This is a genomic window from Aeromonas sp. PI_26, from assembly GCF_027854445.1.
GTDB classification, from domain to species: Bacteria; Pseudomonadota; Gammaproteobacteria; order Enterobacterales; family Aeromonadaceae; genus Aeromonas; species Aeromonas veronii.
The window spans coordinates 1-55,366 of the sequence record NZ_JAJNOE010000016.1 but is presented as its reverse complement, the minus strand read 5'-3'; the positions used below and the strand labels follow the sequence as shown (position 1 = coordinate 55,366).

The following is a 55,366-nucleotide window of genomic DNA, read 5'->3' as shown; positions in this document are numbered from 1 at the left end:
GGACTATAAATATCAAAAATCGGACATATGGCCTTTATTCTTCCCGATCACCCTTTTGACCCCGACCAGCTGACGGGCAGCGTGATCGGCATCGCCTCCGCCCTCGGTTGGCACGACTCGGGTCTGCATCAACATCAACGCCATCAGCTGCTGTTCGCCCAATCCGGCTGCATGACCATGGAGCTGGAAGGTCGGGTCTGCCTGCTGCCACCCACCCGCGCCGCCTGGCTGCCAGCGGGCACCGCCCACCGGGTACTGATGCGCGGTGTGGTGGCCTACCGATCCCTCTACTTCCAGCCGCACCCCGAGTTGCCCGGCACGGTCGAAGTGCTGGCGGTCAATCCGCTGCTGCACGAACTGATCGAACGGATGGCGCTCTGGCCGTGGGACAAACCGCAAGAGCAGCAGCAACGAACGGTGGCACTGTTTATGGAGGAGTTGGGGCAGGCGCCACGGGAGTCGTGGCAGTTGCCGCTGCCGACCGATCCCAGACTGGGCGACTGGCTACAGCAGTTGAAACGGGGGAATGCCCTGCCCGATCGGCTCAACCGGCTGGCCGAACGGGTGGGTGCCAGTGACAAGACCATTGGCCGCATCTTCGTGCGGGAGACCGGCATGAGCTATCAGGCGTGGCGTCAGCAGTGGCGGCTGTTGCGCGCCATGGAGCTGCTGGCCGAAAGCGAGTCCATCAGCCGGATTGCCGCTGCGCTGGAGTTCTCCAGCGACAGCGCCTTCATCAGCTTCTTCAAACAACATACAGGACAGACCCCCCTGCGCTACCTCAACTCTCGGGGTGAGTCGCCACAGCCTGACTCGCTTCCACCACCAAGGTATCCAGCGCCAGCGGCTTGAGGTTATGCAACGCATCCTTCACCACGGCATGGGATGCCTGTTGCAACTCGCTCTGCACATCCTGCTCCAGCTGGGCACTCTCCAGCTCGGGCCGCGGGTTTTCGTTGGCCATCACGTTCAGGCTCAGGACACTCACAATCAGGGTGGCGATCAGGCTTTTCATCTGGTTTGCTCCGGTATGGTTGAGATGACCAGATAGCTATTCCAATAGTTGTGCCAATCCTCACGCAATTCATAACATGATGATTTTGTTTAAATTAACTATATTTCGATACCAAATTGAGTCGCAAAATGCATCCCGCTCGGTCATTTTTAAACCAACAGTTGGTGCTTTTAGCCACGCTTGATTTTTGCACCATGTTCCACGTGGAACGTCCCATCTTTTTGATCGACACCCGCTTTTAAACTGAGCTATGGTGCTACATCTTCGTAACTGACTCTGGATCTGTCACCGAATGGAATTTTCCTTGTTCGGCGAGAAGTTCACTCGCCACGCCGGTATTACCCAACTCATGGATGACCTCAATCAGGGGCTGACCAATCCGGACGCCATCATGCTGGGTGGCGGCAATCCGGCCCCCATCCCCGCCATGCTGGAACGCTTTCAGGCGGAAGCCAAGAGCCTGCTCGACAACGGCGAGCTGGTCAAAGCGATGGCCAACTACGATGGCCCGCAAGGCAAAGACAGGTTCACCAAGGCGCTGGCGGCCCTGCTCAGCAAAGAGCTGGGCTGGGATATCTCGGCCCGCAATATCGCCCTGACCAACGGCAGCCAGAATGCCTTCTTCTACCTGTTCAACCTGCTGGCCGGTGAATTTGCTGATGGCCGCAAGAAGAAGGTGCTGTTCCCGCTCGCCCCCGAATACATCGGCTATGCCGACTCGGCGCTGGCCGACGACTACTTCGTGGCCTACAAACCCACCATTGAGAAGCTGCCCGATGGCCAGTTCAAATACCACGTGGATTTCGAAAGCCTGCAGGTGAGCGACGATATCGGGGTGATCTGCGTCTCCCGCCCAACCAACCCCACTGGCAACGTGCTGACCGATGAAGAGATCGAACACCTCGATCAGATCGCCCGCGACAAGGGGATTCCGCTGCTGATCGACAACGCCTACGGCGTCCCCTTCCCGGGCATCATCTTCAGCGAAGCCAAGCCGTTCTGGAACGCCAACACCATCCTCTGCATGAGCCTCTCCAAGCTCGGCCTGCCAGGCACCCGCTGCGGCATCGTCATCGCCGACGAGAAGATCATTCAGGCCATCACCAACCTGAGCGGCATCATCAATCTGGCGCCGGGCAGTCTGGGGCCCGCCATCACCATCCCGATGATCGAGAGCGGCGATATCATCGCCCTCAGCGAACAGGTGGTGAAGCCCTTCTATCAGCAGAAGGCGGAGCTGGCGGTGCAGCTGCTGCGCGAAGCGATTCCCGACCCGCGCTTCCACATTCATAAACCGGAAGGGGCCCTCTTCCTCTGGCTCTGGTTTGAAGGCTTGCCGATCCACTGTCAGGAGCTGTACGAGCGGCTGAAGGCGAAGAACCTGCTGATCGTGCCGGGTCACTACTTCTTCCCCGGCATCGATGACCCCGAGTGGCGCCACAGCCAGGAGTGCATCCGCCTCAACTACTCCCAGAGCGAGGAGCTGGTGCGCCGCGGCATCGCCATTCTGGCCGACGAGATAAACGCCCTCTACGCTGGTTAATCCAATCCAGCGATACAAAAACAGAAAGGCCTGCAGATGCAGGCCTTTGTTGTTTATCGCGATCCGGTTTGCTTAGCCGGGCAACGCCAGCTGCTCGGGTTTACCGATGGGGATGGCTCGGGGCTTGAGCGCCTCGGGCAACTCGCGAGCCAGATCGATGGTCAACAGACCATGCTCCAGCTTGGCGCCCTGCACTTCCACGTGCTGGCTCAGCTTGAAGGCGAGCTCGAAGTCACGCTCGGCAATTCCCTGATGGAGGAACTGACGCTCACCGGCCGCAGCCCCTTTGCGCCCCTTCACCTTGAGGGTGCCGTTTTCGGTCTCCAGCTCCAGCTCTTCGCGCTCGAAGCCAGCCACGGCGACCGTGATGCGATAGCCATCCTGATCGCGCTTTTCAATGTTGTACGGGGGGTAAGCGGCGGTCTTCTGCTCGAACAGACCTTCCAGCTCACGGGCCATCCGCTCGAAGCCGACGGCGTTGGAATAGAGATGAGAGAAATCGAGGTTACGCATAATCCTATCCTTCTAATAAGCAACAGGTTCAACTCTCCACAGGCCCGTTATCGGCACCCGGGAAATTTTAAAATTTCAGTGAATTCAGGCTATCAGCCGTTGATCTCGATCTTGCGCGGCTTCATCGCCTCGGGCACTTCACGCACCAGCTCGATGTGCAGCAAGCCGTTTTTCAGGTCGGCCCCTTTCACCCGCACATAGTCGGCCAGCTGGAAGCGGCGCTCGAAACCACGTTCGGCGATCCCCTGATAGAGATAGTTGCGCCCGGTGTCGGCCTGCTTGTTGCCCTTCACCGTCAACAGATTTTCCTGGAAGCTCAGCTCCAGCTCTTCCTGGGTAAAGCCTGCCACCGCCATGCTGATGCGGTAGTCGTTGTCACCCAGTTGCTCGATGTTGTAGGGGGGATAACCAGCATTGCCATTGCTGGCCGCAGATTCGATGAGATTGGCCAGACGATCGAAACCGATGGCAGAACGATAGAGCGGAGAAAAGTCGATAGAACGCATAGTATTACCCTCTTATGAGCGATAACGGATTGTTTGCCCTCCTTATGGACGGGCGCCTGGTCGAAACCTCTATCGAGCATTCCGGCCTTGTTACCTATATAGGGGCTCACTTTTTCCTTTCAAGGGGATTTTTTCAAATTTTTTAAATGGCCGCACCGGCCTGTAGAACATCAACCTGTTGGCCCGATAGTGATGATAATCGACCCGTGGGCCACTGATGGCAACTCGCTTAGCGCCCCATAATTGGTTGCATATCCACCAGCCAACATGGAGCCATCCCATGAAGATTACCCAGGTTCGCAACGCCACCTTGCTGCTCGACTATGCCGGCACCCGCTTTCTGATCGACCCCATGCTCTCGGCCAAGGGAGCCTTCCCCGGCTTTGAGGGCACCGCCAACAGCCAGCTGCGCAATCCGCTGGTCGAGCTGCCGCTGCCGATCAATGAGCTGGTCAATGTGGACGCCGTGATCGTCACCCACGACCATCCCGACCACTGGGATGATGCCGCCAGAGCCCTGCTCCCCAAGCATCTGCCGCTCTTGGTGCAACATCAGAAAGATGCCGATGCCATTCGTGCCAGTGGCTTTGAGGATGTGAGGCTGCTGAGCGACCAGCCCGAGTTTGCCGGCATTCGCCTGCAGCAGACCGGTGGCCAGCACGGCAGCGACCAGTTGATGGCGGTACTGGGCGAGCGCATGGGAGAAGTGTGCGGTGTGGTCTTCTCCCACCCCGATGAACAGAGCCTCTATCTGGCCGGTGATACCATCTGGCATCCCCGGGTCGAGCAAGCCCTGCAACAGCATCAACCCGAGGTCATCATCCTCAACTGCGGTGATGCACAGGTGCCAGGGCTCGGTTCCATCATCATGGGCAAGGAAGATGTCGCCGCCGTATATCAGGCTGCACCACAAGCCACGCTGATCGCCAGCCATATGGAGGCGGTCAACCACGCCGTGCTGTCACGCCAGGAGCTGCGCGACTATCTGGCGGTAAGGGGCATGACGGATCGGGTACGGGTGCCGGAAGATGGCGAGGCGATATCGCTGTGATCCGCAGGAGGGCCATGCCAGACATGGCCCTTCGGCTTTCACTGCCGAACGCTTATGATGAGAGGTCTGCGCGCAGAGAGGAGTCAACATAATGCCCACCCCGATCGTTGCCGTGGTGACCTTCGATCACTTCAGCCCTTTTCACTGCGCCGTCCCCTGCCTCATCTTCGGCGACATCCTGCCGGGCCAGCCACTGTTCGAGCTCAATATCTGCTGCGGCGATGGCAACCGCCACGCACACTCGGCACAAGGCTTCACCATTCAGGCGCCCCATGGGCTGGAGGAGCTGGCCGAGGCGGAGATCATCATTATTCCCTTCTGGCACGACCCGGCCGCACGACCACCCGCACCGCTGCTCGATGCCCTAATTGCCGCCAGAGCCAGAGGTGCCCGACTGGTCGGTCTATGCCTCGGCACCTATGTGCTCGCCTACGCCGGACTGCTTAATGGTCGCAAGGCATCGACCCACTGGGAGTACGAACAGGATTTCTGCCGCCGCTTTCCCTGCGTGCAGCTAGATACCAACGCCCTCTATGTGGATGACGATGGGCTGGTCACCTCGGCAGGCACCGCTGCCGGGCTGGACTGCTGCCTCTATCTGGTGCGCCAGTACCACGGCTCGGCCATCGCCAACAAGGTGGCGCGGCGGCTGGTGATCCCGCCCCACCGGGAAGGGGGTCAGGCCCAGTTTATCGAACAGCCGGTGCCCACCTCCACACGCGATGCCCGGATGAATCAGTTGCTCGATCACCTGCGTGCCCATCTGGCCGAGCCTCATACCCTGGATTCTCTGGCAGATCTCACCCTGATGAGTCGACGCACCTTTACCCGCCGCTTTCATCAGGCTACCGGCCTCTCGGTGGGTGAATGGCTGCTGGCGGAGCGGCTCAGGCGCAGTCAGGAGTTACTGGAAGTGAGCAGTCATTCCATCGATCGCATCGCCGAGCTGGTCGGCTTCAAGAGTGCCACCTCCCTGCGCAATCACTTCCGCGCCCGCTTTGCCATCTCCCCCAGCGAGTGGCGACGATCTTTTCGCGGCAACAATGTCTGATGACATCCTCTATACCCGCTCACTCCGCTATGGCAGGCTAGCCAGAAATCCCGAGGAGTCATCCCATGTCCCGTTCCGAACGCCTGCTGGCCCTGCTCCAGCTGCTGCGCGGCCACCGCAACGCCATCACAGGCGCGGAACTTGCCAGCCAGCTTGGCATCAGCCTGCGCACCCTCTATCGGGATATCGCCACCCTGCAGGCGCAAGGTGCCCATATCGAGGGTGAACCAGGGATCGGCTATGTGCTGCGTCCCGGCTTCATGCTGCCGCCACTGATGTTCAGTGAAGAGGAGCTGGATGCACTGGTGCTTGGTTCGCGTTTGGTAGTCGCCCACGGTGACGGAGCCTTGAGTGCATCGGCCAGCAGTGCGCTGGCCAAGATAGAAGCCGTGCTGCCCGCCGACTATCGCCAGCAGCTCCAGAGCAATGCCCTGCTAATCGGCACCTCCCGCAGCGACCGCCTCACCGATGAAGGCCCGCTGCGCTGCGCCATCCGCCAGCAACGCAAGGTGACCCTGAGTTATCGTGACCTCAAGGATGAGGCCTCAGAGCGCACCATCTGGCCCTTTGCCATCGGCTACTTCGAACAGGTGCGGGTACTGGTAGCCTGGTGCGAACTGCGTCAGGGCTTTCGCCACTTTCGGGTCGATCGCATCACCCGGATGCAGCTGCAAGATTGTCGCTATCCCAAAAGCAGAGAGAGCCTGCTGAAGGAGTGGCGCGCCATCCCGCAGCCGAAATTCATTGCTGACAGAAACTGACAGCAGGTAGCGCCATGCTGACGAGGTCGGCGCCGATGCGCCATATCATCAGCAAGGAGCATCACCATGTTAGTCCCCCAGTTCACCATCCTCTACGTTACCAATCCGACCCGCAGCGCGCTCTTCTACCGCGAGTTGTTCGGGCATGAACCGGTGGAGGAGTCACCTACCTTTGCCATGTTCGTGTTCGAATCTGGCGCCAGACTGGCACTCTGGTCCAGCGCCACGGTCGAACCTGCCGTGACCCAAACGGCCGGAGCGATGGAGCTGGCCTTCGCCCTCCCGGATGATGATGCCGTCGATCGCCTGTCTGCCGAGTGGCTGGCGCGCGGGCTCACCCTGATCCAAGCGCCGACCAAGATGGAGTTTGGCTACACCTGCATGGCCCTCGATCCGGATGGCCATCGTCTGCGCCTCTACTGCCTGGCACCAGAACTGGGCTGAGTTAGAACCATCAACACCAAGCTGTTTCATGTTTCACGTGGAACGTGCAACTTCTTCCGCCCAAAAACAAAAAGCCGCTCACAGGGAGCGGCTTTTTTATATCGAGCTGACAGCGTCGATTAGACGTCGAGGTTGGCCACGCGCAGGGCGTTGGTCTCAATAAAGTCACGACGGGGCTCAACGGCATCACCCATCAGGGTGGAGAAGAGCTGGTCGGCACCGACGGCGTCGTCGATGGTGACGCGCAGCATGCGGCGGGCTTCCGGATCCATGGTGGTTTCCCACAGCTGGTCCGGGTTCATCTCACCCAGCCCTTTATAGCGCTGGATGTAGATGCCACGTTTGCCTTCGCCCATCAGCCACTCGACCGCTTCGACGAAGCTGGAGACCGGCTTGACCTTCTCGCCACGCTTGATGTAACCGCCTTCCTCGATCAGGTTGGCGATCTCCTTGCCCAGCGAGACCAGCTGACGGTACTCGGAGGATTGCAGGAAGTCGTAGCTGAGCGGATATTCGCGGTCAACACCGTGCTGACGAACCACGGCGTGCGGAACGTACAGGCTGCGCTCTTCATCACGACGAACCTGGATCTGGTACTGGATACCCTGGTTGCTCTCGTTGAGCACGGCTTCCATACCCTGACACCAGGCCAGCAGATCGCTCTCGCTGTTCAGCAGCGCTTCGTTCAACTCCGGCTGATAGATCAGCTGGGTCAGTACCGCTTCCGGCGCACGACGAGACATGCGGGTAATCAGGTGAGTCACCGAGCGGTGCTGGTTGACCAGGCGCTCCAGCGCCTCGCCACCGATGGCCGGGGCAGACTCGTTGACGTGCAGGGTAGCACCATCCAGCGCCATGGCGGTCTGGTACTGCAGCAGCGCGTCTTCGTCTTTCAGATACTGCTCCTGCTTTCCCTTCTTCACTTTGTAGAGCGGCGGCTGGGCGATGTAGACGTAGCCGCGTTCGATGATTTCCGGCATCTGACGATAGAAGAAGGTCAGCAGCAGGGTTCGGATGTGCGCACCATCGACGTCCGCATCGGTCATGATGATGATGTTGTGATAACGCAGCTTGTCCGGGTTGTACTCGTCACGACCGATACCGCAGCCCAGTGCGGTGATCAGGGTGCCCACCTCTTGCGAGGAGATCATCTTGTCGAAACGGGCCTTCTCTACGTTCAGGATCTTGCCCTTGAGCGGCAGGATGGCCTGGTTCTTACGGTTGCGACCCTGCTTGGCGGAACCGCCAGCAGAGTCCCCTTCCACTATGTAGAGTTCGGAGAGAGCCGGGTCTTTTTCCTGACAGTCAGCCAGCTTGCCGGGCAGACCGGCGATATCCAGCGCGCCTTTGCGGCGGGTCAGTTCGCGGGCTTTGCGGGCCGCTTCACGGGCACGGGCCGCATCGATGATCTTGTTGACCACGATCTTGGCATCGCCCGGGTTTTCCAGCAGGAAGTCCGCCAGCTTCTCACCCATCGCCTGTTCAACGGCGGTCTTCACTTCGGAAGAGACCAGCTTGTCTTTGGTCTGAGATGAGAACTTGGGATCCGGCACCTTGACGGAGATAACGGCAATCAGACCTTCACGTACGTCGTCGCCACTGGCGGCAGACTTGGCCTTCTTGCTGTAGTCCTCTTTGTCCATATAGGAGTTCAGAGTACGGGTCAGCGCGGTACGGAAGCCAACGAGGTGAGTACCACCATCCCGCTGCGGGATGTTGTTGGTGAAGCAGTAGACCCCTTCCTGATAGGCGTCGTTCCACTGCATCGCCACTTCAACGCCGATACCATCCTGCTCGGTAGTGAAATGGAACACCTTCGGGTGGATCGGGGTCTTGTTCTGGTTCAGGTACTCAACGAATGCCTTGATGCCACCCTCGTAGCAGAAATGCGCCTCGCGGCCATCACGCTCGTCTTGCAGACGGATGGAGACACCGGAGTTGAGGAAGGAGAGCTCGCGCAGGCGCTTGGCCAGGATCTCGTAATGGAACAGGGTATCGCTGAAAATGGCAGGGCTCGGCCAGAAGCGAACTTCGGTACCGGTGCCGGTGCTGTCTCCAATCTGCTTGAGCGGCGCCTGCGGCTCACCCAGATGATAGGTCTGCTCGTAGACGTGGCCGTTACGACGAATGGTCAGCAACAGCTTGTCAGAGAGGGCGTTAACTACCGAGACACCCACGCCGTGCAGGCCGCCGGATACCTTGTAGGAGTTGTCATCAAACTTACCGCCAGCGTGCAGCACGGTCATGATGACTTCGGCAGCGGAGCGGCCCTCTTCCGGGTGAATATCGACCGGAATACCACGGCCGTTATCGCGCACGGAGACGGAGCCATCGGAATGGATCTTGACCTGAATATCGGAGCAGTAGCCAGCGAGCGCCTCGTCAATGGAGTTATCGACGACCTCGAACACCATGTGGTGCAGACCCGAGCCATCATCCGTATCGCCGATATACATCCCCGGGCGCTTGCGGACCGCATCCAGGCCCTTCAGCACCTTGATATTCGAGGAGTCGTAAGTATTTTCACTCATAGCTTACTCTCTGCCTTCTCTAACGTTTCGGAGATTTTACCCTGTTCCACGTGGAACAACTTACAGTCATTCGCATCCATCATGTCTGCGAGCTGACCGGTGTCGATGGCGGTGATAAACACCTGGGACGCGCACTGCTTCAGCCTTGCGGCCAGCAAGCGGCGCTTGTCGACATCCAGTTCAGAGGCAAAATCGTCAATTAAAAAAATACAGCCACGGCTGCTATGTTGATTCAAATAGAGCCCTTGGGCCAGTCGCATAGCGCAGACCAGCAACTTCAGCTGACCCCGGGACAAAATATCCTGAGCGGGCACCCCGTTCGCCTTGAGGCGCACATCGGCTTTCTGTGGACCGACACCGGTATAGCCCAGCGCCCGATCCCGCTCAAACCCCGCCTCCAGCAGATCGCCGAGGGGAGTATCTTTCTCCCAGCCCCGGTAAAAGCCGAGACTGATATCGAATTCCGGCAGAAAATCCGCCGTCATCTCCTTGATCAGGGGCGTAATGGCCTGACAATAACTGGCGCGAAACTCGGCCAGCTCACCCCCCAGCCGCACCAACTCCTGATCCCAGAACGCCAGCTGGCGGTATTGGGTGCTCTGGCGCAACAGCGCATTGCGCTGTTTCAGCAGCCGCCGCACTCGTCCCCACAGGGCAAAGAAGGTCGGCTCCTGATGGAAGACACCCCAATCGAGCCAGGCGCGGCGAGCCTGAGGCCCGCCCGTCAGCAAGTTGAAACCATCGGGATGGATCAACTGCACCGGCAACAGCTCCGCCAAATCGGCAAGCCGCTGGGCCTGTGCCCCGGCAATCTTGAGCTGGGTCTCGCCACTCTTGTCTTTGGCAAGACCGATCGGTACCTGACGCCCCTCCAGCTCGCACTGGGCAAACAGGGTAAAGGCCCTCTCCCCCTGGCGGATGACCCGCCCGGTCAAATGAGTGCGAAAGGAGCGCCCCAGACCAAGGTAGTGAATGGCTTCCAGCACACTGGTCTTGCCGCTGCCATTGCACCCGACCAGAATGTTGAGGCCGGGCGACAGCTTGAGACTGGCTTGCTGGATATTGCGAAAGTCGCTGAGCTGGAGTTTGACCAGGGACACGACTAGATCCGCATCGGCATCACCACGTACTGAGCATCCTGATGTTCAAAATCCTCAATAATGGCACTGCTGATGGAATCGCTCAGGCTAATCCGAATTTGGTCACATTTTAACGTATTCAGCACGTCGAGCACATAAGAGACGTTAAAGCCGATCTCCATCTCGCCAGCGGCATATTGTACGTCAAGCAGCTCTTCGGCTTCTTCCTGCTCCGGGTTGTTGGCGGTGATGCGCAGCAGGTTTTCCTGCAGATTGAGACGCACCCCACGGAATTTCTCGTTGGAGAGGATGGCGGCGCGGGCAAACGCCTGACGCAGATCCTCACGGCCGGCGATCAGGGCCTTGTCGCTGTTGCGCGGAATGACGCGACGCCAATCCGGGAAGCGGCCATCCACCAGCTTGGAGGTGAAGATGAAGCCATCGAGGGCGGCACGCAGGTTGCTGCGGCCGATCTGCAGCCGCACCGGCTTGTCTTCTGCTTCCAGCAGACGCACCAGCTCCAATACCCCTTTGCGCGGCAGAATAACCTGATGATCGGGCAGCGATTCCCCTACGACCTCGCGGCGGCAGGTGGCCAGACGGTGACCGTCGGTCGCCACGGTACGCAGACCGTGACCTTCACTCTCGAACAGCATGCCGTTCAGGTAGTAACGCACATCCTGGCTGGCCATGGAGAACTGGGTCGCATCGATCAGCTTCTTCAGCTCCAGCTGGCTGATATCGAACTCGAGCACGGATTCCCAATCCTCGATGTTCGGATACTCGGTCGCCGGCAGGGTCGAGAGGTTGAAGCGGGAGCGACCGGATCGGATGATCAGGCGCTCCCCTTCGGTATTGAGACGGATCTCGGCGCCTTCCGGCAGACCACGGCAGATATCCAGCAGCTTGCGCGCCGGTACTGTGGTGCGGCCATCTTCGCTGGCCCCGTTCAGATAGACCTGACCGATCATCTCTACTTCGAGATCGGTACCGGTCAGTGACAGCAGACCGTTGCTGACATCAAGCAGCACGTTGCCGAGGATCGGCAGGGTCGGTCGGCCGCCGAGGGCGCCGGACACCAGCTGCAGAGGACGTAACAGGGCCTCACGGCTAATTTCGAGCTGCATCTGTGCTCTCCGTTGTGATTAGGAGGAAAAGATTCGGATCAGGTTGGAATATTCGCGCTGCATCTGTCCACTCGATTCCGTTATCAGGAAGAAAGGGTACGGATCAGGTTGGAATAGTCCTCCTTGATGTCGTGACTCTCCTCCTTCAGCTGCTCGATCTTGCGGCAGGCATGAAGAACGGTAGTGTGGTCACGACCACCAAAGGCATCACCTATCTCCGGCAAACTGTGGTTGGTCAGCTCCTTGGCCAGTGCCATCGCCAGTTGGCGCGGACGGGCAACAGAGCGGGAACGACGCTTGGAGAGAAGATCCGCCAGCTTGATCTTGTAGTACTCCGCCACCGTCTTCTGGATGTTGTCGATGGTGACCAGCTTCTCCTGCAGTGCCAACAGGTCGCGCAGCGCTTCGCGCACGAAATCGATGTTGATGGCACGGCCGGTGAAGTTGGCGTTGGCGATCACCCGGTTGAGGGCGCCTTCCAGTTCACGGACGTTGGATCGCAGACGTTTGGCAATGAAGAAGGCCACTTCGTCCGGCAGATGGATCTGGTTCTCGTCTGCCTTGCGCATCAGGATCGCGACACGGGTCTCCAGCTCCGGCGGTTCGATCGCCACGGTCAGGCCCCAGCCGAAGCGGGACTTGAGGCGATCCTCGACACCGTTGATCTCCTTCGGATAGCGATCCGAGGTCAGGATGATCTGCTGGTTACCTTCCAGCAAGGCATTGAAGGTATGGAAGAACTCCTCCTGGGAGCGCTCCTTGTTGGCGAAGAACTGGATGTCATCGATGAGCAGGGCATCGACGCTGCGGTAGTAACGCTTGAACTCTTCAATGGCGTTGTTTTGCAGCGCTTTCACCATGTCCTGAACAAACCGCTCGGAGTGCATATAGATGACTTTGGCATCTTTTTTACTCTCCTTGATGGCATTGCCAACGGCGTGCAGCAGGTGGGTTTTACCAAGGCCGGTGCCGCCATAGAGGAACAGCGGGTTGTAAGCACCACCCGGATTGTCCGCTACCTGACGGGCAGCCGCACGCGCCAACTGGTTGGACTTACCCTCAACGAAATTCTCGAAGGTATAGTTCACGTTGGTGTTGCTCTTGTGGTTCGGCTCGGGCTTGGCTTCAGCCTTGCTTTCCCAGCTCTTCTGCAAGTTATTCACAAGCGCGGCACCCTGTACCGGCGCTCTGGCGACAGCAACAGGATGGGGACGATTGCCTATATCAAAACGCAGGGCGGGGCCGTCGACCCCGCAGAGTTCGTTGATGATGCCGTTAACCCGGATGAGATACTTGTCTCGTACCCAGTCCAGAACAAAGCGATTCGGTGCATACAGGGTCAGAGTATTGTCACTCAACTCCGCTTGAAGCGGCCGGATCCACATGCTGAATTCTGCCGAGGGCAACTCATCTTGCAGCCGGTTAAGGCACTGCTGCCATAGCGAAGCAGTCACTCTAAACTCCTGTCGATTGATTAACTAAAGACCGGCTATTCTACGTTTTTAGCCGCCGGATCTCCAGCCATCGCCCAGTGGATCCAGCAAATAAGATCCTTGACTTTCAAGGATCCAGCGCCTTTGGATCGGATTTCATCCCCAAAGTTACCCACAGCTTGATCCACCGTCCGGATTGGTCGATCCCGTGCTTCTCTCCTGTTATTTCATATAACCAAATGTCATTTATTTTTTAAATTTTATTCCAATAACATCAGGGCCAAACCAGTTATTACAACTACAAATACAAGACATTGAGAGAGAGAGAAACACCATGAAAACATCCATCAAACTGATTTCCGGCGCAGCCATCCTGCTCGCCACCCTGTCCGGTCAGGCCATCGCCCAGGAGACCATCAAGGTCGGCATGTCGGGCAAATATTTCCCGTTCACTTTCGTCAAGCAGGACAAGCTGCAGGGCTTTGAAGTAGATATGTGGAACCAGATCGGCGAGCGCACCGGCTACAAGGTCGAATTCGTGACCGCCAGCTTCTCCGGCCTGTTCGGCATGCTGGAAACCGGCCGCATCGATACCATCTCCAACCAGATCACCATCACCGACGAGCGCAAGGCGAAGTACGACTTCTCCCAGCCTTACGTCTATGACGGCGCCCAGATCGTGGTACGCAAGGGCAACAGCACCATTCATGGCATCAAGGATCTGGAAGGCAAGAAGGTGGCCGTGAACCTGGGTTCCAACTTTGAAGAGCTGCTGCGCAAGAATGACCCGAACAAGAAGATCGATATCCGCACCTATGACTCCGCCTTCGAGCAGGATGTTGCCCTGGGTCGCATCGATGCCTTCGTGATGGACCGCGTCTCCACCGCCCAGCTGATCAAGGAGTCCAAGCTGCCGCTGCAACAGGCTGGCGCACCGTTCGAGACTATCGAGAACGCCCTGCCCTTCCTGAAGACCCCGGAGAAACAGGCGCTGCTGAAGAAGGTCGACGAGGCCCTGACCGCCATGCGCAAGGATGGCTCCCTGCGCCAGATCTCCGAGAAATGGTTCGCTTCCGACATCACCGACAAATAAATGATGGAATTTGACCTCGAATACACGCTGGGGCTGTTTCCCATCCTGCTCAAATACCTGGGCACCACGATGGAGATGGCCCTGTGGGGATTCGTGCTGGCACTCGTACTCTCGCTGGCCCTGGCGATAGTACGGGTGTTTCGCGTCCCTGCGATTCACTGGCTGGCGATGCTCTATATCTCGTTCTTTCGGGGTACACCGCTACTCGTTCAGCTGTTCCTGCTCTACTACGGACTGCCGCAACTGTTCCCGATCTTCGTGGGAATGGATGCCTTTACCGCCGCCATCGTCGGTCTGACCCTGCACTTCGCCGCCTACATGGCCGAGTCGATCCGCGCAGCCATCCTCGGCATTCACAAAAGCCAGATGGAAGCGGCGCTCAGTATCGGCATGAGCCGTTATCAGGCGATGCAGCGGATCATCCTGCCGCAGGCGGCCCGTATCGCCACCCCGTCGCTGATGAACTACTTCATCGACATGATCAAGAGCACCTCGCTGGCGTTCACCCTGGGAGTGGCCGAGATAATGGGCAAGGCGCAAATGGAAGCCTCCTCCTCCTTCAAGTTCTTCGAGAGCTTTATGGCGGTGGCGCTGATCTACTGGGTGGTGGTGATCTTCTTTACCCGCTTGCAGCATCTGCTGGAAGTCCGTCTCAACCGTGCCTATTAAAGGAGGGCGTTCATGATCAAGCTAACCGGCCTCTCCAAGGCATATCACGGCAATCAGGTGCTCAACGGTATCGATCTGGAGGTCAAAAAGGGGGAAATTGTCGTCATCATCGGCCCCTCCGGCACCGGCAAGTCGACCCTGTTGCGCTGCCTGAACCTTCTGGAGACCCCGGATGCGGGCACCCTGGCCATCGACGATCTCGAGCTCAATCTGGCCAAGGCCAGTGAACAACAGGCGATCGAGCTGCGCAAGCGGGCCTCCTTCGTGTTCCAGAACTACGCCCTTTTTGCCAACAAAACAGCGCTCGACAACATCGCCGAAGGGCTGATCACCGTCTGGAAGCAGCCAAAAGCTGAGGCCCGCGCCACAGCGCTCGGCATCCTCAAGGACATTGGTCTTGCCGACAAGCAGGATGCCTATCCAGCCTCCCTCTCCGGCGGCCAGCAGCAGCGGGTCGGCATCGGTCGCGCCATGGCGGCCCACTCCAAGGTGATCCTGTTTGACGAGCCCACCTCGGCCCTCGATCCCGAGTGGGTCGACGAGGTTTTGGGACTGATGAAAGAGTTGGCCCGCCAGCACCAGACCATGGTGGTGGTGACCCATGAGATTGAATTTGCTCGTGATGTTGCCGATCGGGTGATCTTCATGGAAGGTGGGCGGATCGTCGAGCAGGGCCCGCCGGATCAGATATTGGTCGATCCCAAGGATCCCCGTACCCGGGAGTTCTTGCGGAAAGTCCTTAAATAGCTCTCTCTTTGGCGGCCTAGCCGCCTTTTTTATTGAGGGATCCCTTGTTTAACACCGGGTTGCCAGTATAATCCTGAGCCCTTGATCCTCTGGATCCTCACGCTCGGCAGTGGCCTTTTCAAGACCATGGCAGGATGAGAGGGAACGGCGGATTGACTAAAAGCCGAACTCTGTTTAGAATTCGGCCTCTTTTGCTAGTCGTCACACGCTATAGCTGGCGCGTCGGCTAAGTGTGACAATCAAAACTGTACAGAAATACGGAATCGAATCATGAAACGTACTTTTCAACCGTCCAACCTGAAGCGCAAGCGCTCTCACGGTTTCCGCGCCCGCATGGCAACTGCCAACGGTCGTAAAGTTCTGGCCGCTCGTCGTGCCAAGGGTCGTGCCCGCCTGGTAGTCTAATGCCTACCCAGCACACCTTCTCTCGGGAGTTACGTCTGTTAACTCCCGAACACTTCAAACGCGTTTTCGCCGAGCCTGTCCGGGCCGCCTCTCCGCAGATTACCCTTCTCGCTTCTCCCAATTCGCTCGAACACCCTCGTCTTGGTCTCGCTGTGCCCAAAAAAGCACTCAAGCGTGCCGTTTGGCGTAATCGTGTCAAACGGGTGGTTCGGGAAAGTTTCCGCCTCAAACAACATCAGCTGCCCGCTATCGACATCGTGGTGATCGCCAAGGCCGGTGTGAAAGAGATGGATAACGAGGAACTGTTCAAGTTACTGGAAAAGCTATGGCGCACCCTGTCACGCCGTTGCAATGGGTAGCTATCAAACTGATACGCCTGTATCAGCTAATCATTAGCCCTCTGCTCGGGCCGCGCTGCCGTTTTACCCCAACTTGTTCCCAATTTGCGATAGAAGCCATCCGACTTCACGGTTTCATAAAAGGCGTTTGGTTAGCCAGCAAACGTCTATTAAAATGCCATCCCTTATCCGAGGGTGGTTATGACCCGGTTCCGCAACCAAAGCGAAGAAACTGAAAACTATGGAATCACAACGCAATCTACTCCTGATCGGTTTGCTGTTCGTGAGCTTTCTGCTCTGGCAACAGTGGGAGTCCGACAAGGCTCCGAAGCCGGCCCCGACTACCGTGGCCCAAACCGAACATTTCGTACCTGAAGCCGGTCAGACCGGTGATATTCCTCAGGTTTCCGAGCAAGCCAACGCGACTGCCGCACGCAAGCTGATCACCGTCTCCTCTGACGTGCTCAAGCTGACCCTGGACACCCAGGGTGGCGACATCGTGTCTGCCGAACTGCTGTCTCACAAACTGGAAGAGGGCAAGGACCAACCGTTCGTGCTGCTGACCAGCAAGCCTGAGCACCTCTATATCGCCCAGAGCGGTCTGGTAGGTCGCAACGGTCCGGACAGTCAGGCCGAAGGTCGTCCTACCTATGAAGCCGCCCAGACCAGCTATCAGCTGGCCGATGGTCAGGATCAAGTCGTCGTTCCGATGACCTGGACCGACAGCAAGGGCGTTGTCTTCACCAAGGAGTTCATCCTCAAGCGTGGCGACTATGCCGTTGGCGTTGATTACAAGATCGACAACAAATCTGCCGAGCCGGTTCAGGTGCAGTTCTATGGTCAGCTGAAGCAAACCGTAGCAACGCCGAAGGATCAGGAAGGTCATGCCATGGTAGCCAGCGCTTACCGTGGTGGTGCCTTCTCCACTGAAGATACCCGCTACAAGAAGTACACCTTCGACGAGATGAAGGATGCCGACCTGAACAAGACCACCAAGGGTGGTTGGGTCGCCATGCTGCAACACTACTTCGTCTCTGCCTGGGCACCGAATGCCGACGATACCAACAGCTTCTACAGCCGCGTGATCCCGGGCAAAGGCCAGGCCATCATCGGTTACAAGGCGCCGCTGGTTGACGTGGCTGCCGGCCAACAGGCTGAAGTGACCAGCAAGCTGTGGGTCGGTCCCAAGCTGCAAGACCAGATGGCCAAGGTGGCTAACCACCTCGACCTGACCGTCGACTACGGCTGGCTGTGGTTCATCGCCCAACCGCTGCACTGGCTGCTGACCGTGTTCCACGGTTTCGTCCAGAACTGGGGTCTGGCCATCATCATGCTGACCCTGCTGGTGCGCGGCATCATGTTCCCGCTGACCAAGGCCCAGTACACCTCCATGGCCAAGATGCGCATGCTGCAACCCAAGATTGCGGCCCTGCGCGAGCGCTTCGGCGACGACCGCCAGAAGATGTCTCAGGGCATGATGGAGCTGTACAAGAAGGAAAAGGTCAACCCGCTGGGTGGCTGCCTGCCGATCCTGGTTCAGATGCCGATCTTCATCGCCCTTTACTGGGCACTGATGGAGTCCGTTGAACTGCGTCACGCACCGTTTGCCCTGTGGATCACTGACCTGTCAGTGAAGGACCCCTTCTTCGTGCTGCCAATCCTCATGGGTGCCTCCATGTGGTATCTGCAGAAGATGAGCCCGACCACCATCACCGACCCGATGCAGCAGAAAGTGATGCAGTTCATGCCGATCATCTTCACTTTCATGTTCCTCTGGTTCCCGGCTGGCCTGACTCTCTACTGGCTGGTGAGCAACGTCATCTCCATCATCCAGCAGACCATCATCTATCGTCAGCTGGAGAAGAAAGGACTGCATTCACGCAGCTAATCTTCCCGTGATGACAAAAGAGGCGGCCTTCGGGCCGCCTTTTTTATTACAATGTCTCCCACTACGTTTTCCTATCAGCGAACAAACGAGCCAAGCAAGATGACAACAGATACGATCGTGGCCCAGGCCACCGCGCCAGGCCGTGGTGGCGTCGGCATAGTCCGGGTCTCCGGCCCCGCCGCCGAACAGGTCGCCGGGATAGTGCTCGGCAAGCTCCCGCGGGTGCGCTACGCCGAATATCTGCCGTTCAAGGATGAGCAAGGCCAGGTACTGGATCAGGGCATCGCCCTGCTGTTCAAAGCTCCCAACAGCTTCACCGGCGAGGATGTGCTGGAGCTGCAGGGCCACGGCGGCCCCGTCATCATGGACATGCTGATCCGCCGCATTCTGAAAATCGACGGCATTCGTCCTGCCCGGCCCGGCGAGTTCAGCGAGCGCGCCTTCATCAACGACAAGCTGGATCTGGCCCAGGCCGAAGCTATCGCTGACCTTATTGAAGCCTCCAGCGAACAGGCCGCCCGCAGCGCCATGCACTCCCTGCAGGGGCAGTTCTCCAGCAAAATCCAGCAACTGGTGGAGAGCCTGATCCGGCTGCGCATCTACGTGGAAGCGGCCATCGACTTCCCGGACGAGGAGATCGACTTCCTCTCCGACGGCAAGGTGGCGGGCGACCTCTACGCCATCATGTCCGAGCTGGACGACGTGCGCGGGGAAGCCAAACAGGGCGCGCTGCTGCGGGAAGGGATGAAGGTGGTGATCGCCGGTCGTCCCAACGCCGGCAAATCGAGCCTGCTAAATGCCCTGGCGGGCCGTGAGTCGGCCATCGTCACCGAGATTGCCGGCACCACCCGCGATGTGCTGCGCGAGCATATCCATCTCGATGGCATGCCGCTACACATCATCGATACCGCCGGTCTGCGCGACACCCAGGATAAGGTGGAACAAATCGGTATCGAGCGCGCCTGGGCCGAGATCGAACAGGCCGACCGGGTGCTGTTTATGGTGGATGGCACCACCACGGACGCGGTCGACCCGCGGGAGATCTGGCCGGAATTTGTTGATCGGTTGCCAAAAAACATCGGCCTCACCGTCATTCGCAACAAGGCCGACCTGACTGGCGAAGATCTGGCACCGAGTCAGGAGCAGGGCCACGCAGTCTACCGCATCTCCGCCAAGACCGAGCTGGGGCTGCCCGCCCTGCGCGAGCACCTTAAACAGTGCATGGGCTTCCAGGGCAACACCGAAGGGGGCTTTATGGCCCGCCGCCGCCATCTGGATGCGCTGGAGCGTGCCGCCGAGCGCCTGCTGGTGGCCAAGGAGCAGCTGGAAGTGTTCGTGGCCGGTGAGCTGGTGGCCGAAGAGTTGCGCCTGGCGCAGGAGTCCCTCTCCGAGATCACCGGCGAATTCAGCTCCGACGATCTGCTGGGCCGCATCTTCTCCAGCTTCTGCATCGGCAAGTAAGCCGGTTCAGCAAACAACAAAAAGCCCGGGTTCATCCCGGGCTTTTTGTTGTGCGTTTTTTGTCCGCAAACCTAGAGGCGACGCAGGCACCACATGAAGTAAGCGCCCCCTAACAGGGTGGAGACCAGCCCAACCGGCACTTCCTGCGGGAAGAGGATCTGCTGGCCGACCCAGTCCGCCGATACCATCAGCAGGGCGCCGGAAGCGGCGGCCCCAAGCAGGTGCCAGCGTGCCCGCACCAACCCCATCAGCTTGGCCATATGTGGCGCCAGCAGACCGACGAATGAGAGCGGCCCGACCACCAGGGTGGCGCTGGCAGTGAGCACGGCCACCAGCAGCAAGATGGCGAGCTGGGCACGGTTGAGGCGAATGCCAAGCGCAGTCGCTACAGCACTCCCCATTGGCAGCAGATCGAGCCAGCGGCTGACAAGCAGGCAGGCGGCCAGCATCAACAGCGCCAGCCCCACCAGCCCATAGGCTACCGGCAGGGTAACGTAATAGGTAGAACCGGACATCCAGGAGAGCAGTTGCTGCACCCGCAGGTCGCCGTTGGCCAGCGCAATGGCCTGCAGCGGCTCAAACAGTGCCGTGATGGCGATGCCGGAGAGCAGGATCCGCTCCGGCTGGAAGCCGTGCTTGCGATTGACCAGCACCAGCAGCAAGAGACAAGCGAAGGCCCCGATCAGGCCGCCCAGCAGCATTATGGGCAACGGCAAAGCTGGCAGCAGTAAGGCCGTCGCTATAACCCCCATAAAGGTGCCGCCGCTCACCCCCAGCAACTCCGGGCTCGCCATCGGGTTGTTGCTGACCCGCTGCAACAGGGTGCCCGCCAGCGCCAGCAGCACGCCAGCCGCCCCCGCCGCCAGAGTGCGCGGCAGCCGCCACTCCAGTTGGGCCTGCCAGCGGAGCCAGCTTGGCCAGCTCCAGCCCGTCATTCCCTGTCCAACCAGCAGGGAGGCGACCACGGTCAGCATCAGCCCGACCAGCAACAGGCCGATAAGGCGAGCCGGCGCCGGGTGGCGGGCCACCAACAAGCCGGCGTTTGCCTTCGGCGCACCCGACTTGATGCCAAGGCGCGGGATCAACCAGAGCAGCAGCGGCGCCCCCAGCAGAGCGGTCATAGCGCCGGTGGGGAGCAATACTGGCCAGAAGCGGCTCAGGCTTTGCAGCAACAGATCGGTCGCCGCCAGCAGCAGGGCGCCGAGGATCGGTGCCCACAGCAGCCGCTGGCCGAGCTGGCGGATCCCGAGCAGCCGCACCATGGCGGGCGCCGCCAGCCCGATAAAGCCGATCAGCCCCACCACGCTCACCACGCAAGCGGTGACAAACACCGCCAGCCCCAGTCCGGCAAAACGCAGATGCTGCAGGGAGACTCCCAGACTGCGGGCGCTGGCATCATCCAGCTCCAGCACCGCCAGCGGGCGCACCAGCACAACGGCCAGCAAAGCGGCTGCCAGCAGGCGGGGTAACAGGTAACTCACCCCGCTCCAGCTGTTCTGCACCAGCGAGCCACTGCCCCACACCAGCAAGCCTTTCAGCTCCTCCTGAAAGAACAGCAAGAGCCCCATGCTGATGGCCGCCAGATAGAGGTTGATCACCAGCCCGGCAAAGACGATGACCACCGGATTGAGATGACGACGCCAGGCCAGGGCAAACACCAGCGCCATCGCAAGGCTACCGCCAACCATGGCGATCCACTCCCGCCCCAGCAGCAACCAGGAGGGGGCAAACAGGGTCACCATCATCAACGCCAGTTGAGCACCGGAGGCCACACCCAAGGTGGTCGGTGACGCGAGCGGGTTGCGCAGCACCTGCTGCATCAGGGTGCCTGCCAGCCCGAGCGCCGCCCCGGCCAACAGGGTGACAACCAGGCGGGGCAGCCAGCTGAAATGCACCACCGCTTGGCTGACATCATCCAGATTGGGGGCGAAGAGGCTCTGCCACCAGAGCGCACCGGGCAGCTGGCGAGCCAGCTCCCAATACGCGAGCAAGAGGGTCAACCCCAGCAGGATCGAAACCGGCCGCAGCAGCGGCGAGGTGAGCAGTCGCTTCATCGGCTAGCCTCCATACGCTCGGCATCTTGCAGCAATGCATCGCTGAGCAGACCGGCGAAACGGCGGGCGGCCAATACGCCGCCAAAACTCCAGACCGCAGGTAGATGCAGCACGGGCGCCTGCCGTACCAGCGGCAGATGCTGCCACAGTCCAGGCTCCTGCAGCCGTTCGCTCACCCCTACCGGGATGGGATCGACCACCACCAGCCGCGCGGTTGGCAAGGTCATAAACTGCTCGATGCTGACCACCGAGAAACCCCAGTCATTGGTCTGCTCCTGCCAACCATTACGCAGCCCGAGCCGCGTCATCACCGCATCGAACAGGCTGTGGCGACCAAACACCCGCACATGGCGCTCATCGATAAACTGCACCACCAGCAGAGGCGGCAGATCCGTAGGCAATCCGGCCTGCATTCTGGCGAGATCCCGATCCAGCCCGGCCAGCAGCCGTTCGCCCTCGGCGGTTTTGCCCACTATACGGGCGAGGGTCAGGGTCACCTCGTGCAGTCTCTGCCACAGATCGGTTTGCCCATCATAGAGGGCGATGGTGCTCACCGGTGCAATGCGGGAAAGAGTTGGCGCCAGCGGGGCCGCCAGCGGCGAGATGAGGATGCGATCGGGTTTGAGCTCCGCCAGCAGCTCGCGGTTGGGCTGGGTGCGCAGGCCGATATCTACCACCCCGGCAGGTAGCCGTGGCTCGCCGACCCATGCCTGATAGGGGCCTGCATCCCCCACCGCCAGCGGCGTCACCCCGAGTGCCAGCAGGGTTTCGGCTATGGTCCAATCGACGGTGGCGATACGGGGTAGCGGCGCAGAAGCGATCGGGGATTTGTCGGCCTGCGCCGCAAGTGGCAGCAGCAGGCTAATAAGGCAAGGTGCCATCTTCTTCAATAAACGGTTCAAGAGAGCCCCCCGGTCAGACGATGGCGATGGGATGAGCATGAGCCGGGTGGCGAATGACCTCCATCGGAATGCCATAGATAGCGTGCAGGGTCTCGCTGGTCATGAGCCTCTCAGGTTCGCCGTGGGTAAGCAGGCGGCCGGAGTGGAGCGCCACCAGCCGATCACAGAAGCGGGAGGCCATATTGATGTCGTGAATGACGATGATGACCCCGAGGTTTAGCTGACGGCTCAACTGCTTGACCAGCGTGAGCACCTCCACCTGATGGGCCACGTCCAGCGCGGCCAGCGGCTCGTCCAGCAGGATAAAGCGGCTCTCCTGGGCCAGCAGCATCGCCAGCCAGACCCGCCCCCGCTCGCCGCCGGAGAGGGTATCCACCAGCCGATCGGCAAAGCGTTCGGTATGGGTAAGGGCGATGGCCCGATCGACCTGACGGTGATCCTCCGCCCCCATCCGGCCCAGCAGGCCACGCCAAGGGTAGCGGCCCATCTCCACCAGCTCCCGCCCGAGCAGATTCTCGGCGCTCGGCAGATGCTGGGGCAGATAGGCCACCTGACGGGCAAACTCCCGGTTGCCCCAGTCGGGCAGCGGCTTGCCATCGAACAGGATCTCGCCGTCGCTAAGGGGTTGCTGGCGAGCCAGCAGCTTGAGCAGGGTCGATTTACCCGACCCATTGTGGCCGATGAGGCCATAGACCTGTCCCTGCTCGAAACGCAGGTCGGTGGGGTGCAGCAGCGTGCGGTCATTGACCGTGAAGCTGGCTGATTTCATCTCGAACATAATCAATTCCTGTGCTGGCTTGCCGCCTGTCTCATCGGTGCCGGCATCAAGCCGGCACCTCGCAATCCAGATGGGCGATCGCATCGCGGCTCACTGCGGCACGGCGCGCGCCGGTCAGTTCGGTGAGTTTTCCCTGCCGCATCTCCAGCAGGCGATCGGCCAGCGGGAAGTAGTGATCGTCGTGGCTGATGGCAATCACCGTCTTGCCCATCTCCTTGAGGCGCGGCAACAGCACCTGATAGAAGATGCGCCGGAACTGAGGATCCTGATCCGCGGCCCACTCGTCAAACAGCATCACCTCGCGCTGCTCGGCCAGCGCCAGCAGCAGGGCGACCCGCTTGCGCTGCCCTTGGGAGAGATCGATATCGGCGATAAAGCCATCCTCGATGGTGAGCTTGCTGCCCATCTGCAACCGCTCCAGCCACTCGGCCACCAGCTCATCCTTGGGTTCCGGCCCCAGCAGGTGCTGGAACAGGTGATAGTCGGTGAAGATGGCGGAGAAGAGCGCCAGATAGCCGTTGCGATCGGTGATCGGCTCACCATCCAGCAGGATCCGGCCCGATACCGGCTGGTAAAGGCCGGTCAGCAGCATGGCCAGCGTCGACTTGCCGGAGCCATTGCCACCGATGATGAAGATCTGCTCCCCCTTTTCGATGACCAGATCGATGGGGCCGACGGCAAAGCCGCCCTCCCCCTGATAGTGAAAGCTCACCTGCTCCAACTCGATACGCTGCCAGGGGCGGATGGCGGGCGGCAGCGGGAAGTCCGCATCCGGCTCGGCCAGATTGAGGGCGGCGATCTTGTCGAACGCCACCTGAGCGGCAAGCAGGGTCGGCAGGGCACCAATCCCCTGCAACAGCGGGGTGCGCAGGAACAGCAGGGTCAGGGCGAAGGTAGCGGCCACATTGGTGTTGGCCCAGCCAAGGCCGTTGGCCAGAAAGAAGACCAGACCGATGGCCCCCAGCATCATGATATTCGACCAGTTCACCGCGCTAAGGTGATAGGTGTCGGCGCGGATGATCTGCTGGCGGTAGTCACGGGCATTTTGTTCATAAAGCTGGTGGTAAACGAAGTGAGCCCGCTCGCGGTTGAGCGCCAGCTCCTTGCTGCCAGCGATGATGGCCTGATAGTTCTGATAGAGCCGATCTTCAGCCTGACGCATTTGGGAGAGATGGCGATAAACACGGTTCACCAGCAACCAGCCCACCACCATGGTGACGGTGACCCAGAGTGCGGTCACCCCGAGTAATGCAGGAGAGAGCCAGCCAAGATAGAGGGCAGAACCCAGCGTGAGCACCAGCCCCTGCACCAGCTCAGGCAGGCGCACGAAGGCGATGGTGATCTGGCCGATATCGCTGGAGAGGGAGGCCAGCAGCGGCCCCTGACCTATCTGGCGGATGCGGGCGACATCGCTATCCAGCAGTTGCTTGAGCAGACGGCCGCGCAACCGGTAGACAAAATGGTGACCGAGAGTGGTCAGGGCCAGCTGAGATCCGAGTGTGATCACCAGCAGCAACACAATCAGGCCGACCAGCTGACCGAGGATCGGTAGCGGATCACCTATAGATTCGATAAGAGACTGATTGATAAAGGCAATGACGCCAATCCCGCTAACTGCACTGAGCAGACTGAGCAGGGTAATGGCGATAAAGGGCCAACGATATTGGCGATAAACCAGAGACAAGAGTTCCATAACGGACCGGTATTCCAGAGAGATCAGAACAACTGCGGGTGAAAAGAAGGGCGGGAATCCGGTTCCCGCCCGACTTCGATTACCAGCGGTAGTTGATGCTGCCCACTACGCTGCGCGGCTCGCCGTAGTAGCAGTAGTAGTCACAACTGGCCACGTAGGTTTCACCCAGCAGGTTGTTGACGTTGAGCTGGGCGCGCCAGTTCTTGGCAAAGTCATACCCGATCATCGCATCCCACACGGTATGGGCCGGCACCTCGGCAGAGCCGTAGATGGGGGTGTAGTCCGCATTCACGGCGCCAATACCCACGCTGGAACCGATATAACGTACACCGGTACCCAGCTCCAGACCCGAAGCCACCCCTTGCTGCACCTTGTAGTTACCCCAGAAGGAGGCCTGATGGCGCGGGATCAGGCTGGCACGGCGATCGCCACTGCCGGTGTCGTTGGTTTTGGCATCGGTGTAGGTATAAGCAGCGGTCAGACGCAGTGCATCGGTCACCTGCACGCTCCCTTCCAGCTCAACCCCCTGAGAGGTCACTTCACCCGTCTGGGTCTGCTGGCCGGAACCGGTAGAGACCAGCGAGTTGGTCTGGGCCAGATCGAACAGCGCCAGATTGATGTAACCGTCGAGGAAGGCAGGCGCATACTTCACGCCGGTCTCGTAGAGCTTGCCCTTGAGCGGCTTGTAGGAACTCTTGGTGTTGGGATCTATCCCCGGCAGCACCTCGAACGACTCGGCATAGGCAAAGTAGGGAGAGAGGCCGTTGTCAGCCAGATACATCAGGCTGCCCGAGAGGGAGAGCTCGTGATCGTACTGGCGCTCGTCCTTGCTGGTATTGGTGTTGTGGGTCTCCACATAGTCGAAACGGCCACCGGCAGTCAGCAACCAGCGATCGTCCCAGCGGATCTGGTGCTGGGCATAGAGGCCGCTCTGGCCCTTGCTGCTCTTCTGGTGAGTGGCTGTCGACTCGTCAAAACCGGGGAAGCCGCTGTAATCTGGGTTCATGGTATTGATGGTGCCCATGGCGTAGTTGTCGGCCTCGACCCCTTCATTGACGTGACGCTGCAGATCCACCCCCAGCAGCAAGGTCTGCTCGGTGCTGTCGGTGTTCCAGTAGCCCACCATCTGGTTATCCATGGTGGCACTCTTGGTATTGCCATCGCGGTAAACCAGGCCACGACTGGCGGTTGTGCCTTCATAGGTCGGGAAGATATAGGTCTGGCGCAGCAGCAGATCGTTGTAGTTGAAGCGGACGTTCTGCTTGAACTCCCAGCTCTGGTTGAGCTGGTGGGCCAGCTCGTAACCGGTGGAGATCTGGGTATTGCGGTTGCGATCGTAATCCGGCTGGCTCAGGTTGGTGGAGGGATCAATCTGGCCACCTGACGTATTCAGGGTGCCATAGACCGGGAAGAAGCCGTTGGTCGGGATCCCTTCGTCGTGCAGGAAACTGGCCAGCAGGGTCAGGCTGGTACGATCCGAAAGATCGAAGGTGACGCTGGGCGCCAGATAAACCCGATCGTTATAAGTACCGGTAAGCACACCATCACGCTCTTTATAAAGAGCAACCATGCGGTAGCGGCTGTTGTCGGAGAGAGCGTCAGAGACATCCACCCCGACCTGACGATGATCCCGGCTACCAAGCTGCAGATCCACCTGCCCTTGCGGCGTGGCGGTCGGCCGCTTGCTGATGGCATTGATCACCCCGCCCGGAGGCGCCTCACCGTAAAGGATCGAGGCTGGCCCCTTCAGCACTTCCACACTCTCCAGACCGAACGGTTCCGGCGTCCAGATGTAGTAGCCGGTGCCAAACAACCGGTTGCCATCCAGATAAGAGGCGGCATCGAAGCCACGCACCTTGAACCAGTCGGTGTTGTTGTCTGAGCCATAGAGGCCGGTCAATACGCCGGAACGGTAGCGAATCGCTTCATCCAGCTGCAACACGGCGTGCTGATCCAGTTCCTCGCGATTAACCACGGAGACGGCGCGAGGGGTCTCGGCCATCGGCACTTCCACCTTCATGGCCGTACCTGTCACCACCATGGTTTCGCTGGCTTTGGGCAGCTCAGCGGTGGTTTGTTCAGCCATCAGCGGCAGGGAGACGAGCAAACCGGAGAGCGAAAGCACGCCGAAGGCGCCCTTCTTGCCGGGTCCTGTAGTGTATTTTTGCGCAATCATATTAAAGTCTCGTTTATCAATGAGTTATGTTGTTTTAATTGTTATTTGTGGTCGTTTGTCACGACATCACCCTGTTCCATGGGCGAATAAAGCAGCGCAATCCTACTACAGGAGCCGTGATCGAATCGATTCAATAATTGCTAATCATTTGCATCTACATTGTTATCTAGCTGCATCGTTGGCAGGATTTCGCGGGAGATGGGAGCCATCAGGAGAGCTATGAGCGGAGAAGAAAATGGAGAGGAATATCAAGAAGCAGAAAAAAGATCGGCAGGATGGATCCGGTGGCATTATCTGACTGGATCCATTATCCCCAAGCTTTATCCATATTTATCCACACCCTTTGGCGGTAGAATCCGGCTTTCCGTTTCTTTGTCTGAAATCAGGATCCATTCCATGGCCAAACTCAATCTCGTCGTCGGCTCCATGCTGGGCGCCGCCGAATATGTCGCAGACCACGTCGCCAACCTGCTGGAACAGGCTGGCCACCAGACCCGGATCCACAACCCGGCCAAGCTGGCAGAGGTGCTGGATGATGCGGGATCCATCCTGCTGGTGGTCACTTCCACCCATGGTGCCGGGGATGTGCCCGACAACCTGCAACCCTTCGCCAAGGATCTTGCCGAGCAGCATCCGGATCTTAATTCATTGAAATATGGCGTGATCGCCCTTGGTGACAGCAGTTATGACACCTTTTGCCAGGGTGGCAAGACGCTGGATCGGCTGCTGGCCGAGTGCGGTGCCAGCCGGATCGGCGAGCGGCTCGACATTGATGTGACCCAACACGAGATCCCCGAAGATGCCGCAGAAGTGTGGATCCGCGACTGGATGACGCTGATCGCCTGATCAGAGTGCGGGAGATCCTGAAAAAAAGCTTGATCTCCCCACTTATCCCCAGATCGACTATCCACCATGTTATTAACAGATTGATCCGGGGGAGTTGTTCTACAATGTTACCCACAACGCCCAGGGGTAATGTGCATAACTACGGTGTAAAGCTCTGCAAAACCTATAGTTATCCATGTATTAGATCCAGACCGACAGACCTCTGTGTATAAAAGTCCTGGTTATCCCCTCGTTCACCGGGCCAGGATCCAAGCTTTTCCACAAGCTAGGATCGTCTTTAAATTAATGATCTTTATGATCAAAAAGTGCTTATCAACAGAAAGGGCGGATCCTAATAAGAGATCCAGTAAAAGATCGATCTAAAGATCCTTAAGATCTAATTAGTGGATCCTCCCTTCATACTGAACGTTAAGTAGACGTTCCCCTCAGGACGCGAAACAGATAGAATGTTCCGCCCTTTAGCCCAGGCAAATAAAGATCTTCAGGCGTGCAGATCAAGGTGATCCCAATGCAATACCATGAACAATTTGATGTGATCGTCGTCGGTGGCGGTCATGCCGGAACCGAAGCAGCAACAGCGGCAGCCCGTATGGGCATGAACACCCTGTTGCTGACCCACAATATCGATACGCTGGGACACATGTCCTGTAATCCGGCGATCGGCGGGATCGGCAAGGGACACCTGGTCAAGGAAGTTGACGCACTCGGCGGGATCATGGCGCGTGCCATCGATCTTGGCGGGATCCAGTTCCGCACCCTCAACTCCTCCAAGGGCCCGGCAGTGCGAGCCACTCGTGCCCAGGCGGATCGCCTGCTCTACAAGGCCGTCGTTCGCCAGATGCTGGAGAACTACCCGAACCTGAAGATCTTCCAGCAAGCCTGTGACGATCTGATCATGGACGGGGATCGTGTTGCCGGTGTGGTCACCCAGAGCGGGATCCGCATCAGCGGCAAGACAGTGGTGCTGACGGTCGGTACCTTCCTGAACGGTTTGATCCACATCGGGATGGAAAACTACAAGGGCGGCCGTGCCGGGGATCCTCCCTCGATCGCCTTGGCCCAGCGCCTGCGTGAACTGCCGCTGCGCATCGATCGTCTCAAGACGGGTACGCCGCCGCGCATCGATGCCCGCAGCGTCGATTTCTCCGTAATGCAGGAGCAGCACGGTGACGATCCGCGCCCCGTCTTCTCGTTTATCGGCAATGCCAGCCAGCATCCCCGTCAAGTGCCCTGCTACGTCACCCACACCAACGAGCGTACCCACGAGGTGATCCGCAATAACCTGGATCGCAGCCCCATGTACGCCGGGGTGATCGAGGGGATCGGCCCGCGCTACTGCCCGTCGATCGAAGACAAGATCACCCGTTTCGCCGACAAGACGGCTCACCAGATCTTCGTCGAACCGGAAGGCCTGACCACCCACGAACTCTATCCGAACGGGATATCCACCAGCCTGCCGTTTGACGTGCAGGTGCAGATCGTCCGTTCTGTGCGCGGCTTCGAGAACGCCCACATCACCCGCCCCGGCTATGCCATCGAATATGATTTCTTCGATCCGCGGGATCTCAAGGCCAACATGGAGAGCAAGTGCATTCCAAACCTGTTCTTCGCTGGCCAGATCAACGGTACGACCGGTTACGAAGAGGCGGCGGCACAAGGCCTGATGGCCGGTCTGAACGCCGCGCTGCGTGCCCAGGACAAGGATCCCTGGAACCCGCGTCGGGATCAGGCCTACATGGGCGTGATGATGGACGATCTCTCCACTCTGGGGACCCGCGAGCCTTACCGCATGTTCACCAGCCGCGCCGAATATCGCCTGCTGCTGCGTGAAGACAACGCCGATATCCGCCTGACCGCCATCGGTCGCGAACTGGGTCTGGTGGATGACGAGCGCTGGAGCAAATTCAACGCCAAGATGGAACAGGTCGAGCTGGAGCGTCAGCGCATGCGTTCAACCTGGATCCACCCGCAACATCCGTCACTGGAAGCGGTCAACGCCTTGGTCAACACCCCGCTGACCCGCGAACAGAGTCTGGAAGAGCTGCTGCGTCGCCCCGAGGTGACCTATGATGCGCTGATGGCAATCGAAGGTGTCGGCCCTTCCGTGACTGATCCTGCCGCGGCCGAACAGGTTGAGATCCAGATCAAGTACGCCGGTTACATCGAACGTCAGCACGATGAAGTGGAAAAACAGCTGCGCAACGAGAACACCCTGCTGCCGCTGGATCTGGACTATCGCGAGGTGAACGGCCTCTCCAACGAGGTGAAAGCCAAGCTGAACGATGCCAAGCCGCAGACCATTGGTCAGGCTTCCCGCATCTCCGGCATCACCCCAGCGGCCATCTCCATCCTGCTGGTTCACCTGAAAAAACACGGCCTGCTGCGTAAAACCGCCTGAGGAATCCCATGTTGGAAAGATTGAACGGCCTGCTCATGCAGGCCGGAATTGTTATCACCGATACCCAAAAGAGCCAACTGGTGCAGTTGGTCGAGTTGCTGCACAAGTGGAACAAGGCTTACAATCTCACCTCGGTGCGAGATCCGGACGCCATGCTGGTCAAGCATATCCTCGATAGCCTGGTGGTAAGCCCCCACTTGCACGGTGAGCGCTTCATCGACGTGGGGACAGGTCCCGGCTTGCCGGGATTGCCGCTGGCGATCATCAATCCGGACAAGCAGTTCGTCCTGCTCGACAGTCTGGGCAAGCGGATCAACTTCATCCGCCAGGTCATTCTGGAGCTGGGGTTGACCAATGTGACGCCGATCAAATCCCGGGTGGAAGAGTATCAACCCGAAGTCGGGTTTGATGGTGTACTCAGCAGAGCGTTCGCTTCGCTAGAGGACATGCTGAGCTGGTGTCACCACCTGCCGTCAGAACAGGGCAGCTTCCTCGCGCTCAAGGGACAATATCCCGCAGAGGAGCTGGCCCAGTTGCCTGCCAATATCCGTCTGGTAGCCTGTCATGAGCTGCGGGTGCCGGAGCTGGAAGGCGAACGTCATCTGCTGGAATTCAAACATATCCAGCCCGAATAGGGTCGCAGTTTCATTTAGGGGATAGTGTGGGAAAAGTCATTGCCATAGCCAACCAGAAGGGTGGAGTGGGTAAAACCACCACCTGTGTGAACCTGGCCGCCTCCATGGCCGCCACCCGGCGCAAGGTGCTGGTGATCGATCTGGATCCGCAGGGCAATGCCACCATGGGCAGCGGCGTCGACAAGTACGAAGTCGAGCGCACCGCCTATGAGCTGCTGATCGAAGATGCTCCCATCAGCGAGGTGATCATACCCGAAACTTCCGGTGGTTATCACCTGATCGCCGCCAACGCCGACGTGACCGCAGCCGAAATCCGCCTGATGGAGTTTTTCGCCCGCGAGATCCGTCTGCGCAATGCGCTGGCCTCGGTGCGGGACAAGTACGACTACGTCTTCATCGACTGCCCACCTTCCCTCAACATGCTGACCGTGAATGCCATGGCCGCCGCCGACTCCGTGCTGGTGCCCATGCAGTGCGAATACTATGCGCTGGAAGGGCTCACCGCCCTGGTCGACACCATCAGCAAGCTGGCCGCCGTGGTCAATCCCGATCTCAAGATCGAAGGTGTGCTGCGTACCATGTACGATCACCGCAACCGGCTGGCCAATGATGTGTCCGATCAGCTAAAACAGCACTTTGGCGACAAAGTCTACCGCACCATCATTCCCCGCAACGTTAGACTGGCTGAGGCCCCGAGTTTCGGTGCCCCGGCCATGCACTATGACAAATCATCGGTGGGCGCCAAGGCCTACCTGGCACTGGCTGGCGAGATCCTGCGCCGCCAGGAGCAGGAACGTCAGGCGACCATCGCAGACCGAGAGAGCATATGACTCCGAAAAAACGTGGACTGGGCAAGGGGCTGGATGCCCTGCTCAGTACCAGCACGGCTGCCCGCCAGAAACAGGTGATGAGCGATCAACGTACTGAAGAGGCCATGGCCCCCACCAATCAGGGCGAGCTGCGCAAGCTGCCGGTGGAGTGGTTACAGTCCGGCAAGTACCAGCCCCGCAAGGATATGTCCCAGGATGCACTGGAAGAGCTTGCCAACTCCATCCGCGCCCAGGGGGTGATCCAGCCCATCGTGGTACGCCCTCTCGGCGAACAATCCTTCGAAATCATTGCCGGTGAGCGGCGCTGGCGCGCGTCCCAGCTGGCGCGGCTTGAGGTGGTGCCCTGTATCGTCAAGGATGTTCCCGACGAGGCTGCCGTCGCCATCGCGCTGATTGAGAATATTCAGCGGGAAGACCTTAATGCCATCGAAGAGGCGGTCGCTTTACAAAGACTGCTGACCGAATTCGAACTCACCCACCAGCAGGTGGCCGAGGCGGTGGGCAAGTCCCGCACCACGGTGACCAACCTGTTGCGTCTCAACCAGCTCAACGATGACGTGAAGCGTTTCGTCGAGCATGGCGACCTCGACATGGGCCATGCCCGTGCCCTGCTGGCCCTGAGCGGCCAGGCCCAGTCTGAACTGGCCAAGCTGGTTGCCCAGAAAGGGCTGACCGTGCGCGATACCGAGAAGCTGGTGCAAAAAGCGCTCGAACCGGAAAAAGCCAGGGTCGAACCGGCCCGTGATCCGCAGATCGGCTACCTGGAGCGCCAACTGGCAGAAAAAATTGGCAATCAGGTGCAACTTCAGCCTGGCAAGCGGGATAGCGGGAAGTTAGTAATAAGTTACGAGAATTTGTCCGATTTGGACCGTATATTGGGCTATTTTGGCGTGTCGGAATCGTGATTTTTACGCTTTTTGTAGTAATAAAACATCCATTCCTTTTGATATGACCATAACCCTGATTTGCCGCGGAAAGCCGCAAAAATTAAGGATTTTTGTCATATTGCAATAGCTGCCCTCAAGGGTATAATTTGACCGGCTTTAAGAGCTGTTAACATGGGGTCTTCGGATCCCGATTTTTTACAGTTCTGTAATGTTCAGGGGTAGGTTGGTGAAGCAGAAAATAGCCTTGGAAGGTTTGACACTGGCCTTGGTTATGCTCGTTTGTCAGCTCATCCTGATCCTGGCGATGAGTGCCGTCTGGTTTTACCTGACTGGTGCCAGCGCCGGTTATTCCGCTCTCTACGGAGGGGGGATGTACTGGGTTCCTCAAGCCTTGTTTACTGTCTGGGTGCTGCGCCGCAAGGTGACAACCGAGAGTGTGGGCCTGGTTTTGCGGGACTTTTATGGTGGGGCAGGGATTAAGCTCATTTCTACAACAGGTCTATTCGCCCTGATGTTTGGTGCGGGAGTCGAGGTCGTTACCGTCTCGTTTTTCGCCACTTATATCCTCGCCCTCGTTGTACAGTGGATGGTTTCATTCACGCTTAACAACCACTATTAGGAAAACTCATGTCTGCAACCGGAGAAGTCCTGACTCCTCAGGGATATATCTCCCACCACCTGACCCACCTTCAAGTCGGGTCCGGGTTCTGGACGGTCAATATCGACTCAATGGTATTTTCCGTCGTGCTAGGCGCCCTGTTTATCCTGCTGTTCCGCAAAGTAGCCGTTAACGCTACCAGCGGGGTGCCGGGTAAGCTGCAGTGCTTTGTGGAGATGCTGGTCGAGTTTGTGAATGGTAACGTCAAAGACATCTTTCACGGTCGCAACAAGGTCATCGCACCTTTGGGACTGACGGTGTTTGTGTGGATCTTCCTGATGAACTTCATGGATCTGATCCCCGTTGACTTTATCCCTCACGCTGCACAATTGATGGGTATTCCCTATCTGCGTGTGGTTCCCTCTGCTGACGTTAACATCACCATGTCCATGGCTTTGGGCGTGTTCTTCTTGATCCTGTATTACAGCATCAAGGTCAAGGGTATCGGCGGGTTTGTGAAGGAGCTGACGCTTCAGCCTTTCAACCACCCGGCGGCCATCCCGGTTAACCTCATCCTGGAAACTGTTACGCTGATTTCCAAACCTGTTTCTCTGGGTCTTCGACTGTTCGGCAACATGTATGCTGGCGAACTGATCTTTATCCTGATTGCTGGTTTGTTACCCTGGTGGTCACAGTGGATCCTGTCCGTGCCTTGGGCAATTTTCCACATCCTGATCATCACTTTGCAGGCATTCATTTTCATGGTTCTGACCATCGTCTATCTGTCGATGGCGCAGGAAGACCATGGTTGATGCAACTCAAATAATCCTTTTTATACAATCAATTACATCTAAATAACTGGAGATCCTCATGGAAAACTTGAACATGGACCTGCTGTACATCGCTGCTGCAATGATGATGGGTCTGGCTGCTATCGGCGCTTCCATCGGTATCGGTATCCTGGGTGGCAAGTTCCTGGAAGGTGCTGCTCGTCAACCGGATCTGATCCCTGTTCTGCGTACCCAGTTCTTCATCGTAATGGGTCTGGTGGATGCGATCCCGATGATCGCCGTTGGTCTGGGTCTGTACGTGATGTTTGCGGTTGCTGGCTAAGTCGTACGACTCTCCAGGCATAACCCATTAACTAACTTAAGAGGACATCGGCTGTGAATATCAATGCCACCCTCCTCGGCCAAGCAATTGCTTTTTTCTTCTTCGTAGTGTTTTGCATGAAGTACGTATGGCCGCCGCTGATTGCAGCCATCGAAGCCCGTCAGAAAGCTATTGCTGACGGTCTCTCTTCTGCCGAACGTGCCAAGAAAGATCTGGATTTGGCCAAGGCCAACGCCACCGATCAGCTGAAAGAAGCCAAGCTGCAGGCTGCTGAAATCATTGAGCAGGCTAACAAACGTAAAGCCCAGATCATTGATGAAGCTGCCGCTGGTGCCCAGTCTGAGCGGGAAAAAATCCTGGCTCAGGGCCGTGCCGAGATCGAAGCTGAACGTCATCGTGCCAAAGAAGAACTGCGTAAGCAGGTTGCTGCTCTTGCCATTGCTGGTGCAGAGAAGATCCTGGCGCGTCAAATCGACCAGGCTGCCAACAGCGACATCGTCGACAAACTGGTAGCAGAACTGTAACGGGAACGGGGCTATGTCTGAACTGACTACAATCGCTCGCCCCTACGCCAAGGCTGCTTTCGAGTTTGCCGTTGAGCACAAGGCGGTTGACCAGTGGCTGGGTATGCTCGGTTTCGCTGCGCAAGTAGTGGAAAACGAGACCATGCACAACCTGGTAAACGGCTCTGTGGCCGCCGAAGAGCTGGCAACGCTGTTTGTCGGTGTCTGCGGTGAGCAACTCGACGTGCATGGCCAGAACCTGATCCGGGTGATGGCCGAGAATGGTCGCTTGGGTGTGCTGCCGGCGGTCGTTGCTGAATTTGTAGCGTTCAAAGCTGAACTGGATAAAGAGGTTCAGGCTGACGTGATTTCGGCGATCGAACTGACCGACCAGCAGAAAGCCAATATTCAGGCTTCTCTGGAACAACGTCTCGCGCGCAAAGTGAAGCTGAATTGCAGCATCGATGCGTCCTTGATGGCCGGGGTGCTCATCAAGGCCGGTGATCTGGTAATCGACGGCACAGTCCGCGGTAAGCTGGATCGCATGGCTGACGCGCTGCAATCTTGATTGGGGTATTAGAGCATGCAACTGAATTCCACTGAAATCGCCGAGCTGATCAAGCAGCGCATTGCGCAGTTTGATGTAAAGAGCGAAGCGCGTAACGAAGGTACTATCGTCTCTGTGAGCGACGGTATCATTCGTATTCACGGCCTGGCTGATGCCATGCAAGGTGAGATGATCGAGCTGCCGGGCAACCGCTACGCTCTGGCATTGAACCTGGAGCGTGACTCCGTCGGTGCGGTGATTATGGGTTCCTATGACGGTCTGTCAGAAGGAATGAAAGTAAAAGGTACTGGCCGTATTCTGGAAGTGCCGGTAGGTCGTGGTCTGTTGGGCCGGGTGTTGAACACCCTGGGTCAGCCGATCGACGGTAAAGGTCCGATCGACAACGACGGCTTCTCGCCGATCGAAGTGATCGCACCGGGCGTTATCGAGCGTAAGTCTGTTGACCAGCCGGTCCAGACCGGTCTGAAAGCCATCGATGCCATGATCCCAATCGGTCGTGGCCAGCGTGAGCTGATCATCGGTGACCGTCAGGTTGGTAAGACCGCCATCGCGATCGACACCATCATCAACCAGAAAGATTCCGGCATTAAGTGTGTCTACGTTGCGATTGGCCAGAAGGCCTCCACCATCGCCAACGTGGTGCGCAAGCTGGAAGAGCACGGCGCCCTGGCCAACACCATCGTGGTCGTTGCCTCTGCCTCCGAAGCGGCTGCTCTGCAGTACCTGGCTCCGTATGCCGGTTGCTCCATGGGTGAGTACTTCCGTGACCGAGGTGAAGACGCGCTGATCATCTATGATGACCTGTCCAAGCAGGCCGTAGCTTATCGCCAGATCTCCCTGCTGCTGCGCCGTCCGCCAGGACGTGAAGCTTACCCGGGTGACGTTTTCTATCTGCACTCCCGTCTGCTGGAGCGTGCTGCTCGCGTTAACGCCGAGTACGTAGAGAAGTTCACCAAGGGTGAAGTGAAAGGCAAAACCGGTTCTTTGACCGCACTGCCAATCATCGAAACCCAGGCGGGTGACGTATCTGCGTTCGTTCCGACCAACGTGATCTCCATCACCGATGGTCAGATCTTCCTGACTTCACAGCTGTTCAACTCCGGTATTCGTCCGGCGGTTGACCCGGGTATCTCCGTATCCCGTGTAGGTGGTGCTGCTCAGACCAAGATCGTCAAGAAGCTGTCCGGTGGTATCCGTACCGCGCTGGCCCAGTATCGCGAACTGGCGGCATTCGCCCAGTTCTCTTCCGATCTGGACGAGGCGACTCGCAAGCAGCTGGATCACGGTGTGAAAGTGACCGAGCTGATGAAGCAGAAGCAGTACTCTCCGCTAAGCGTGGCTCACCAGTCTCTGGTGCTGTTCGCCGCCGAGAAAGGCTATCTCTCCGATGTCGAGCTGAACAAAATCGTCGACTTCGAAGCCGCTCTGCTCTCTTACGCCAATACCCAGCATGCCGAGCTGATGGCTGAAATCAATGCCAAAGCCGACTACAACGACGCGATCGTTGGCAAGCTGACTGCGTTGCTGGATAGCTTCAAAGCAACCCAGACCTGGTAAGCGTGTGTGGCAGCGTGAGCTGCCACTTGATGGAGAGTAAGAGATGGCCGGCGCAAAAGAGATACGTAACAAGATCGGGAGTGTGAAAAACACTCAGAAGATCACCGGCGCTATGGAAATGGTGGCAGCAAGCAAAATGCGCCGTGCGCAGGAACGCATGTCTGCCAGCCGTCCGTACGCTGAAACCATGCGCAAGGTGATCGGCCATATCGCTCAGGGGAACCTGGAATACAAGCACCCCTACCTCATCGAACGTGAGGTCAAGCGAGTGGGTTACATCGTCGTCTCCACCGACCGTGGCCTGTGTGGTGGTCTGAACATCAACCTGTTCAAGGCTGCCCTCAATGATATGAAGCAATGGAGCGCGAAAGGTGCCAAGGTTGACCTGGCACTGATCGGTAACAAGGCCTCCAACTTCTTTGAACGGCACGGCGCCAAGGTTAAAGCTCATGTCGCAGGACTGGGCGATAGTCCGAGCGTCAATGACCTGATTGGTTCAGTCAAGGTCATGCTGAAGGCTTACGACAACGGTGAGATTGACAAGCTGTATCTGGTGTACAACAAGTTCGTCAACACCATGGTGCAGCAACCACGGGTCGATCAACTGCTGCCTTTGCCCGTAACTGAAGACAGCAAGCTCGCCAAGAAACACCACTGGGATTACCTCTATGAGCCGGATCCCAAGAAGCTGCTGGATACCCTGCTGGTTCGCTATGTCGAATCTCAGGTTTACCAGGGTGTAGTGGAAAACTTGGCAAGTGAACAGGCAGCCCGAATGGTTGCCATGCAAGCCGCGACTGACAACGCCGGTAACCTGATTAACGATCTGCAACTGGTATACAACAAGGCCCGTCAGGCCAGTATTACCCAGGAGCTGACAGAGATCGTATCCGGTGCTGCTGCGGTGTAAGGCAAGGGTTATCAAAGGTTTAGAGGATTTGACATGAGTAACGGTTTCATCGTCCAAATCATCGGCGCTGTGGTGGACATCGAGTTCCCGCAGAATGCCGTGCCCCAGGTGTACGATGCACTGAAGGTCGTTAGCGAAGGTCAAGGCCAGGGTCTGGTGCTGGAAGTTCAGCAACAGATCGGTGGCGGCGTCGTTCGTTGCATCACCATGGGCTCCTCCGACGGTCTGCGTCGTGGGTTGGAAGTAGTGAATAGCGGTAAATCCATCCAGGTTCCGGTCGGTACTGCGACTCTGGGTCGGATCATGAACGTACTGGGCGAGCCAATCGACGAAAAAGGTCCGATCGGTGAAGAAGAGTGCTGGTCTATCCACCGCGCAGCCCCCAGCTACGAAGATCAGTCCAACAGTAACGATCTGCTGGAGACCGGCATCAAGGTTATCGACCTGGTATGCCCCTTCGCCAAGGGTGGTAAGGTTGGTCTGTTCGGTGGTGCCGGTGTAGGCAAAACCGTAAACATGATGGAGCTGATCCGTAACATCGCGATCGAGCACAGTGGTTACTCTGTGTTTGCCGGTGTAGGTGAGCGTACCCGTGAGGGTAACGACTTCTACCACGAGATGATGGAGTCCAACGTACTGGACAAAGTATCTCTGGTTTACGGTCAGATGAACGAGCCGCCCGGAAACCGTCTGCGCGTTGCGCTGACCGGCCTGACCATGGCCGAGAAGTTCCGTGACGAAGGTCGTGACGTGCTGTTCTTCGTAGATAACATCTACCGTTACACCCTGGCCGGTACTGAAGTATCCGCACTGCTGGGCCGTATGCCTTCCGCAGTAGGTTACCAGCCGACCCTGGCCGAGGAGATGGGTGTTCTGCAAGAACGTATCACCTCCACCAAGACTGGTTCCATCACCTCCGTACAGGCCGTTTACGTGCCTGCGGATGACTTGACTGACCCGTCTCCGGCGACCACCTTCGCCCACCTGGATGCGACCGTCGTACTGTCCCGTCAAATCGCGGCACTGGGTATCTACCCGGCCGTTGACCCGCTGGACTCTACCTCTCGTCAGCTGGATCCGCTGGTGGTTGGCAAAGAGCACTACGAGACCGCTCGTGGCGTTCAAACCGTACTGCAGCGCTACAAAGAGCTGAAGGACATCATCGCCATCCTGGGTATGGATGAACTGTCAGAAGAAGACAAACTGACCGTAGCCCGTGCCCGTAAGATCGAGCGTTTCCTGTCCCAGCCGTTCTTCGTAGCAGAAGTGTTTACCGGTTCTCCGGGCAAATACGTGCCGCTGAAAGAGACCATCCGTGGTTTCCAGGGCATCCTGAAAGGCGAGTATGACGATCTGCCCGAGCAGGCGTTCTACATGGTTGGCGGTATCGACGAAGTCGTCGAGAAATCCAAGAAACTGTAAGCCTCGACAGGAGGGCCCATGGCAGAGATGATCTCCTTTCACCTGGATGTGGTGAGCGCCGAAGGAAAACTGTTTTCCGGTCGCGTGCAATCCGCTCAGGTATCAGGCTCCGAAGGTGAGTTGGGTCTCCGCCACGGTCATGCTCCGTTGCTGACTGCCATCAAGCCGGGCCTGGTCCGCTTGGTGAAGCAGAACGGAACTGAAGAGGTGCTGTACATCTCCGGCGGTATGCTGGAAGTACAACCTGAATCCGTGACCGTGCTGGCGGACACCGCGATTCGTGCTGACGACTTGGATGAGGCGAAAGCCCAGGAAGCCAAGCGCGCAGCCGAAGAGCGGATCCACAGCTCCCATGGTGATATCGACTACGCCCAGGCCGCCACCGAGCTGGCCAAGGCGATGGCTCAACTGCGAGTCATCGATATCGTCAAAAAGAATTACCGCTAATAACGGTGATGTAAAAAGCGACCTTCGGGTCGCTTTTTTTTTACCCGTTGGATAGACTCCGCCGAGTATTTCCTCATGTTCCAAAGGTCAATTTATGTCCCTCAACGTCGTGATCCTGGCTGCAGGTAAAGGTACCCGCATGCGCTCTTCCCTGCCCAAGGTACTCCACCCGGTAGCCAACAAACCTATGGTTTCCCATGTGATCGATACTGCCCGTCAGGTCGGTGCCGAGCAGCTGCATCTGGTCTATGGCCACGGTGCCGAACTGCTGAAAGAGCGGATCGTGGCGGCCGATGTGAACTGGGTGCTGCAGGCGCAACAGCTGGGGACCGGTCACGCCGTCGCCCAAGCTATCCCGTTCTGGAAGGATGAGGACGATGTGCTGGTGCTCTACGGCGATACCCCGCTGATCCAGCCCGAGACCCTGCAGCGCTTGCTCGCCGCCAAGGCTGAAAACGGGATGGCACTGCTGACCGTGGTGCTGGACAACCCCACCGGCTATGGCCGCATCGTCCGTGAAAATGGTCAGGTAGTCGGTATCGTCGAGCAGAAGGATGCCAATGCCGAACAGCTGGCCATTCGTGAGGTGAACACCGGCGTGCTGGTGGCCAATGGGGGCCAGTTGCGTCAATGGTTGTCTCGTCTCGACAACAAAAACGCCCAGGGCGAGTTCTATCTGACCGATGTGATCGCCATGGCTCACGGCGATAATTGCCCGATTGCCGCCGTTCATCCGGAGCGTGCCGCCGAGGTGGAAGGGGCCAACAATCGGGTGCAATTGGCTCAGCTTGAGCGCAGCTATCAGCAGATGCAGGCCGAGAAACTGATGATTGCAGGTGCAACCATGATCGACCCCGCACGCTTTGATTTGCGTGGGGTTTTGGAAATTGGTGAAGAGGTTGTTATTGATGCAAACGTCATCATTGAGGGCAAGGTGACTCTCGGCAATCACGTTCGTATCGGAGCCGGTTGCGTACTGAAAGATTGTGTCATTGGCGATCACTCCGAGGTGAAACCCTACTCGGTTATCGAGGGTGCACAGGTGGCAGATCAGTGCTCAGTGGGTCCGTTTACCCGCTTGCGTCCGGGGGCGGTTCTGGAGCAGGATGCGCACGTTGGCAACTTCGTCGAGATGAAGAAGGCCCGTCTGGGGGTTGGTTCCAAGTGCGGTCATCTGACCTATCTGGGTGATGCCGAGATAGGAGCCGGGGTGAATATCGGTGCCGGTACCATCACCTGCAACTACGACGGCGTGAACAAGTTCCAGACCATCATCGAGGATGATGTGTTCGTCGGTTCCGATACCCAGCTGGTGGCGCCGGTGCGCATCGGTAAGGGGGCGACTCTGGGGGCGGGTTCTACCATCACCAAGGATGTGGCCGAGAACGAGTTGGTGATCACCCGGGTGCCCCAGCGTCACATCAAAAACTGGGCTCGTCCGGTCAAGAAGAAGTGATGCCCGATCAATAAAATAGAACCGGCGCCTGATGGCGCCGGTTTTTTTGGCTTATGACTGATGGTTGGTGTCACTGGTCGATGACTGGGGGGCCGCCCATGTGGTCGCGGGTGCGCTGTAGTCCATCACCTGATACCAGTCGAGCTTGCGGGTCAGCATCATGATCAGTGCCAGAGTGGCGAACAACAGCACGGCACCGAGCAGCAGGGCGATCTCTTCGGCCTGCAGCAGGCTGTAGAGGATGGCATAGACCAGCCCGAGCAGCGCTGCGAAGCCGATCCCCTGTTTCGGGCCGCCCAGCACATGACTGAGGTAGAAACCGTTGAGCAGTACGCTGGCCAGCGCGGCCACCAGATAGGCCCAGCCAAAACCGAGGTGTTCGGTCAGCGCCAGCAGCACCAGATAGAAAATGGCCAGCCCCATGCCCACCAGCGCGTACTGGATCGGGTGAACCCGCAGCCCCTTGAGCAGCTCGAACATGAAGAAGCTGATAAAGGTGAGGCCGATAAACAGCAGGGCATATTTGGCCGCCCGTTCGTTGAGCTGATAGTGATCCACCGGCTGCACCAGACTGACGCTGAAGGTGGAGAGATTGCTATCGCCCCCGTTCATCATCCGGTTGAAGTGGGTCTCCATGTCGCTGGCGAACCAGCTGGTTTGCCAGTTGGCCTCAAACCCTTGTGGGCTCAGGGTGCGACTGCCCGGCAGAAAGTCACCGATAAAGTTGGGGTGGGGCCAGTTGCCCGCCAGCTGCAGGGTGCTCTCCTTGCCCAGCGGGACTATGTCGAGGGCGTTCATCCCCTGTAGATTGAGCTCCAGATTGAAGGTGCCATCTTGCTGCGGCAGGCTGTCGATCGGGGCATGGATACCCGCGAGCGCATCACCGAGGCGGGCGCCGGGGGCAAACGGGATCCGCTGTGTGCCGAGCTGCAGCTCGGGGACGCTGTTGATACCGCGGGCATCGGAGAGCACCAGGCTCAGGTAGGGTTTGCCCGCCACCAGCTCGGCCGTTTCACCGAGCGGTGAGGTCGCGTCATTCAGCAGACTCTGCCGGGTTGGCAGGCGGCCCGAGAGGGAGAGCCGGGTCTGGTAGACCTGCGCCTGATAGATGCCCAGCTTGCGCGGGGTGACCTCCATGTTGGCCCTGATATCCAGTTGCTCCGGCAGCAGGTAGCGGTAGATCTGCTCCTGACGGACGAAGCGCTTGCCCTCCTGCTCGACCGTCACCGAACGGGCATAGGGCTGCACGATAATGGGCCCCATCAGTCGTTGCGGGCCGCTGCTGCTGGCCATGATGCTGTGAATGGCCTGATTGCGGTAAGCCTGACGCTCCCGGTTCAGCTCCATGATGGATTGCACCGGCACCATCAACAGCAGGCTGAGCAACAGCAGCAGAAATATCTTGTGGGTGAATATCTGTTTGACCATGACACGTCTCCTTGTTGGATGGAGTGAGTCTGTCAGTCCGGCGTGAAGTGGTGATGGGCTTGTGTGAAGTGGCGGTGAACTGTTGAAAAACGGCGCCATCAGACGCCGTGGGATTGTTCAGGGGCGGGAGCGCACCAACCGAGCGGCTTGTGCGAAACGATCGGTGTGGCCGTCGATGAGCCCGTGCATAAAGTCGATGTAGTAGACCAGTTCAGGTATCTCCTCAATGGAGCTGGAGGTCCAGTAGGGGGCTGAATTTTCCCCGTTGTCATGGATATCGGAGAAGAAGCGCGGGTCAGTCATCGGCGCCCGGCAATCTTCGTCGAGCAGGGTGAAGAGCTCCTCGATGGTGGGGAGTTGCCACCCCTCGCCAAGGCGGGCTGCTTCATCTTTGGCTTCAAGCAGCGTCAGCAGGGCCGGTGTGCCCACGCACCCCTTCCCCTCCTGCCACTGGCTGCCCAGACTGCACGCCTGCCATTCGAGGTGGTTTAGCCGATCATGGATGACTTCTCCCTGCCGTGTCAGGCGGTCGGAGAGATCACAGGCAGCCAGCGCCATGCTGGCCGGAAGCCAGAGCAGCAATAGAAATAATTTCATGTTTGTCTCGTTTACGAATGGCGGTCAGCCCGTCGCTAGTGGGCTGACCGTGGTTATCGGGGTTTATCAGGCGGGAAGCGAGCTCACTGCTTTTTAAGTTGTGCAGGCAGGGCCGCCAGCACCCCTTCTTTCGCTTTGAGGGAGGCGAACTGCTTGCCGGGCTTTTGCACCACGGTATGGACGAAGATCAGCTGTTTACCCGGTTTGCTGGCCCATCCGACGAACCAGCCGATCTGCTGATCGCGGTTGAGGCTGCCATCCAGCTTCTTCGGGTAGCCCATGCCGGTCTTGCCGTGGATCTGCCAGCCGTCGATCTCGCTCACCTTGAGGATATTGGCGGTGTACTGCAGGGTCTGCGCCGAGACCGGCAGCTTGCCGCTCAGCATCTTGCCGAGGAAGCGAGCCTGCTCCTCCGGACTGATGGCGAGGCTGGAGCTGAGCCAGGCCTGGGTCAGACCGTCATGCTTGCCCGGATTGCCGGATAGATCCCGGTTGCCGTAGTCGAAGCGGTCGACGTATTGCTGGAAGCGCTCCATCCCCAGCCATTCGGTGATCTGCTGGGAGAACCAGACCACCGAGTAGGTTTCCCAGCGGCGCGGGGTAGTGGTTTCGCGCCAGGCGGGTAGCCAGCCGTCATAGCTCGGCTTGTAAGGCAGTGCCGGATGCTCTTCATCAACCAGATAGCCACTGTCGTAACCCATCAGCGCCAGCGGGATCTTGAAGGTGGACGCGGGCGGCAGCTGGCTGGAGCAGTCCCCGTCGCTGGAGAGGGTCTGACCGTTGCCGTCGGCATAGAGAAAGCAGCCGCTGGCGGCGGAGGCAGGCAGGGCTGCGAGCAGACCGGCAGCCAGCAGGCTGGAGAGAAGCAGGCGGGACATAGCATTTCCTTGAGCAAATGGATGAGAGAAAGCGGCAGTCTAATGCCGCTTTGTGTGGGGAATGTGAAGTTGCGGGGGGACTAGGCGAACGGCAGCCAGAGTTCCGCCAGCGCGCCCCCTTCCGGCCGGTTGCTCAGGGCCAGACGGCCGCCATGCTGGTGGGCCACCTCATGGGCGAAGCTGAGCCCCAGACCGCTGCTCTTGCCCTTGTCCGGGCGTGGCAGGGAGTAGAAGCGTTCGAAGATGCGCGGTAGGGCGTAGTCGGGAATGCCGGGGCCGCAGTCGGTGACCCGAAAACAGTAGCCCTCCTCCTGCTGGCTGCCGCTCAGGGTGACTTGCCCGTTGGCGGGAGAGAAGTCGATGGCGTTATCCAGCAGGTTGCCGATGGCCTGCTCCACCAACAGCGGATCCCACTTCTGTTTCGGCGCGCTGGCCAGCTCGGCCACCAACTCGACCTGACGGCGCTGGGCGATGATCTGGCGGGCATCGAGGGTGCGCTTGCCCAGTTTCGCTGGCTCCACCGACTGGCGATCCAGCCCCTGCCCCGACTCCAGCCGCGCCAGTTGCAGCATTCGCTCGATCAGCTGCTGCATGCGCGCGGTTTCCAGATTGATGTTGCCGATAAACCGTTTGGCAACTTCGGGGGGTGGCGTTTCGGCCAAAATCTCCCCTGCCCCGCGAATAGCGGCCAGCGGGCTCTTCAGCTCGTGGGTCAGGCTGTGCACATAGGCTTCGATGTAGCTTTTGCCATCGAGCTGGTGGCGCATGGTCTCCAGCGAGCGGCCGAGCCGATCCAGCTCGACGGTGTGCAGCCGTGGCAGCGGTGCCGCCTCCCCCTTGCTGACCGAGTCGGCGTAGTGCACCAGCTTGCCGATGGCGCGGTTGAGCCACCACACCAGCAGGCTGCCGATCAGCAGCGAGATGAGCAGCATCTGGCCGCCGGCCCGCAGCAGCTCCTGTTCCCCCCGCTCAATGGCTGGCATCAGGGTGCGATTGGGTTTGGCGACGGTGAGGGAGCCGATGATCTCGGCCCCTTCCCGCAGCGGTGCCGCCACATACATGGTCGAGCTGGCGGCATCGTCGGGATCGGTGCGGGTGCTGCGGGCGCCATACTGGCCGCGCAGGGTGCGGTAGACATCGTTCCAGCGGGAATAATCCTTGCCCAGATCCGTGCCGTCGGAGTCGTAAATCACCATACCCTTCTGGTCAGTGACATAGATGCGGTACTCCGCCTGCTGCTTGAGGTGGCCATCGATCATCGCATTGATGGGATTCTGGTTGAGGCGTGCGAAGGCGCTGGCCAACCGCCCGTTCATCATATTGCCCTCTTTCAGATCATCGAGGGCGAGCGGCGCCAGCAGCTGGGTCATGTCTACCAGAGTATCCTCGGTGGCGCTGCGCACTCCCGGTTTTATCTCCTCGACGAAGATTTCCAGCACGAACCAGGCGGCCAGCGCGAAGATCAGCAGCAGGCCGCACAGCAGTTGCAACCCGAGTCTCATGCCAGCTCCAGGCTGTAGCCCAGCCCGCGATGGGTGAGGATCAGGTTGGCTTCGGGATCATGTTCGCGCAGCTTGGCGCGGATGGTCTTGATATGGGTATCGACGGTGCGATCCAGGCTCTCTTCCGCATCCTGCCACACCAGATCCATCAGCTGTTGGCGGGAGTAGACCCGGCCCGGCGCCAGCATCAGGGTCTTGAGCAGCAGATATTCGTAGCGGGTGAGGGCCAGCGGTTGGCCGCGAAAATGGATGCGGGCCCGCTCCTCATCCAGTACCAGCAGGGCGCTGGGCTGGGGGGCGACGGGCTGACTGCGGCGCAGGATGACCCGCACCCGGGCACACACTTCCCGTGGCGAGAAGGGTTTGGCCACATAGTCGTCGGCACCGATCTCCAGCCCGATCAGCCGGTCTATCTCCTCGCTGCGGGCGGTGAGGAACATCAGGGGGATATCGGTCAGCGCCCTCACCTGCTTGCAGAGTTCGAAGCCGCTGATGTCGGGCAGCCCCACATCGAAGATCAGGAAGTCGGGTCGCGTCTGTTCCAGTCGTGTCAGCAACTGCTGGCCCAGCATGAACCACTCCACCTCGAACCCGTCGGTCTGCAGGGCATAAATCAGGGTGTCGGCGATGCTGGCCTCATCCTCCACCAGCCAGATGACTCTCTTTTGCATGGCATCCTCGTCGCAAATTGGCACCCCATTCTGGCATCGAACCAAATCGGATCCTATTTGCTGTTTTATTTTTCCGAAAAAGGGGCTAACATTTCGATGTTCTTTCGAATCGAAACCTAAAAATGACCAAACGTAATACTCAACAACGCCGTCACACCATAGTGACCCTGGTACAAGAGCAGGGTGAAGTGAGTGTCGACGCCCTCGCCAAACACTTTTCTACCTCCGAAGTGACCATCCGTAAAGATCTGGCGGTACTGGAGACCGGTGGTCTGCTGCTGCGCCGTTACGGTGGTGCTGTCCCTTTGCCGAGCGAGATGGTGGTCGAGGTCAACCCTGAACAAGTTTCGAACCGAAAGTTAGCCATTGCCCGTGCGGCGGCCGAGCGGCTGCGTGATCACAACCGCGTCATCATCGACAGCGGCAGCACCACCAGCGCCATGATCCCCATGCTGGGCAACAAGCGCGGCCTCATCGTGATGACCAACTCCCTCAATGTGGCCGGTGCCCTGCGCGAGCTGGAAAATGAGCCTACCCTGTTAATGACCGGTGGCACTTGGGACCCTCACTCCGAATCCTTCCAGGGGCAGGTGGCGGAACAGGTGTTGCGCTCCTACGACTTCGACCAGCTCTTTATCGGTGCCGACGGCATCGACCCGGAGCGTGGCACCACCACCTTCAACGAGCTGGTGGGCCTGTCGCGGGTCATGGCCGAGGTGTCGCGGGAGGTTATTGTGATGGTCGAATCGGAAAAGATCGGCCGCAAGATCCCCAATCTCGAACTTCCCTGGTCGAGTATCCATACCCTGGTGACCGACGAGGGGCTGGCCAGCGAGGCCAGAGAACAGATTCAAGCCCAGGGGGTGACGCTTATCTGCGCCCCGGTCACTTGCTGACATCGAGCTCTGAACCATCCAACTGACTTTACGATTTGCATCTCAAGGAGAAGTGTATGTGTGGCATCGTCGGGGCTGTTGCCCAACGTGATGTGGCTGAAATTCTGGTAGAGGGCCTGCGCCGTCTGGAGTACCGCGGTTATGACTCAGCCGGTGTGGCCGTGTTCAGCGCCAACCAGCCGTTGCAGCGGGTTCGCCGTCTGGGCAAGGTGGCCGAGCTGGCCAAGGCGCTCGACGAGCAGTCCGTCCATGGTGGTACCGGCATCGCTCATACCCGCTGGGCCACTCACGGCGAGCCTTCCGAGCGCAATGCCCACCCCCACGTCTCCGAGCATATCGTGGTGGTACACAACGGCATCATCGAGAACCACGAAGAGCTGCGGGAAGAGTTGAAGGCGCTGGGTTATGTGTTCAGCTCCGACACTGATACCGAGGTGATTGCCCATCTGGTCCATCATGAGCTGAAGAGCGCCGGCAGCCTGCTGGCCGCCATGCAGACTGCGGTGAAGCAGCTGCGCGGTGCCTACGGTACCGTGGTGATGGACAGCCGCGACGACAGCCGCGTGGTGGTGGCCCGCTCCGGTTCACCGCTGGTGATCGGCCGCGGTATCGGCGAGAACTTTATCGCCTCCGACCAGATGGCGCTGCTGCCGGTGACCCGCCGTTTCATCTTCCTGGAAGAGGGTGATGTGGCCGAAGTGACCCGCCGCGACGTGCACATCTTCGATACCAACGGCAACGCCGTGGTGCGCGAAGAGCAGGAGTCCGAACTCTCCCACGATGCCGGTGACAAGGGTGAATACCGTCACTACATGCTCAAAGAGATCCACGAGCAACCCAAAGCGATCACCAACACCCTGGAAGGGCGTCTGGGCAGCGATCACGTGGTGGTCGAATCGTTCGGTAACGGCGCACGCGCCATCTTTGACAAGGTGGAGCACGTGCAGATCGTCGCCTGCGGCACCTCCTATCACTCCGGCATGGTGGCTCGCTACTGGTTCGAAGAGATCGCTGGCGTCTCCTGTGATGTGGAGATCGCCTCCGAGTTCCGCTATCGCAAATCGGTAGTGCGCCCCAACAGCCTGCTGGTGACCCTCTCCCAGAGCGGCGAGACCGCCGATACCCTGGCGGCGCTGCGTCTGGCCAAGGAATCAGGCTACATGAGCTCGCTGGCTATCTGCAACGTGCCGGGCTCTTCGCTGGTGCGTGAATCGGATCTGGCCTTTATGACCCGCGCGGGGGCAGAAATTGGAGTGGCCTCCACCAAGGCGTTCACCACCCAGCTGGCTGGCCTGCTGATGCTGGTGGCCTCCGTCGGTCACTGCCGTGGCCACCTGAGCGCCGCCGCCGAGGCTGAACTGGTCAAGGCGCTGCAAGCCCTGCCGCTGCGTATTAAAGAGAGTCTGGCGCTGGCCAAGGATATCGAAACCCTGGCCGAAGAGTTTGCCGACAAGCAGCACAGCCTGTTCCTCGGTCGTGGCAGCCAGTACCCCATCGCCATGGAAGGGGCGCTCAAGCTCAAAGAGATCTCCTACATCCACGCCGAAGCCTACGCCGCTGGTGAACTGAAGCATGGCCCGCTGGCGCTGATCGATGCCGAAATGCCCATCATTGTTGTGGCGCCGAACAACGATCTGCTGGAGAAGCTCAAGTCCAACGTGGAAGAGGTGCGCGCCCGTGGCGGTATCCTCTACGTGTTCGCCGATGCCGATACCGGCTTCAAGAGCGACGAGACCATGCGGGTCATGAACCTCAACCATGTGGAAGAGGTGATCGCCCCCATCGTCTATACCGTGCCGCTGCAGCTGCTCTCCTACCACGTCGCCCTGATCAAGGGCACTGACGTCGACCAGCCGCGCAACCTGGCAAAATCGGTGACCGTCGAGTAAGTCACTCTCTGATCAGTCACTTTCTGAAATGAAAAAGAGCCGCAATTGCGGCTCTTTTTGTTGCTGCTGAGGGTTACGACAGCCGCAGGTTGGTAATGGTGACCTCGTCGAGGGAGGGCACTATGATGCCGCTGGTGATCCCCTTGGCGATGGCCTGGCTGCGGTTCTTCGAGTCGGTCTTGTTGGTCACCTGGGTCAGGTGAAAGTTGACCGTCCGCTCGCTGATGCCGAGGATAGTGGCGATCTCCCAGGAGGTTTTGCCCTCGCTGGCCCAGAACAGGCACTCCTTCTCCCGATCCGACAGTTCGGTCAGGTACTTCATCAGGTCAGGCCGGATTTTGATCAGTTGCAGCGCGGAGTTGAAGATGTAGCTGGCGCAGAATGACAGCAAGGGAACGTTTTCAAACATCAGATCAGAGTTGGACTTCTCCTTGGTGATGAATGAGAGGATACCGTGCTCCCCCTGCGGGGTGTGGAGCGGGAAGGATACGCCGTTGCGCACCCCGAAATCGGCAGCCAGATTCATCACATCGCGGCTGGCGCTGGGCAGCCAGGGCGAGTCGCAGTCGAGTTTGTTCCAGAAGATAGGCTGGGTCTGTTTCAGCCCCAGATAGACCACCGGATCCTGGGTCAGATACTGGTTTTCGCTGTAGGCGTCAAACCAGCTGGTCGGACAGTTGTTGAACAGTGCCACGTGGGATTTCTGCATGCTGATGGGGAAAATAATCAACAGCCGGAAGTAATCAAAGCCCATTTGATGACTGAAGCGCTCCAGCAGTTGCTGGATATCGCTGGTTTTTGTTGCCTTGGTGAACTTGTCGATATGTTCCCAGATCGCATCGTTGAGCATGACTTTCTCCTTTTTCGATCTCTATCACACTGATCGAAAAGATTTTTTCTCGTTATTTATATTTGTGCGGTGGCTATTGGCGCCACTTATTCCGTGCGTGTCTAAAAATTATCCTGTTTTTGTGCATAAAGGCCAAGAAAATCCTCTCGTTGCCAGTCCGCCCCGCATTTGAGATAATGATAATAGTTATCATTAGTAAGATGTATTTCAATGAACAAATTATGGGGTGTGGCCCTGCTGCCACTGTCAGTCCACTTTGCTGCCATCGGGGATGAGCTGGTTGCTCCCGCCCTCAAGAACAGCATAGCTGCCGGGAAAGCCTCCCAGCAGCGGGTGGAAAAAGCCGCCGATGCCGCTGTTGCCGCACGACTGGAGCTGCAAAATGCCCAGCTTCAACTACGCGACCTCGAAGCCTACAACCGCTACATGCAATCTCTGGTGGCCGATCAGCAAAATGAGCTGGGTAAATTGAGCCAGCAGCTTGAAGCGGTGCAAGAGACCCGTCAGGGCTTGATTCCGCTGATGTTGCAGATGCAGGCAGATCTGGAACAGCTGGTGCAAAACGACATCCCGCTGCGCAAGGAAGATCGGCTGGCGCGGGTTGAACAGTTGAAAGCGACCCTGGCCCGTGCAGACGTTAGCGAGGCAGAGAAATTCCGTCAGCTGCTGCAGGCCTATCAGATTGAAGCCGAATACGGCAGCCGGATGGACAGCTATTCCGCCGAGCTGGAGCTGGATGGTGCTCCGCGTCGGGTCGATGTGCTGGCGCTGGGTCGGGTCTCCCTGCTGGCAATGACGGCCGATCGCAGTCAGGCATGGCGCTGGTCTGCCGAGTCTAAGCAGTGGCAAGCCCTCGACAGCCAGTGGCTCTCCCCTATCGCCGAGGCGATGGATGTGGCCGCCGACAAGAAAGTTCCCCAGTTGCTCAATGTCCCCCTCTCTGTCAGCCGCAGTCAGGAGGCCCAATCATGAGAGTCACCATGAAGTGGTTCCCCCTCCTTATTGCCCTCTCCTGCGGAACCAACGCCGCTGTCGCCGATGAGTGGCAGCAGCAGGAACAGGTTCGTGAACAGCAGGCTCAGCAAGATCTGGCGACTGTTGCGAAGGAGCTCGGCACTGCCCGCACCAGACTGGTCGAGGCCCAGCGCCTGAGCAAGGAGCTGGCTGGCAAGTTCGCCAGCAACGAGAAGCAGCTGGTCGAGCTTAACGCCCAGTGGGAGCAAGCCTCCGGCGACATGAACGAGATCTTCGCGGTCACCCGTCAGGGCGCCAGCGATGCGGTCAAGCTGCTGAGCGAATCCGCCGTCGAGGGCCAGTACCCGGAGCGTCTCGCCCCGCTGAAAGCCATGGCACAGGATAAACAGGTGCCGGATCGCGCCGCTCTCGCCCTGCTGCCCGCCACGCTGCAGCAGGAGATCCGCGAATCTGGCCGGATTACCCGGTTCAACGGCAAGGTGCTCGATGCCCAGGGGGCTGCCAGCGAGCAGTCGCTGACCCGGGTTGGCAGTTTTGCCCTGCTGGGGAGCGAAGGCTTCCTGCAACCGACCGCCGAAGGCTTGAGCCCGGTACTGGGTCTGCCCGGTAGCGTGCTCTCTGCCGTTGCGGCTTATCAGGGTCAGGAAGGGGAAGCGCTGCCGCTGGATCCTTCTCATGGCACTCTGCTGGCGATGCTGGCACAGGCGCCCACCTTCTGGCAGCAGGTACAGCAAGGTGGTCAGGTCGGCGCCATTATCGTGCTGCTGGCCGCTATCGGTTTGGGAATTGCGGCGGTACGGCTGTGGAGTCTCTCTCGTGAGCTGGGTCGGGTTCGTCGCCAGCTCAAGAGCGGCGAGTATCACGCTGATAACGCCCTCGGCCGGGTACTGACAGTGGCGGACAAACACCCCGAGCTGAGCATGGAGACCCTCGAGCTGCGTCTTGATGAGGCGATCCTGCAGGAGACTCCTCGCATGGAGCGCGGCATCGGCATGGTCAAGGTAATCGCGGCCATCGCCCCCATGCTGGGTCTGCTCGGTACCGTAACCGGGATGATCGGCACCTTCCAGGCCATCACCCAGTTTGGTACCGGCGATCCCAAGATCATGGCGGGCGGCATCTCCATGGCACTGGTCACCACGGTACAGGGTCTGGTGGCGGCCATTCCGCTGATCCTGGCCCACAGCCTGCTGCAATCGCGCTTCACCGAGCTCTCTAATGTGCTGGAGCAGCAAGTAGCCGGCATTCTGGCCGAGCGCGCCGAGAGCAATAACGGCGGGATGGAGCGAGCAGCATGATGCTCGACATCTGGCAACAGCTGCAGAGTTTCATGGGCCGTGGCGGCCCGGTGCTCTGGGTCATTCTGGCCCTGCTGGTGCTGATGTGGATTTTGATGATCGAGCGGTTGCTCTACCTCAATCTGGGTTTTGGCCCCCTGCAGCAACAGCTGCTCGGCCGCTGGCAGGCCCGCAGCGAGCGCCACAGTTGGCACGCCCGAGCGATCCGCAGCCGCTGGCTGGCGCAGGCGGAGCTGGAACTGAACCGTCATCTGATCTTCATCCGCACCCTGGTGGTGCTCTGCCCCATGCTGGGGCTGCTGGGCACTGTGACCGGCATGATCGGCGTATTCGATGCGTTGGCCGCGGCCAACCGCTTTAACCCGGAGAGCATGGCGGGCGGGATCTCTCGTGCCACCATCCCCACCATGGCAGGCATGGTGGTGGCGCTCTCCGGCGTGTTGTTACTCAGTCGGCTCGAGAGTCAGGCCAAGCGTGCGCTGGCCAAGACCCGGGACGGCATGCGAGAAGAGAAGGTAATGCAATGAGACGGCAATCCAAACGCCAGCGTGACGAAGTGCAGATCGACATGACTCCCATGCTGGATATCGTGTTCATCATGCTGATCTTCTTTATTGTCACCACCTCCTTCGTGCGCGAAGCCGGGCTCGAGGTGCACAGACCCCAGGCCAGTCAGGCCAAGGCGCAGAAATCCTCCAGCATCATGCTGGCGATCGGGGCTCAGGGTCAGATCTTCCTCGACCGCAAGCAGATCGATGTGGAGCGGGTACAGGCCACCATCGCCCGTCTGCTGGCGGAGCAGCCCGATGCCAGCCTGGTGATCCAGGCCGACGAGCGAGTGCCCCATGGCAAGGTGGTGCGGGTGATGGATGAGGCCAAGGCGGCGGGTATCGCCAATATCGCCGTGGCGGTGGCGCCGAAATGAAATACAAGCTAATGAGCCTGGGGCTGGGGATCGCCCTCAGTCTGGGCATCCTGCTGTTCATGGCCACGCTGGTTGAACCGCCCCGGGGCGAGAAGGTGGCGAGCGAACAGAAGCCCATCGTCATCAATATGCAGAACGAGGTGACCGAGGTGCAGGTACGCGAGCGTCCGGTACCGCAGGAACCCGAGCCTCTGCCAGAGCCTCCCGCGGCATTGGCCTCGACACCGCTGCCGATGCCTGCCGCGGCCCCCTTGGCGGCCGTTGAGCCGAGTCTGGATCTGGTCTCCAGCCTCAGTGCGGTGCAGGTCTATGCCCCCGGCGTGGCGACCAGTACCGCACCGGTATTGAGTGGCAACTACCACGGCCAGCAGCAGGGAGCGGGTATCGGCGCAGGTGACATGCTGATGCCGCTGCAACGGATCGAGCCGGTCTACCCCTATCGTGCCCAGCAGTCAGGGATCGAAGGATTCGTCACCCTGCGCTTTAGCGTGAATGCCGAAGGTGGCGTGCAGGATGTGGAAGTGGTCGAGGCCAAGCCCAAGCGTCAGTTCGAGCGGGCGGCCATTCAGGCGATCAACAAGTGGCGCTATCAGCCGAGACCGGGCGCCACCGACAAGCTGGTGCAAGTCATCACGCTCAAATTCAAACTGGAGTCATAACTATGTTGCGGATCTGGATCTGTCTGCTGGCCCTGGTCGGCCAAGTCTGTCTGGCGATGGAGGTCAGCCCTCACTTCTCCCGTCAGCTTGAACCCGTGATGAAGCTCTATCAGTCCGGTCAGTGGCAACAAGCTCAAAGCAAGGCGTCCGGCCTCAAGCCAAATAGCGATGCCGAGCGTGCCTGGCTGGCGCAGTTGCAAGCCTCGCTGGCGGCCAATCTGCAACAGACCGCCCAGGCGAGCCGTTATGTCGAACAGGCTCTTGCCTATAAAGAGTGGCCCGAGCAGCAACAGCTCCAGCTGTTGCGACTGCGCGGCGATATTCAGGCCCAGCAATCCAACTGGTCTGGCGCCATCGCCAGCTACAAGGCGGCACTGGCACTCAAACAAGACGATGGGCTGCGCCTGCGTCTGGCCGGCCTCTATTACCACAACAAACAGTACGGTGACGCTGCCAGCCAGAGCGAACAGTTGTTGAAGAAGGGTTGGCAGAAGCAGGCCGCCATTATTCGTCTCTCCGCCCTCACCGCTCAGCAACGTTATGGCGTGGCTGCTGATCAGGCGGCCGAGTTGATCAGCCACGAACCCAAAGAGAGCAAATGGTGGCAGCAGGCGGTGTCGCTCAACCTCTCCGCCAAACGTGGGGATCAGGCGTTGGCGCTGCTGCAGACTGCCATCGACAGAAAACTGATGGATGACGCGTCAGCCCGCAACCAGCTGATCCGCCTCTATGCCTGGCAAGGGCTGCCTTATCGTGGTGCCCGTCTGCTGGAAGCGGCCATGGCCAAGGGACAGATGAAGCAAAGTGCTGAAAATCGCCAACTGCTGGCCCAATTGTGGGAAGGTGCCCGGGAGTGGTCACAAGCGGTCGATAGCTGGCAACAGCTGGCCAACCAGCATGGTCAGCCCAAAGCGGCCATGCGCGCCGCCGAACTGCTGCTGCAACAGGGCAAGACAGATGCCGCCATGACCCAGCTCGCCGCCATCAAGTCGGTAAAAGGCGAGCAAGGCAATCGTGCCAAAGCGTTGTTGGTGCAGGCACACCTTAATAAGGAGCAGTATGCCCAGGCGCTGGAACTGGCCCGTGAGCTGCAGCAACAGGATAACTGGCAACAGAAGGCAACCAGCTGGGTCAACTATATCCGGGCACAAAGCGAAGAGTTGAGCAAAAAAGCGGCGTAAAAGAGGTGCCAAGGGGCTGTTTTGGGGCGTTCAGTTCGCTTTTTCAGCAAACGAACGCATTTTTGCAAAAAGCCCTTGTCATCGCGGCGCGGCTCCCTATAATGCGCCCCTACCAGCACGGCGGAACACGCCAAACTGATGAGCCAGCTTCCTTGTGAAGCAGGCGCCGAAAGAAAAGCGAAAACAATC

Annotated in this window: 55 protein-coding genes; 37 read left to right on the top strand and 18 right to left on the bottom strand. The window is 58.9% G+C overall.

All coding sequences use genetic code 11. The features are described 5' to 3' along the window. The first annotated feature begins 27 nt into the window (after positions 1-27). On the top strand, positions 28-852 hold the full coding sequence (locus LRL22_RS16230; RefSeq protein WP_270905876.1) for an AraC family transcriptional regulator: 825 nt from the start codon (positions 28-30) through the stop codon (positions 850-852). Here LRL22_RS16230 and LRL22_RS16225 read toward each other — a convergent pair. Then, positions 782-1,015 (bottom strand): hypothetical protein, encoded by a 234-nt coding sequence (locus LRL22_RS16225; RefSeq protein WP_270905875.1) that lies wholly within the window; start codon positions 1,013-1,015, stop codon positions 782-784. The two genes, LRL22_RS16230 and LRL22_RS16225, sit on opposite strands and share 71 nt — an antisense overlap. A 292-nt stretch (positions 1,016-1,307) precedes the next feature. Between LRL22_RS16225 and LRL22_RS16220 the strand changes: the two genes are divergently transcribed. Continuing rightward, positions 1,308-2,558 (top strand): valine--pyruvate transaminase, encoded by a 1,251-nt coding sequence (locus LRL22_RS16220; protein WP_270905874.1) that lies wholly within the window; start codon positions 1,308-1,310, stop codon positions 2,556-2,558. A gap of 72 nt (positions 2,559-2,630) precedes the next feature. On the opposite strand, the gene LRL22_RS16215 is transcribed toward LRL22_RS16220, so the two are convergent. Both LRL22_RS16215 and LRL22_RS16210 read right to left on the bottom strand, forming a co-directional pair. Continuing rightward, complete coding sequence (locus LRL22_RS16215; RefSeq protein ID WP_005339297.1) at positions 2,631-3,071, bottom strand: Hsp20 family protein; 441 nt, start codon at positions 3,069-3,071, stop codon at positions 2,631-2,633. 92 nt (positions 3,072-3,163) lie between these two features. Further along, entirely contained in the window at positions 3,164-3,577 is a 414-nt protein-coding gene (locus LRL22_RS16210; RefSeq protein ID WP_005339298.1) for an Hsp20 family protein, read from the bottom strand. Positions 3,578-3,857: 280 nt separating this feature from the next. On the opposite strand from LRL22_RS16210, the gene LRL22_RS16205 reads away from it, so the two are divergent. From LRL22_RS16205 to LRL22_RS16190, 4 genes are all read left to right on the top strand, one after another. Next, positions 3,858-4,628 carry an MBL fold metallo-hydrolase gene (locus LRL22_RS16205; protein WP_270905873.1) on the top strand — a complete coding sequence of 257 codons (771 nt, stop codon included), beginning with the start codon at positions 3,858-3,860 and terminating at the stop codon, positions 4,626-4,628. A 91-nt stretch (positions 4,629-4,719) separates the two neighbouring features. Continuing rightward, the gene (locus LRL22_RS16200) at positions 4,720-5,679 is read left to right on the top strand and encodes a helix-turn-helix domain-containing protein (protein WP_270905872.1); all 960 of its coding nucleotides are present in this window, start codon (positions 4,720-4,722) and stop codon (positions 5,677-5,679) included. 65 nt (positions 5,680-5,744) lie between these two features. After that, complete coding sequence (locus LRL22_RS16195) at positions 5,745-6,440, top strand: helix-turn-helix transcriptional regulator (RefSeq protein ID WP_270905871.1); 696 nt, start codon at positions 5,745-5,747, stop codon at positions 6,438-6,440. 66 nt (positions 6,441-6,506) lie between these two features. Further along, positions 6,507-6,884: a VOC family protein gene (locus tag LRL22_RS16190; RefSeq protein ID WP_270905870.1), complete on the top strand. Its 378-nt coding sequence runs from the start codon at positions 6,507-6,509 to the stop codon at positions 6,882-6,884. A gap of 119 nt (positions 6,885-7,003) precedes the next feature. Here LRL22_RS16190 and gyrB read toward each other — a convergent pair whose 3' ends face one another. From gyrB to dnaA, 4 genes are all read right to left on the bottom strand, one after another. Continuing rightward, entirely contained in the window at positions 7,004-9,415 is a 2,412-nt protein-coding gene (gyrB, locus tag LRL22_RS16185; protein WP_270905869.1) for a DNA topoisomerase (ATP-hydrolyzing) subunit B, read from the bottom strand. After that, positions 9,412-10,515: a DNA replication/repair protein RecF gene (gene recF, locus LRL22_RS16180; protein ID WP_005339305.1), complete on the bottom strand. Its 1,104-nt coding sequence runs from the start codon at positions 10,513-10,515 to the stop codon at positions 9,412-9,414. Before recF ends, gyrB begins: the two co-directional genes overlap by 4 nt. A gap of 2 nt (positions 10,516-10,517) precedes the next feature. Further along, entirely contained in the window at positions 10,518-11,621 is a 1,104-nt protein-coding gene (gene dnaN, locus LRL22_RS16175) for a DNA polymerase III subunit beta (RefSeq protein ID WP_005339306.1), read from the bottom strand. Positions 11,622-11,704: 83 nt separating this feature from the next. After that, on the bottom strand, positions 11,705-13,075 hold the full coding sequence (dnaA, locus tag LRL22_RS16170; protein ID WP_270905868.1) for a chromosomal replication initiator protein DnaA: 1,371 nt from the start codon (positions 13,073-13,075) through the stop codon (positions 11,705-11,707). Between the two features lie 313 nt (positions 13,076-13,388). On the opposite strand from dnaA, the gene LRL22_RS16165 reads away from it, so the two are divergent. From LRL22_RS16165 to mnmE, 8 genes are all read left to right on the top strand, one after another. After that, the gene (locus LRL22_RS16165) at positions 13,389-14,147 is read left to right on the top strand and encodes an amino acid ABC transporter substrate-binding protein (protein ID WP_005339308.1); all 759 of its coding nucleotides are present in this window, start codon (positions 13,389-13,391) and stop codon (positions 14,145-14,147) included. Further along, complete coding sequence (locus LRL22_RS16160; protein ID WP_019445518.1) at positions 14,148-14,816, top strand: amino acid ABC transporter permease; 669 nt, start codon at positions 14,148-14,150, stop codon at positions 14,814-14,816. It abuts the gene before it with no gap. Between the two features lie 12 nt (positions 14,817-14,828). Next, positions 14,829-15,563, top strand: a complete 735-nt coding sequence (locus LRL22_RS16155) for an amino acid ABC transporter ATP-binding protein (protein WP_005339311.1) — start codon at positions 14,829-14,831, stop codon at positions 15,561-15,563. Between the two features lie 270 nt (positions 15,564-15,833). After that, positions 15,834-15,968 (top strand): 50S ribosomal protein L34, encoded by a 135-nt coding sequence (gene rpmH / locus LRL22_RS16150; RefSeq protein WP_005307156.1) that lies wholly within the window; start codon positions 15,834-15,836, stop codon positions 15,966-15,968. Continuing rightward, on the top strand, positions 15,968-16,327 hold the full coding sequence (gene rnpA / locus LRL22_RS16145; RefSeq protein ID WP_005342318.1) for a ribonuclease P protein component: 360 nt from the start codon (positions 15,968-15,970) through the stop codon (positions 16,325-16,327). Before rpmH ends, rnpA begins: the two co-directional genes overlap by 1 nt. After that, positions 16,294-16,542 carry a membrane protein insertion efficiency factor YidD gene (gene yidD, locus LRL22_RS16140; RefSeq protein ID WP_075116235.1) on the top strand — a complete coding sequence of 83 codons (249 nt, stop codon included), beginning with the start codon at positions 16,294-16,296 and terminating at the stop codon, positions 16,540-16,542. Before rnpA ends, yidD begins: the two co-directional genes overlap by 34 nt. Positions 16,543-16,547: 5 nt before the next feature. Next, positions 16,548-18,194, top strand: a complete 1,647-nt coding sequence (gene yidC, locus LRL22_RS16135) for a membrane protein insertase YidC (protein WP_216949902.1) — start codon at positions 16,548-16,550, stop codon at positions 18,192-18,194. Between the two features lie 99 nt (positions 18,195-18,293). Continuing rightward, positions 18,294-19,655 (top strand): tRNA uridine-5-carboxymethylaminomethyl(34) synthesis GTPase MnmE, encoded by a 1,362-nt coding sequence (mnmE, locus tag LRL22_RS16130; protein WP_040068431.1) that lies wholly within the window; start codon positions 18,294-18,296, stop codon positions 19,653-19,655. 71 nt (positions 19,656-19,726) lie between these two features. On the opposite strand, the gene fhuB is transcribed toward mnmE, so the two are convergent. The 5 genes from fhuB to LRL22_RS16105 form a co-directional block, all read right to left on the bottom strand. Continuing rightward, on the bottom strand, positions 19,727-21,709 hold the full coding sequence (fhuB, locus tag LRL22_RS16125; RefSeq protein ID WP_270905867.1) for a Fe(3+)-hydroxamate ABC transporter permease FhuB: 1,983 nt from the start codon (positions 21,707-21,709) through the stop codon (positions 19,727-19,729). Continuing rightward, on the bottom strand, positions 21,706-22,590 hold the full coding sequence (locus LRL22_RS16120) for an ABC transporter substrate-binding protein (RefSeq protein ID WP_270905889.1): 885 nt from the start codon (positions 22,588-22,590) through the stop codon (positions 21,706-21,708). The genes fhuB and LRL22_RS16120 overlap by 4 nt, the downstream gene beginning before the upstream one ends. 34 nt (positions 22,591-22,624) lie before the next feature. After that, positions 22,625-23,389, bottom strand: coding sequence for an ATP-binding cassette domain-containing protein (locus LRL22_RS16115; RefSeq protein ID WP_270905866.1), 765 nt, complete (start codon positions 23,387-23,389; stop codon positions 22,625-22,627). A 46-nt stretch (positions 23,390-23,435) separates the two neighbouring features. Then, positions 23,436-25,082 (bottom strand): multidrug ABC transporter permease/ATP-binding protein, encoded by a 1,647-nt coding sequence (locus tag LRL22_RS16110; protein ID WP_160880840.1) that lies wholly within the window; start codon positions 25,080-25,082, stop codon positions 23,436-23,438. A gap of 79 nt (positions 25,083-25,161) precedes the next feature. Further along, positions 25,162-27,258 carry a TonB-dependent siderophore receptor gene (locus tag LRL22_RS16105; protein ID WP_270905865.1) on the bottom strand — a complete coding sequence of 699 codons (2,097 nt, stop codon included), beginning with the start codon at positions 27,256-27,258 and terminating at the stop codon, positions 25,162-25,164. 396 nt (positions 27,259-27,654) lie between these two features. Here LRL22_RS16105 and mioC point away from each other — a divergent pair, with 396 nt between their 5' ends. From mioC to glmU, 15 genes are all read left to right on the top strand, one after another. Next, on the top strand, positions 27,655-28,104 hold the full coding sequence (gene mioC, locus LRL22_RS16100; protein ID WP_270905864.1) for an FMN-binding protein MioC: 450 nt from the start codon (positions 27,655-27,657) through the stop codon (positions 28,102-28,104). Between the two features lie 508 nt (positions 28,105-28,612). Next, positions 28,613-30,502 carry a tRNA uridine-5-carboxymethylaminomethyl(34) synthesis enzyme MnmG gene (gene mnmG / locus LRL22_RS16095; protein ID WP_100654726.1) on the top strand — a complete coding sequence of 630 codons (1,890 nt, stop codon included), beginning with the start codon at positions 28,613-28,615 and terminating at the stop codon, positions 30,500-30,502. A gap of 8 nt (positions 30,503-30,510) precedes the next feature. Then, positions 30,511-31,137 (top strand): 16S rRNA (guanine(527)-N(7))-methyltransferase RsmG, encoded by a 627-nt coding sequence (gene rsmG, locus LRL22_RS16090; protein WP_033115246.1) that lies wholly within the window; start codon positions 30,511-30,513, stop codon positions 31,135-31,137. Positions 31,138-31,163: 26 nt separating this feature from the next. Then, complete coding sequence (locus LRL22_RS16085) at positions 31,164-31,967, top strand: ParA family protein (RefSeq protein WP_216952494.1); 804 nt, start codon at positions 31,164-31,166, stop codon at positions 31,965-31,967. Beyond that, a complete protein-coding gene (locus tag LRL22_RS16080) occupies positions 31,964-32,872 on the top strand; it encodes a ParB/RepB/Spo0J family partition protein (RefSeq protein ID WP_234603296.1) in 909 nt (302 codons plus the stop codon). Before LRL22_RS16085 ends, LRL22_RS16080 begins: the two co-directional genes overlap by 4 nt. Positions 32,873-33,062: 190 nt before the next feature. After that, positions 33,063-33,473, top strand: coding sequence for an ATP synthase subunit I (locus LRL22_RS16075; RefSeq protein ID WP_019445506.1), 411 nt, complete (start codon positions 33,063-33,065; stop codon positions 33,471-33,473). Positions 33,474-33,481: 8 nt separating this feature from the next. Then, the gene (gene atpB, locus LRL22_RS16070; RefSeq protein WP_005339335.1) at positions 33,482-34,264 is read left to right on the top strand and encodes a F0F1 ATP synthase subunit A; all 783 of its coding nucleotides are present in this window, start codon (positions 33,482-33,484) and stop codon (positions 34,262-34,264) included. Positions 34,265-34,322: 58 nt separating this feature from the next. Then, the gene (gene atpE, locus LRL22_RS16065) at positions 34,323-34,565 is read left to right on the top strand and encodes a F0F1 ATP synthase subunit C (protein ID WP_005307205.1); all 243 of its coding nucleotides are present in this window, start codon (positions 34,323-34,325) and stop codon (positions 34,563-34,565) included. Positions 34,566-34,618: 53 nt separating this feature from the next. Further along, entirely contained in the window at positions 34,619-35,089 is a 471-nt protein-coding gene (gene atpF, locus LRL22_RS16060) for a F0F1 ATP synthase subunit B (RefSeq protein ID WP_005339336.1), read from the top strand. Positions 35,090-35,102: 13 nt separating this feature from the next. Then, on the top strand, positions 35,103-35,636 hold the full coding sequence (atpH, locus tag LRL22_RS16055) for a F0F1 ATP synthase subunit delta (RefSeq protein ID WP_005339341.1): 534 nt from the start codon (positions 35,103-35,105) through the stop codon (positions 35,634-35,636). 15 nt (positions 35,637-35,651) lie between these two features. Further along, complete coding sequence (atpA, locus tag LRL22_RS16050) at positions 35,652-37,193, top strand: F0F1 ATP synthase subunit alpha (protein WP_005339342.1); 1,542 nt, start codon at positions 35,652-35,654, stop codon at positions 37,191-37,193. A 43-nt stretch (positions 37,194-37,236) separates the two neighbouring features. After that, positions 37,237-38,103 (top strand): F0F1 ATP synthase subunit gamma, encoded by an 867-nt coding sequence (gene atpG / locus LRL22_RS16045; RefSeq protein ID WP_005339343.1) that lies wholly within the window; start codon positions 37,237-37,239, stop codon positions 38,101-38,103. A 33-nt stretch (positions 38,104-38,136) separates the two neighbouring features. After that, positions 38,137-39,525, top strand: a complete 1,389-nt coding sequence (gene atpD, locus LRL22_RS16040) for a F0F1 ATP synthase subunit beta (protein ID WP_005339344.1) — start codon at positions 38,137-38,139, stop codon at positions 39,523-39,525. A gap of 18 nt (positions 39,526-39,543) precedes the next feature. Further along, positions 39,544-39,972: a F0F1 ATP synthase subunit epsilon gene (locus LRL22_RS16035; RefSeq protein WP_005339345.1), complete on the top strand. Its 429-nt coding sequence runs from the start codon at positions 39,544-39,546 to the stop codon at positions 39,970-39,972. Between the two features lie 94 nt (positions 39,973-40,066). Next, positions 40,067-41,428 (top strand): bifunctional UDP-N-acetylglucosamine diphosphorylase/glucosamine-1-phosphate N-acetyltransferase GlmU, encoded by a 1,362-nt coding sequence (gene glmU / locus LRL22_RS16030; protein WP_270905863.1) that lies wholly within the window; start codon positions 40,067-40,069, stop codon positions 41,426-41,428. A 51-nt stretch (positions 41,429-41,479) separates the two neighbouring features. Here glmU and creD read toward each other — a convergent pair whose 3' ends face one another. The 5 genes from creD to blrA all read right to left on the bottom strand — a co-directional run bounded on the left by creD (position 41,480) and on the right by blrA (position 46,504). Beyond that, positions 41,480-42,856 (bottom strand): cell envelope integrity protein CreD, encoded by a 1,377-nt coding sequence (gene creD, locus LRL22_RS16025; protein ID WP_270905862.1) that lies wholly within the window; start codon positions 42,854-42,856, stop codon positions 41,480-41,482. A gap of 117 nt (positions 42,857-42,973) precedes the next feature. Continuing rightward, on the bottom strand, positions 42,974-43,453 hold the full coding sequence (locus LRL22_RS16020) for an Lcl C-terminal domain-containing protein (protein ID WP_270905861.1): 480 nt from the start codon (positions 43,451-43,453) through the stop codon (positions 42,974-42,976). Positions 43,454-43,536: 83 nt separating this feature from the next. Then, entirely contained in the window at positions 43,537-44,331 is a 795-nt protein-coding gene (blaOXA, locus tag LRL22_RS16015; RefSeq protein ID WP_204482007.1) for an OXA-12 family class D beta-lactamase, read from the bottom strand. 80 nt (positions 44,332-44,411) lie between these two features. Then, positions 44,412-45,833, bottom strand: a complete 1,422-nt coding sequence (gene blrB / locus LRL22_RS16010; protein WP_270905860.1) for a beta-lactam sensor histidine kinase BlrB — start codon at positions 45,831-45,833, stop codon at positions 44,412-44,414. After that, positions 45,830-46,504 carry a beta-lactam response regulator transcription factor BlrA gene (blrA, locus tag LRL22_RS16005; protein WP_270905859.1) on the bottom strand — a complete coding sequence of 225 codons (675 nt, stop codon included), beginning with the start codon at positions 46,502-46,504 and terminating at the stop codon, positions 45,830-45,832. The genes blrB and blrA overlap by 4 nt, the downstream gene beginning before the upstream one ends. Positions 46,505-46,626: 122 nt before the next feature. On the opposite strand from blrA, the gene LRL22_RS16000 reads away from it, so the two are divergent. Together LRL22_RS16000 and glmS are read left to right on the top strand one after the other, a co-directional pair. Beyond that, positions 46,627-47,400, top strand: coding sequence for a DeoR/GlpR family DNA-binding transcription regulator (locus LRL22_RS16000; RefSeq protein WP_005355851.1), 774 nt, complete (start codon positions 46,627-46,629; stop codon positions 47,398-47,400). Positions 47,401-47,456: 56 nt separating this feature from the next. Further along, on the top strand, positions 47,457-49,289 hold the full coding sequence (gene glmS / locus LRL22_RS15995; RefSeq protein ID WP_005355853.1) for a glutamine--fructose-6-phosphate transaminase (isomerizing): 1,833 nt from the start codon (positions 47,457-47,459) through the stop codon (positions 49,287-49,289). A 73-nt stretch (positions 49,290-49,362) separates the two neighbouring features. Here glmS and LRL22_RS15990 read toward each other — a convergent pair whose 3' ends face one another. Beyond that, on the bottom strand, positions 49,363-50,139 hold the full coding sequence (locus LRL22_RS15990) for a helix-turn-helix transcriptional regulator (protein ID WP_270905858.1): 777 nt from the start codon (positions 50,137-50,139) through the stop codon (positions 49,363-49,365). Between the two features lie 210 nt (positions 50,140-50,349). Between LRL22_RS15990 and LRL22_RS15985 the strand changes: the two genes are divergently transcribed. Genes LRL22_RS15985 through LRL22_RS15960 form a run of 6 tightly spaced genes read left to right on the top strand, consistent with a single transcriptional unit; the run spans position 50,350 to position 55,177 of the window. Beyond that, on the top strand, positions 50,350-51,111 hold the full coding sequence (locus tag LRL22_RS15985) for a DUF3450 domain-containing protein (protein WP_005339362.1): 762 nt from the start codon (positions 50,350-50,352) through the stop codon (positions 51,109-51,111). Beyond that, positions 51,108-52,412 carry a MotA/TolQ/ExbB proton channel family protein gene (locus LRL22_RS15980; protein ID WP_270905857.1) on the top strand — a complete coding sequence of 435 codons (1,305 nt, stop codon included), beginning with the start codon at positions 51,108-51,110 and terminating at the stop codon, positions 52,410-52,412. The genes LRL22_RS15985 and LRL22_RS15980 overlap by 4 nt, the downstream gene beginning before the upstream one ends. Beyond that, entirely contained in the window at positions 52,409-52,939 is a 531-nt protein-coding gene (locus tag LRL22_RS15975) for a MotA/TolQ/ExbB proton channel family protein (protein ID WP_216949881.1), read from the top strand. Before LRL22_RS15980 ends, LRL22_RS15975 begins: the two co-directional genes overlap by 4 nt. Further along, positions 52,936-53,337 carry an ExbD/TolR family protein gene (locus LRL22_RS15970; protein WP_005339369.1) on the top strand — a complete coding sequence of 134 codons (402 nt, stop codon included), beginning with the start codon at positions 52,936-52,938 and terminating at the stop codon, positions 53,335-53,337. The genes LRL22_RS15975 and LRL22_RS15970 overlap by 4 nt, the downstream gene beginning before the upstream one ends. Beyond that, positions 53,334-53,996, top strand: coding sequence for an energy transducer TonB (locus LRL22_RS15965; RefSeq protein WP_005339371.1), 663 nt, complete (start codon positions 53,334-53,336; stop codon positions 53,994-53,996). Before LRL22_RS15970 ends, LRL22_RS15965 begins: the two co-directional genes overlap by 4 nt. A 2-nt stretch (positions 53,997-53,998) precedes the next feature. Beyond that, positions 53,999-55,177, top strand: coding sequence for a hypothetical protein (locus LRL22_RS15960; protein ID WP_270905856.1), 1,179 nt, complete (start codon positions 53,999-54,001; stop codon positions 55,175-55,177). Positions 55,178-55,366: the final 189 nt, after the last annotated feature.

Excerpts from the sequence above, each read along its gene's own strand:
- fhuB (WP_270905867.1), bottom strand. The coding sequence starts at position 21,709 with ATGAAGCGACTGCTCACCTCGCCGCTGCTGCGGCCGGTTTCGATCCTG.
- LRL22_RS16190 (WP_270905870.1), top strand. The coding sequence starts at position 6,507 with ATGTTAGTCCCCCAGTTCACCATCCTCTACGTTACCAATCCGACCCGC.
- LRL22_RS15990 (WP_270905858.1), bottom strand. The coding sequence starts at position 50,139 with ATGCTCAACGATGCGATCTGGGAACATATCGACAAGTTCACCAAGGCA.
- LRL22_RS15985 (WP_005339362.1), top strand. The coding sequence starts at position 50,350 with ATGAACAAATTATGGGGTGTGGCCCTGCTGCCACTGTCAGTCCACTTT.
- LRL22_RS16220 (WP_270905874.1), top strand. The coding sequence starts at position 1,308 with ATGGAATTTTCCTTGTTCGGCGAGAAGTTCACTCGCCACGCCGGTATT.
- LRL22_RS16155 (WP_005339311.1), top strand. The coding sequence starts at position 14,829 with ATGATCAAGCTAACCGGCCTCTCCAAGGCATATCACGGCAATCAGGTG.
- LRL22_RS16120 (WP_270905889.1), bottom strand. The coding sequence starts at position 22,590 with ATGGCACCTTGCCTTATTAGCCTGCTGCTGCCACTTGCGGCGCAGGCC.
- LRL22_RS15960 (WP_270905856.1), top strand. The coding sequence starts at position 53,999 with ATGTTGCGGATCTGGATCTGTCTGCTGGCCCTGGTCGGCCAAGTCTGT.
- LRL22_RS15975 (WP_216949881.1), top strand. The coding sequence starts at position 52,409 with ATGATGCTCGACATCTGGCAACAGCTGCAGAGTTTCATGGGCCGTGGC.
- blrB (WP_270905860.1), bottom strand. The coding sequence starts at position 45,833 with ATGAGACTCGGGTTGCAACTGCTGTGCGGCCTGCTGCTGATCTTCGCG.
- LRL22_RS16225 (WP_270905875.1), bottom strand. The coding sequence starts at position 1,015 with ATGAAAAGCCTGATCGCCACCCTGATTGTGAGTGTCCTGAGCCTGAAC.
- atpE (WP_005307205.1), top strand. The coding sequence starts at position 34,323 with ATGGAAAACTTGAACATGGACCTGCTGTACATCGCTGCTGCAATGATG.
- atpD (WP_005339344.1), top strand. The coding sequence starts at position 38,137 with ATGAGTAACGGTTTCATCGTCCAAATCATCGGCGCTGTGGTGGACATC.
- blrA (WP_270905859.1), bottom strand. The coding sequence starts at position 46,504 with ATGCAAAAGAGAGTCATCTGGCTGGTGGAGGATGAGGCCAGCATCGCC.
- LRL22_RS16230 (WP_270905876.1), top strand. The coding sequence starts at position 28 with ATGGCCTTTATTCTTCCCGATCACCCTTTTGACCCCGACCAGCTGACG.
- LRL22_RS16000 (WP_005355851.1), top strand. The coding sequence starts at position 46,627 with ATGACCAAACGTAATACTCAACAACGCCGTCACACCATAGTGACCCTG.
- gyrB (WP_270905869.1), bottom strand. The coding sequence starts at position 9,415 with ATGAGTGAAAATACTTACGACTCCTCGAATATCAAGGTGCTGAAGGGC.
- yidC (WP_216949902.1), top strand. The coding sequence starts at position 16,548 with ATGGAATCACAACGCAATCTACTCCTGATCGGTTTGCTGTTCGTGAGC.
- LRL22_RS15970 (WP_005339369.1), top strand. The coding sequence starts at position 52,936 with ATGAGACGGCAATCCAAACGCCAGCGTGACGAAGTGCAGATCGACATG.
- LRL22_RS16105 (WP_270905865.1), bottom strand. The coding sequence starts at position 27,258 with ATGATTGCGCAAAAATACACTACAGGACCCGGCAAGAAGGGCGCCTTC.
- atpA (WP_005339342.1), top strand. The coding sequence starts at position 35,652 with ATGCAACTGAATTCCACTGAAATCGCCGAGCTGATCAAGCAGCGCATT.
- LRL22_RS16210 (WP_005339298.1), bottom strand. The coding sequence starts at position 3,577 with ATGCGTTCTATCGACTTTTCTCCGCTCTATCGTTCTGCCATCGGTTTC.
- LRL22_RS16200 (WP_270905872.1), top strand. The coding sequence starts at position 4,720 with ATGCCCACCCCGATCGTTGCCGTGGTGACCTTCGATCACTTCAGCCCT.
- LRL22_RS15980 (WP_270905857.1), top strand. The coding sequence starts at position 51,108 with ATGAGAGTCACCATGAAGTGGTTCCCCCTCCTTATTGCCCTCTCCTGC.
- rnpA (WP_005342318.1), top strand. The coding sequence starts at position 15,968 with ATGCCTACCCAGCACACCTTCTCTCGGGAGTTACGTCTGTTAACTCCC.
- atpG (WP_005339343.1), top strand. The coding sequence starts at position 37,237 with ATGGCCGGCGCAAAAGAGATACGTAACAAGATCGGGAGTGTGAAAAAC.
- yidD (WP_075116235.1), top strand. The coding sequence starts at position 16,294 with ATGGCGCACCCTGTCACGCCGTTGCAATGGGTAGCTATCAAACTGATA.
- LRL22_RS16215 (WP_005339297.1), bottom strand. The coding sequence starts at position 3,071 with ATGCGTAACCTCGATTTCTCTCATCTCTATTCCAACGCCGTCGGCTTC.
- LRL22_RS15965 (WP_005339371.1), top strand. The coding sequence starts at position 53,334 with ATGAAATACAAGCTAATGAGCCTGGGGCTGGGGATCGCCCTCAGTCTG.
- atpH (WP_005339341.1), top strand. The coding sequence starts at position 35,103 with ATGTCTGAACTGACTACAATCGCTCGCCCCTACGCCAAGGCTGCTTTC.
- LRL22_RS16035 (WP_005339345.1), top strand. The coding sequence starts at position 39,544 with ATGGCAGAGATGATCTCCTTTCACCTGGATGTGGTGAGCGCCGAAGGA.
- blaOXA (WP_204482007.1), bottom strand. The coding sequence starts at position 44,331 with ATGTCCCGCCTGCTTCTCTCCAGCCTGCTGGCTGCCGGTCTGCTCGCA.
- glmU (WP_270905863.1), top strand. The coding sequence starts at position 40,067 with ATGTCCCTCAACGTCGTGATCCTGGCTGCAGGTAAAGGTACCCGCATG.
- LRL22_RS16075 (WP_019445506.1), top strand. The coding sequence starts at position 33,063 with ATGTTCAGGGGTAGGTTGGTGAAGCAGAAAATAGCCTTGGAAGGTTTG.
- LRL22_RS16110 (WP_160880840.1), bottom strand. The coding sequence starts at position 25,082 with ATGGAACTCTTGTCTCTGGTTTATCGCCAATATCGTTGGCCCTTTATC.
- LRL22_RS16195 (WP_270905871.1), top strand. The coding sequence starts at position 5,745 with ATGTCCCGTTCCGAACGCCTGCTGGCCCTGCTCCAGCTGCTGCGCGGC.
- LRL22_RS16115 (WP_270905866.1), bottom strand. The coding sequence starts at position 23,389 with ATGTTCGAGATGAAATCAGCCAGCTTCACGGTCAATGACCGCACGCTG.
- LRL22_RS16020 (WP_270905861.1), bottom strand. The coding sequence starts at position 43,453 with ATGAAATTATTTCTATTGCTGCTCTGGCTTCCGGCCAGCATGGCGCTG.
- mioC (WP_270905864.1), top strand. The coding sequence starts at position 27,655 with ATGGCCAAACTCAATCTCGTCGTCGGCTCCATGCTGGGCGCCGCCGAA.
- creD (WP_270905862.1), bottom strand. The coding sequence starts at position 42,856 with ATGGTCAAACAGATATTCACCCACAAGATATTTCTGCTGCTGTTGCTC.
- LRL22_RS16080 (WP_234603296.1), top strand. The coding sequence starts at position 31,964 with ATGACTCCGAAAAAACGTGGACTGGGCAAGGGGCTGGATGCCCTGCTC.
- LRL22_RS16165 (WP_005339308.1), top strand. The coding sequence starts at position 13,389 with ATGAAAACATCCATCAAACTGATTTCCGGCGCAGCCATCCTGCTCGCC.
- atpB (WP_005339335.1), top strand. The coding sequence starts at position 33,482 with ATGTCTGCAACCGGAGAAGTCCTGACTCCTCAGGGATATATCTCCCAC.
- rpmH (WP_005307156.1), top strand. The coding sequence starts at position 15,834 with ATGAAACGTACTTTTCAACCGTCCAACCTGAAGCGCAAGCGCTCTCAC.
- LRL22_RS16205 (WP_270905873.1), top strand. The coding sequence starts at position 3,858 with ATGAAGATTACCCAGGTTCGCAACGCCACCTTGCTGCTCGACTATGCC.
- dnaN (WP_005339306.1), bottom strand. The coding sequence starts at position 11,621 with ATGCAGCTCGAAATTAGCCGTGAGGCCCTGTTACGTCCTCTGCAGCTG.
- mnmE (WP_040068431.1), top strand. The coding sequence starts at position 18,294 with ATGACAACAGATACGATCGTGGCCCAGGCCACCGCGCCAGGCCGTGGT.
- glmS (WP_005355853.1), top strand. The coding sequence starts at position 47,457 with ATGTGTGGCATCGTCGGGGCTGTTGCCCAACGTGATGTGGCTGAAATT.
- LRL22_RS16160 (WP_019445518.1), top strand. The coding sequence starts at position 14,148 with ATGATGGAATTTGACCTCGAATACACGCTGGGGCTGTTTCCCATCCTG.
- rsmG (WP_033115246.1), top strand. The coding sequence starts at position 30,511 with ATGTTGGAAAGATTGAACGGCCTGCTCATGCAGGCCGGAATTGTTATC.
- mnmG (WP_100654726.1), top strand. The coding sequence starts at position 28,613 with ATGCAATACCATGAACAATTTGATGTGATCGTCGTCGGTGGCGGTCAT.